The sequence below is a fragment of the Neorhizobium sp. SHOUNA12A genome, assembly GCF_023006505.1.
Lineage (GTDB): Bacteria > Pseudomonadota > Alphaproteobacteria > Rhizobiales > Rhizobiaceae > Neorhizobium.
Genome location: NZ_JALBGV010000021.1, coordinates 1 through 54138 on the forward strand (window position 1 = coordinate 1; position 54138 = coordinate 54138).

Below are 54138 nucleotides of genomic sequence, written 5' to 3' on the forward strand. Positions count from 1 at the left end.
CGCCCGGCCGACATCAAGGGTGCGGCGACCGCCGCCCCTGCCCGCGCCTCGGCCGGCACCAACGTCACCGCCTTTGCCGGTGCAGCCGCCCGCAAGCTGGAACCGACGGTTGCCATCTCCACCTCCGAAATCGTCTCCTTCAAGCGGGACTACGAAGAGCGCGCCAAGGAACTCGCCGAAGAGATCGTCGAGGAACTGACCGAAGAACAGGCCGCCACCACGGCCCTCTTCTCCGACAAGGCCGCCGACGAGGCAGCGACCGCGAAGACGGAAGCCAAGAAGGTCGAAAACGAACGTCGCATGCGCTCGATCGCCCAAGGCTACACCGGCAACATGTGCGGCGAGTGCCAGAACTTCACGATGGTGCGCAACGGCACGTGCGAGAAGTGCGACACTTGCGGTGCGACGAGCGGCTGCAGCTGATGAATGTAAATGGCTGATCGAATCGTAGAAACGATCGGTTTGTCCAGAATCAGCCTCATCGAGAATTTTTCAGGCACTCCGGTGCCTGAAAAACTATATGCCTTTTGCAAGACCCGGTGCGGGAGATTGCGCAGCAGGCGGACGTGAGGCCGATCAACTTCGGCATCTACGTCGAAGATGGGATTGAAACGATCCCCGGCCGTCCGACGTGGACGAAGCCAGCTTTGCCCGGCGTGCCCGCACACCCGAGCCAGATAATTCCGACACTTGAGATCAAAACCCATTAAGCCGTGTAGCGCTATGGCAATTTTGCGCCGTAAGCGACCATCGCCCGCGCAGTTCCGCGTGCCGGCAAAAGCGCGCATCCCGTTACGGCATGTATTTGATTGCAAGCTGGTTCAGAGCGCTCATAGTGAGTCACCCGGCCGACCGGGAGGTCTATCATGGAAGGAGCGGGGCATGCCTGGAAACCTCGATGATATCCGCGACCAGCAGCGCGACACATGGGATCGTTTTTCCGCGGGCTGGAAAAAATGGGACGAGCCGGTTCTCCGCTGGCTGGCCCCGTTTGGTGATGCGATGCTGCGGCTCGCGAACTTGCACGAGCACTCGCACGTCCTTGACGTTGCCGCCGGCACCGGCGAACCTGGCCTTACCGCGGCCGCGATGGTGCCGCGTGGAAGAGTGACGGTAACCGATCTCTCCGAGCGCATGCTGGCGGTAGCCGCCGAGAATGCGGCGCGCCGGGGCCTGTCGAATTTCGAAACCAAAGCCTGCGATGCGGGAGCGCTGCCATTTCCCGATGCACATTTCGACAGCGTTCTGTGCCGCTTCGGGTTCATGTTCTTTCCCGATATCTCGCTTGCGGCTCGAGAATTTGCCCGGGTGGCGAAGCCAGGGGCGCGTATCTGCGCGGCCGTCTGGAGTGGGCCGGACAGCAACCCCTGGGCAACGACGATCATGTCAACGATCGCTCGTCATGTGGAGATGCCTGCGCCACCGCCCGGATCGCCGGGGCTCTTTCGTTGCGCCCCGTCTGGTTTGATGCGCAGCGCCTTCGAGGGGGCCGGCCTGAAGGACATAAACGAGGAGGAAGTGTCGTCCATCATGACCCACGAGTCGCCGGAGAGGTACTGGGACTTCATGACAGACATCGCCGCCCCCGTAGTGGCGGGACTTGCGAAAGCCGACCCGGAGACGAAAACGCGGATCCGCGACGAGGTCCTGGCTCTGGCACGACAATCCGTTCGGGACGGACAGGTGCAGCTTCGTTCGACCGCGTCTGTAATTGTCGGTACACGGTAGATTGCCGTCCCGCGGAAGCGGAGGTGGAGATCGGGGAGGCTTGGCCGACGATTGGCTCGGTTGAAATGCGCCCATACAGGGGGGCACGCGGACCTGCTAATCGGTTCGCTATGCGCCGCCCCATGACGAGATCTCAACGCACCAAAAGCAGCCATCGCCCTTTCGCGCGATTTCCGAGCCAAGCGGACCGCCTCTCGCGGTACGCTTGGCTCGGAACGTTGTGCGCTCAGTTCGGGACGGCCGCTCCGATCAGCCCAGTCCTTCCTCGGCGAGAGCCTGGATCACGGAGGGCAGCGCCCGCATGCGGTCGAAGGCCCTGCGGAGGTTTTCCGGCAGGTCGACGCCGCTCTTGGGCGCGACCATCAGGATCCAGAACAGGTAGCAATCTGCAATCGTCATCTCGTCGCTGACGAGGAATTTCTTGTCGCCCATCTGGTCGGCGAGAATAGCGAAGGCTTTCGCAAGCTTTTCGCGGGCGCGCACTTTCTCCGGCTCGGGGAAATCCCTGAAGAAGGGCTGGTAACTTGCATGGATTTCGGACGCCATGAAAGCGAGAGACTCGAGCGCCCGCCACCGAATCATGCCCTCCTTCGGAAGAAGCTTGCCACTCTTTTCGGCGATGTAGTTCAGAATGACCGGGTTCTCCGTGAGAAACACTCCGTCCTCCAGCTCAAGGGTTGGGATATAGCCCTTTGGGTTGATGGACAGGAAATCCCGGCCGTCCTCTGTCTTTCTCTCATGGTTGATGCTCAGGAGCTTATAGGCAAGCCCTGTCTCGATGAGCGCTATGTGATCGGCCAGACTGCAGGCGGCGGGATAATAGAAGAGGTTCATGGTGGTCTCCTTGTGGTGGACCCGTCTCGGCTTTTCTTTCCGGAGACAAAGTCTACAATGTTGACCACGACCACTTATGTGACCTAAAAATGCCCGTCAAAAGCATATCTTTGGGAGTTGGTCAGATGGATGTGACTGTTTCGCACGCGGAAGCCGATTGCAGAGGGGTGAGTGAAATCCTGAGCCGCGTCGGCGACAAATGGACGATCCAGGTCGTCGTGTCGCTTCGGCTGGGTGCCCGACGGTTCAACGAGCTGAAGCGGCAGGTGGGCGGTATTTCGCAGCAGATGCTGACACGGACGCTCAAGACGCTGGAACGCGACGGCCTGGTCGATCGAACCGTCCATCACAGCACACCGCCTCAGGTCCAATATACCTTGACCCCGCTTGGGCATTCCCTATCGGAAACCGTGCGGCAGCTCGCCGAGTGGGCCGTCATGCACCGGGGAACGATCGAAGATAACCGCCTTCAGTATGACGCCAGCGGAAAGCTGCAAGCTTTTCCGACTTAACGATTTCTCCGCACCCCCGGACACCGCGCAGGACTAGCTCGGCACCCCAATGCCGCGGAGGATGAGGTCGATCCCGGCGACGAAGTCGGCACGGTCGTCATGCTGCGGCAGATAGAGGGCGATGCTTCGCGCGAATGGGAACTCGTCCGGATCCAGCCTGGACCACTCGTCGGCGACCTCCTCCAGGAATTTCGATCTGTCGAGACCGTGCTGCCCCGCAAACTGAGCATTGGCCGCGTTCTGTCCGCCGACGCCGAGGATGTAGCTGAGAATAGCCGAGACGGTCGTCCATTCGGCGTCCTGTGGCACCCCGAGGGCGCGCACCTGCTGGCCCAGACGCTCCAGGATGCGCAATATCGGCATCTTCCCGCCGGCCCGTGCCAGCGCCGAGCCTATCCAGGGATGTTCGTCCATCGCATCGAACAATCCGACGGCCAGGGCGCGGATTGTCGCCCCGGGCATGGCACCGCCCTCAGCCGCGTCCAAGGTTCGAGCGACGACGGCGTCGCAAGCCGCCGTCAGCAGATCGTTCTTGTTCTCGACGTGCCAGTAGATTGCCCCGGCGCCGGTCGCGAGCGTCTTCGCGAGCGCCTGGAATGTCAGCCCCGTCTCGCCGTCGCTATCCAGGATCCTGATCGCCGCGTCGATGATGCGATCCCTCGAGAGAGAATCCTGCCGTCTTGTTCCAACTGCTTTCTTCATGCCGTCACCTTGACATATATGGAACGTCATTCCAAATGTGGAATGTCATTCCATTGTCGTTCTGAACTGCGAAAGGCTCGTCATGAGTACACATGTCGCCATCATCGGCGCCGGCCTCGGCGGCCTGACGCTTGCCCGCGTCCTCCACGTTCACGGCATCTCCGCCACTGTCTACGAGGCGGATCCTTCAGCGAACGCGCGTCCTCAAGGCGGCATGCTCGACATCCACGAGTTCACCGGCCAGCTCGCGCCGAAGGACGCTGGGCTCCATGAGGAGTTCGTAAAGCTCATCCATCCCGGAGGTCAGCAGTCACGCGTCCTCGACAAGCACGGCAACGTCCTCATGGACAATTCCGACGACGGCACGGGCGGGCGCCCGGAGGTGCCGCGCGGGGAGATGCGCGGGCTCCTGCTGGAGTCGCTTCCCGGCGGCACGGTCCGCTGGGCAAGCAGGCTTGTGGCTGCGTACCCACTTGGCGGCGGACGTCACGAATTGGAGTTCGCGGATGGCTTCAAGGTCACCACCGACATCCTCGTCGGGGCAGACGGCGCCTGGTCGAAGGTGCGCGCCCTCGTCTCCGATGCGAAGCCGACCTATGTCGGAACGACGTTTGTGGAAACCTGGCTGTTCGACGCCGACCTGCGCCACAAGGCGAGCGCCGAGGCGGTCGGCGGCGGCTCGCTGTTCGCGCTGTCGCCGGGCCAGGGCATCATGGCGCATCGCGAGCCCAATGCGACGCTTCATGCATATGTGGCGCTGAACAAACCGAAGGCGTGGATCGACGGCCTCGACTTCTCCGACTCAGCGTCTGCCACGGCCCGGATCGCGGCCGAGTTCCACGACTGGGATCCGGCACTGACGGCTCTCATCACCGATAGCGAGACAGCCCCCGTGGCTCGTGTCCTCCATCAGCTTCCACAAGACCATCGATGGGATCGGGTCCCGGGAGTGACGCTGCTCGGCGACGCCGCGCACCTGATGATACCGTCCGGCGAAGGGGCGAACCTCGCGATGTATGATGGGGCGCAGCTCGCCAAGGTGCTTGCCGCCAACGGCGCAGATGTCGAGGCTGCACTGCTGGCCTACGAGACGGATCTCTTTCCTCGTAGTGCCGTGGCCGCTGCCGAAGCCACCCAACTCGTCGGGACACTGTTCGGCGGCAACTCGCCTCACGGGCTGGTCGAGGCGTTTCTCGATAATGGACTAGGTTCTTAGATAAGTCAGCTGGACGGACCTCGCCATTTGCCGCAGACACAGGACAGAACACCGCGTCCGCCGCCGCTCGGGAACGGCCCCTTGAGACCAAGGTCCCGCCCCCACCCGACCTTGGTCCCGAAGGCGGGATCATTGGTCCTAATCCCATGGATTTATATTCGCCGCTGCTCCAGAATGCCCGGCATCTGAAGGCCCTGAAGCGCGGAACGTCTCCCGGCTTGGGCAGGGCATATCGAGGAGATCGGTGATTATGAACAAGGTCCTCAAAAACGGCATCGTTGTCCTGGCGCTTGCTGCAGTCTCCGTCGGCGGCGGCGTAGCCGGATTTTCAGACCTCGCTTTCGCCAAAGACGGAAATGGTGGCGGCCATGGCGGTGGAAACGGCGGCGGCGGTGGCACCGATCGCGACAATCTCTCGAACCATGGCCATTCCGGCAAGAGCCGGTCGACCTCGGCCAATCTCGGCTCCGGCAAGGAGCGGGCGAAGAAGGATGCCGGCCGACAGGTCTCGAAGGTGACGCCCGCCGAGAAAGCCAAGCCGCAAGCCTCTAAACTGACTGGTCTCAACTCGCTGCGGCGCAACTTCCACGCCTATCTCAACACCAGCGATCCGCGGATGACCTCGCTTTCGGCCTATATGACGGCCTATGCGCAATACGAGAAGACGAACGGCATGGCCCCGGCAGCCACGGATCCCGAACTCGGCGAAGCTGCGCTGCGCGATGCACTGAAGGATTTCGCAGGTGCCCCCGTGAGCGACGAAGCTTTCGGATGGGCGCAGGACGAGCTTGGCGTCGGTCCGGCGGTCGGTAAGATCGATCAGCTCCGTGACCATCTCGACACCCAGGCGGCTCGCTGAGAACTGCCGCTATAAACCGGCAGCGCCGCGCGCCTTTTCGGCGCACGGCGCTTTGAGTTTCTCTAGCGATAAAATCCCGCCACCGTATCCGACCGATCCGGCGGGCTTGCGTCCTAGAACTTGTAGTTTACGCCAGCCTTGAGCGTCTGGTCGCGCACGTCGGTCCTGGAGGAGACGCCGCCGGAGGTGCTGCGGACGTCGTTGGTCATGGTGTAGTTGTATTCGACCCGGGCCGACAGGTTGTCGGTGAGCTTCTGCTCGACGCCGGCGCCCAGGACCCAACCCGGCTTCCAGCCGTCCGGACCGGACGTACCGTTCTTGCCACCGAAGCTGGTGAGCGCGGCGCCTGCGGTGCCGTAGACAAGCGTCTGATTGAAGCCGACGCCGGCCTTGGCCTTGGCCGCGACCCGGCCCTTTTCGGTGATCTTGCCGCCGGGCACGCGGCTTTCGACGTTGCCGAGATGCGAAGCTTCGATTTCCGCGCCAACGACGCCGGAATCGAGGTCGATATTGTAGCCGCCGTGACCGCCGAGAACGAGGCCCTTGTCGCCATCGAATGGGTTCAGCTTGCGGGATGCCATGCCGAGATCGGCACCAACATAGGCACCACCCCAGCCCGCCTTCGGCGCGCCGGCAGGTTCGTTATAGGTCGGCGGCTCGGAATAAGGCGCCAGGTCGGCAGCCCAGAGAGGCGTGGCAGCGAATGCGGCGAGGATCGCCAGGGCGAATGGCCTGTTGTTCATGGTCTTGGTCTACTCCGTACAGCGCCTGCATCTCAAACATCAGCAGGCGGTTACTCAAAGGTTACACACTGCGCGACGGTCACGTTCATCCCACCCAAGCCCTTGAGGCCCGGACCGCCGGCAAGTTTCCATTCATTTTTCATGAATTCATAAACACTTCCTTAATCCGCAGGCCACGAGGGCTCGACAGCCGATCAACAAGTGTAACAGTCTCGAGAACAGGCCTCGGTGCCGGCGAGATATGAAGCGGCATCGCACGGAACCGCTCGATCCGGATGGGGGCAGACATCAATAGACTTCACCCTCCGCGCCTCATCAATCCGTCGCAGCCGCGAGAATTTGCCCACCATTGCGTTCCTGAACGAGCAGAGCACGTTTCTGGTTGGACTTTGCCGCCGGCATCGTCAGACTTTGCGCCTTGCCGTTCCACAGCCCGAGATGCGTCAGTTCGCGCACCACATGCGCATGGGGCAATGTCTCGCCGGCATTTTCGCCGCGCGCGACGGGAACTTCGACAAGGCCCGCATCATAACGGACCAGCCAGATATCGGCAGGCGAAGCCGGTTTGCCGCCGCCCTCGATCGCGGCCGTATCGCCTTTCAGGCTGACCGCAGGTCCGGCAAGCGGCTTTTCCGCTGAAATCAGGCTGCGGACCTCACCGAGATCCTGGCCGACCGTCGAAGTTCGGCCATTGATGACCATCTGAGGCGTGAACGGGCTCGACTGACCCAGCGCCGGTTCGTAGGTCGCCTGGCGCCGCGTGAACTCCTCCCTGCCGAAAATGTCCTTCCAGCCGAGGTAGTCCCAATAGGTCACGGCGAAGCTGAGCGCCAGGATGTCGGGCTCGCGGCTCAGCTTGACCAGATTGGCATTGGCGGGCGGGCAGGATGAGCAGCCCTGGCTGGTGAACAGCTCGACCACGACCGGATTTCGCGCGCCGGCCAGGGCGGGTGCTGCACCTAGGAGGCTCAGGGACACTGCGGCGAATGCGAGACGAAAGGAATTCTGGTTGTTCACGGGGGTGCTCCTTGCAGCATGGCCATTGCAGCCTCATTCGCGGCAGGCAGCACCCCGGTTACAGGCTCACGCTTTAGTGACCATTCGGACTGCGTGGCCGCTCTTTTCGCGTCTAGGGTTTACCGGCGCGGATATGCAGGAAGATCGGCGCCACGCGGGTATCGGCGACGACCGGTTCGGCCTTCGCCACCTCTTCGGATGCCATCGGCTCGCCGAAAGCCTCGATCACCAGTTCGGCGTCGACGATCATCGACACCCAGGTGGTCAGCGTGCGGTGGAAACGCGGCACCGAAAACGGCGTCAGCTTCGCCCGCTCCTCGTCCGGAATTTCAGAAAACAGCCAGCGTTCGATCCGCCCGTCCGTCTCGTCGAAATAATCAGCGATCTGCACAGCCACCGCCTCTCCGCTCTCATCGCGGATATTCTTGCGCGTCGGCGGCACGAAACAGGGATGCAGGATCGAGAACTGCAGGAAACCGCCCGGCTTCAGGATGCGGTAAATGCCCTTCAGCACTTGGCGCTGATCGGCCATGTCCATCATCGACATGAAGGCCGTGACGAAATCAAAACTCTCGTCCGGAAAGCCGATCCCCTGCCCGTCGCCGAGCGCATAGGCGATGCCGAGCGGATCGGCAGCCTCGGTCTCGCGAGCGTAGCGGATGAAGGTCGGGGCGATGTCGAGGCCGGTCATCTCGGCGCCGAGCCGGGCGACTGAGCGGGTATTGGTGCCCTCGCCGCAGCCGAGATCGAGGCCTTTCAACCCGGCAACCGGCGGCAGCATGTCGAGAAAGGCCGGGGTGTTCAGCGCGTCCCGGTATTTGTCGTAACCCGCCCGCGAATAGATCGTCCAGGTCTCGGCATTGCTCTCCCAATGGGAGCCGACATCAGTCGCATCCATGCTCTTCCTCCTCTCAATCGTCGAATGGGCGGCGAGCTATATCCGCGACGGATGACAATGAAAAGACGTCGGAACCCGGAAAGCAGAAGCCTTCCGGCAGCAAAAACCGCCGGAAGGCTCCTGTTGGAACGAATCTCCTGGCCCGGAGGCCGGGGCGGTTACTGCAGCGTGCGCTGGAACGTCTGCATGTCCGCCGGGGACCCCGGAGCAATGCCCGCATCGCCGCCGTCGAGGCCGGTCGCGACGACGGAGACACGGAACTTGCCGTCGAGGCTGCGGTCGAAGATTGCGCCGACGACGATATCGGCATCGTCCATGACCTCGTCGCGGATGCGGCTTGCGGCCTCGTCCACTTCGAACAGGGTCATGTCGGAACCGCCGGAGATCGAGATCAGCACGCCCTTGGCGCCCTTCATCGAGATGTCGTCGAGCAGCGGATTGGCGATCGCAGCTTCCGCGGCGAGTAGCGCACGACCGTCGCCGGAGGCTTCGCCCGTGCCCATCATCGCCCTGCCCATGCCCTTCATCACCGATTTCACGTCGGCGAAATCGAGGTTGATGAGGCCTTCCTTGACGATCAGGTCGGTGATGCAGCCGACGCCAGCAAACAGCACCTTGTCGGCGGTCATGAACGCGTCGGCAAACGTGGTCTTGGCGTCGGCGATGCGGAAGAGATTCTGGTTCGGAATGACGATGACCGTATCGGCGGCGCGACGCAGTTCCTCGATGCCGGCATCGGCCGTCTTCATGCGGCGATTGCCTTCGAAGGTGAAGGGCTTGGTAACGACACCGACGGTCAGGATGCCGGCATTGCGGGCAGCCTGGGCGATGATCGGCGCCGCACCGGTACCGGTGCCGCCGCCCATGCCGGCCGTCACGAAGCACATATGCGAGCCGGACAGATGATCCATGATCTCGTCGATCGATTCTTCTGCTGCAGCGCGGCCGATCTCCGGCAGCGAGCCGGCGCCGAGACCTTCGGTCACGTGGGCGCCGAGCTGGATGCGGCGGGATGCCTTGGAAGTCGCCAGGACCTGTGCGTCGGTATTGGCGGCGATGAAATCGACGCCTTCCAGCTCCTCGGCAATCATGTTGTTGATGGCGTTGCCACCGCCGCCGCCGACGCCGATCACGGTGATCTTCGGCCGCATTTCGGTAATCTGGTGTTTTTTGGCGTCCGTCATCGCAATCTCCTTGGCATCGGCACCCGCCGGCCGGGCGGCCTCGTGGCACCCGAATCACATGTATTTTAGCTGGGCAACAAGGCAGAGGCTTGGCGAAAGAACAAGCTTTGAGCCGCAGAAACCGTCCGAATGAAATTTTCCACAAGTTGCGTGGAACTTTTCCCGCTCACAGCAATTGTGAGGATTCGATCACAAAAGAGAGAGGAGCCGAGCGTATCATGCCTACGTCCGCTGCACGTACGTCTATTGCCCCGCCGGATGAACATATCCTCACCGTTCAGGAGGCCCTTGAACCGCTCTTTCTTGCGCTCGAAGAGGAAGCGGAGATCAAGATGATCGCCGCCGCCGTCAAGGCCGGCTGGTCTGTCGAAGACGCCGTCACCGCGATCGACGAGCTTCGCCGGACAGAGCTCGTATCCGCCAGCTGGGCCCATTGACCCATCACAAAAACTCGTTCGCCTGAATTCCGAAGATGTCCTAAACCTACCGCACTGCATATAAGCGTTGCGAGGATATCATGACCATCAGGAATATCTGCATCTATGGTGCGGGCGCTCTCGGGGGCACGTTTGCGACGAAGATTGCCAACGGGCTTGGCCCTGAGGCGGACGTCTCCGTCGTGGCGCGCGGCGCACATCTCGCCGCCATCCGCGACAAGGGCCTGACCGTCGAGCCGGGGGGCGATGCCGCGCCGCTCCGTGCGCGTGTCACCGCCACCAGCGATCCGTCGGATCTGCCGAGCCAAGACCTGATCATCACCGGTCTCAAGGGACACCAGCTTGCCGATGCCGCCGAGGGCCTCGCCGGCCTTCTCAAGGAAGGCACTCGGATCATCATGATCCTGAACGGCATCCCGTGGTGGTATTTCCATCGGGACGCGGAAAGCGGGCATGCGGAACGCCAGCTTTCGGAGCTAGATCCCGATGGAAAGCTATGGCGGCTCGTCGGGCCGGAACGGGTGATCGGGTGCGTCGCCTATCAGGGTGCTGAGGTAGTCGAGCCCGGCACTATCCGTCTCAACGGCGATGGCCGCTTCTTCCTCGGCGAACCCTCCGGCGAACTCTCGCAGGACCTCCAGTCGATCTCGGCGCTTCTCGGCCGCGCCGGCCTCAACATCCTGCCGACAGAGCGGATCCGGGACGCGATCTGGACCAAGCTGATGGGTAATGCCGCCTACAACCCGATCAGCGCGCTCACCCGCGGCCGAATGAACAGCATCATGGAAAACGCGGCGCTGGTCGAACAGGTCGGCAAGGTGATGACGGAGACCAGGGCTGTCGGCGAGGCGCTTGGCGCGGTCTTCAGCGGCAGCGTCGAAGAGCAGCTCAGCCGGTCGGGCGGTTTCGGCCCCGTCAGGACCTCGATGCTGCAGGACCTGCTTGCCGGCAAGGCGCTGGAGATCATGCCCCTGACCGGTATGGTGGTGGCGCTCGGAAAGCTCGCCGGCGTGCCGACGCCGACCTGCGAAACGGTGTTGGCGCTGACCCTCCAGCTCGACCGCGAAAACCTCAGAAACTGATTCAAGGTTTTATGAACCAGAATCCGCAAACCCACACAAGCGCCTGAAAAGATGAGGCGATGCCGACTTTCGACCGGCATCGCGTTTAGCGATTTCACTTCTTGACCTGTTCCGCCCAGTTCGGCGCATTGCTCTTGCCATCCAGGAAGGGCAGCACGGTCGGCACCAGGGCCGGCGACGCGAAGGCCTCGTAATGGGTAAGATCGGGCAGGATCGCCAGCCGGTTCTTCGGCATGTTCTCGCGCATCCAGCCGGCATCCTTCAGGCCGCCGCCGAGCTTGTGATAGAATTCGACGATGTGCTCCGGGCGGATCATGTCGCTGTCGCCGAAGACCAGCATGACTGGCATGGTCAACCTGGCGACCGCATCGGAGAAATCGTAGTCCCGGCGCATCAGGTCGCCCATCGCGTCGAGGAGCCGCGGGAATTCGGAGACATCCGGCGCTACCGCCTTGTAGGAGATGAACATCGGCGTCTCCTTCATCATCTCGGCCATGGCACCGCTGACGGCTTCCTGCTGGGGGATCATTTCCGGGAAGAAGCCGTTCTTGGCAAAGGGTGCCGAGGCGATGATGAGCCGCCGTACCTTTTCGGGTGACTGTGCGGCCATCTGCAGGCCGACGCCGCCGCCCATCGAATAACCCAGCACATCGACCTGCCCGTAGCCGAGTTCGGAGACGATCTTGCCCATGTCGGCGCCCATGGCTTCCAGGCTGAACGGCCGCTTGCCGAGCGACGTGCGGCCATGACCCTGGAGGTCGACGCCGATGACCTGGCGGTGCTGCGTCAGCGCCGGCATGATCGGCGCGAACATATCGATGGAGCCCAGACCGCCATGAAGCAGCAGCAGCGGTTCGCCCTCCCCGCGGATCTCGTAATAATAGTTGATGCCGCCGACCTCGACATAGCCCTTCCTCGACGGCTCGGCGGCGATCGCCTGGGGTGTGGCCGCTTTCGGTTCCTGCGCTTCGGCCGGAGCCGGAACGAACGATGCGACGACGGCTGCAATTGCGGTGGCCAATATCCTGATCGACATGATGTCCTCCTCGATGGATTGGTTGGTGATGCCCCAAGGACGAAGAGGATAAGCCCGGGCCGACAATCCACGCCGAAATTTCTTCGCGCAAAAGAAAGTCCCGCCGCGAGGAGACGGCGGGACAGGTAGATTGGAGGTCAAAGTATTATTCTTGTGCGGCGGCTGCAGGGGACGAAAGCCGCCTGATTGTCTTCGGCGCGGCCTAGGGATATGCCGGCCGAAGCTGGTCTTCACGGAAGTAAACACACGGGAAACCGCAATGTTCCACTATTCGTTAACGACGTATTGTTAAGATTGATGAACTTCTATGCTGGCATCAATGAGGCAGGAATGGCCGTACCGAATTTCCGCTTTACCCACTACGACTTGAAGCCGCAGCGCGCGGGGACGACGATCGAGGTGACGTTGAATGCGGTCAACAACGTGCGCCTGATGAATGCCGCCAATTTCCAGCGCTTCACGGAACTGCTCGATTTCAAATATGTCGGCGGCGTCGCCAAACGATCCCCTATCCGCCTGGTCATCCCGGAGGCGGGCCATTGGCACGTCATCGTCGACATGGAAGGCCATCACGGTCTGGCGGAATCCTCCGTTAGGCTGATCGGAGCGCCGGCCAACGTCGTGGCTCAGAAACACGCCTCCTGATCGGCTGTCAGAAGAGTTTCACTTCGGATTTCGTTCCTTGCGAAGCTTGGCCCACCAGTCGAGCCGTTTGCGGATGTCGCGCTCGAAGCCGCGTTCCGGCGGATCGTAGAACGTCTGCCGGCCCATCTTTTCCGGAAAATAGTCCTGACCTGAAAAGGCCTCCGGCTCGTCGTGATCGTAGCGGTAACCGTCGCCATACCCCTCGCCCTTCATCAGCTTGGTCGGGGCATTGAGGATGTGTTTGGGCGGCAGGAGCGAGCCGTTTTCCTTGGCGGCGCGTGTGGCCGCCTTGAAGGCGGTATAGACCGCATTGGATTTCGGCGCGGTCGCCAGATAGACGCAGGCCTGCGCAAATGCCAACTCGCCTTCCGGCGAACCGAGATAGTCATAGGCATCCTTGGCGGCGTTGCAGACGACCAATGCCTGCGGATCGGCAAGACCAATATCCTCGATGGCCATGCGAACAAGCCGGCGGCCGAGATAAAGCGGGTCCTCGCCGGCATCGAACATCCGCGCCAGATAATAAAGCGCCGCATCCGGGTCCGAGCCGCGCACCGACTTGTGGAGCGCCGAGATCAGATTGTAGTGGCCGTCCTGCGCCTTGTCGTAGACCGGCGCGCGGCGCTGGACGATCTGGGTGAGGCCGGTCGTATCGAAGACCTCCCCTTCCCGCGCGGCGCGCCAGACCTCTTCGGCAAGCGTCAGCACGGCGCGGCCGTCGCCATCCGCCATGCGGATCAGGCTGGCCCGGGCGTCGTCGTCGAGCGGCAGCGGCTTGCCTTCGGCCTGTTCGGCGCGGGTGAGAAGCTCGCTCAGGCTCTCCTCGTCATGGCTGCGGAAGGTCAGCACCCGGGCACGCGACAGAAGAGCGGCGTTGAGCTCGAAGCTCGGGTTTTCGGTAGTCGCACCGACCAGGATGACTGTGCCATCCTCCATGACCGGTAGGAAACTGTCCTGCTGGGCGCGATTGAAGCGATGGATCTCGTCGACGAACAGCAGCGTCTGGCGACCGTCCATACGGCGCAGGCGGGCGGTCTCGAACACTTTCTTCAGGTCCGCGACGCCGGAGAAGATCGCCGAGATTTGCTCGAACGCCAGCCCCGCCTCGCCCGATAGCAGCCGTGCGACTGTGGTCTTGCCGGTGCCGGGCGGTCCCCAGAAAATCATCGAGCCGAGCGAACCCGAGTCGATCATTCGGCGTAGCGCGCCATCTTCGCCGGTCAGGTGCGGCTGACCAGTGACTTCGGCAAGCGACTTCGGCCGCAGGCGGTCGGCGAGCGGCCGCCGGTTGGCGACCTCTTCCGGGACCTTCGGCGCGAAGAGATCACCGCTCATCGAAAGAACTGCCTGATACGCTGGCCGTCGCGCTCGATCTCGACCCGCCAGAAACCCGGATCATCGTTGAGCATGGCTTCCATGCCCTTGGTGCTGGTGACGGCAGTGCCGTTGAGCGAGATCAGGATGTCCTTCGGCTGGAAGCCCAGGCGCGCAGCGGGAGAGTTGCGCGTCACGTCGGTCACGATCACGCCGCTCTTTTCGGCCGGAATGTGCAGCTCGGTCGCGAGCTTCGGCGAGAGGTTGGCGATCCTCAGGCCGGCGAAGGGATTGCGGCCCTCGACAAGCCGCTCGTCGCGCGGCGTGGTTTCCGGCGCAGTGTTGAGTGCAAGGTTCACCTGCCGCTGGCCGTCCGCCGTCTGGACGGTGAGCGTCGCCTGCTTGCCGAGACCGGCGGTCGTCAGCCGGTAACCGAGCGCATCGGGATGCTCGACCGCAATGCCGTTGACGGCGATGACCACTTCGCCGGGCTTGAGGCCGGCCTTGTCCGCCGGTCCGCCCTCGACAACGCGGGTCACCAGAGCGCCGCGCGCGGTCTTGAGGCCGAGCGCTTCGGCAACATCCGAATTGACCGCATCGAAGCTCGCGCCGACGAAGGGGCGTTCGAAGCTCTTCTTGCCCTCGGAAGCCGCCGCCAGAAAGACTTTGACGAGATTGGCGGGGATCGCAAAACCGATGCCGTTCGAACCGCCGCCGCGCGAAAAGATCGCGGTGTTGATGCCGATCAGCTCGCCGTTCATGTTCATCAAGGCGCCGCCGGAATTGCCCGGATTGATCGAAGCGTCGGTCTGGATGAAGAAGCCGAAATCGCCCGTGGTGATCTGGTTGCGGGCAAGTGCGGAGACGATCCCGCTCGTCACTGTCTGGCCGACGCCGAACGGATTGCCGATCGCCAGCACGAGGTCGCCCACCTCGACGCGATCGGAATCGGCGACCGGCAGCACCGGGAAGTGCTCCTTCGACTTGATCCTGAGCACCGCAAGATCGACACTCTCGTCCTTCAGCACGACATCGCAGGGGAATTCGCGGCCATCCGCAAGCGCGATCTTGATGTCGTCGGCACCTTCGATGACGTGGTTGTTGGTGACCACGAGGCCGTCAGCCGCAAGGATGACGCCGGAGCCGAGCGACGACTGCTTTTCCGAACGGTTCGGCATGCGCTGGCCGAAGAACTGCTCGAAGAAGGGGTCCCCTGCAAACGGATTGAGGCGCTGCACGACCCGTTCGGCATAGACGTTGACGACGGCGCCGGCGGTCTGCTTGACCAGCGGCGAGAAGGAGAGCTGCATTTCCTGGCGGCTCTGTGGCACCACCTTGTCCTGGGCGAGTGCCGCGACTGGCATCAGGAGAGCGAGAGCGAGAAGGCCGGTCGTCACGCATTTCGGCATGGTCAGCATGTAAGTCCTCATTTGAGAAAATCCGGATCGATTTGTAGCGTGGAAAACTAGAAAGGAAAGGTGGCGGAACAACGGAGATTGTGGCGAAAACCGTCAACCTTTTTCCCTATATAGGGTCAAAATCGGGAGAAAAACATGAGCTGGCTGACGGGTTTGAAAGGGTGGGCAAAACGGCTGAAACGCGACATTCTGGCGTTATGGCTCGCTTCGCGCGACCGCCGCGTGCCGTGGCACGCCAAGCTGGTGGCCGGCGCGGTCGCAGCCTACGCGCTGTCGCCGATCGACCTCATTCCCGACTTTATCCCCATTCTCGGTTATCTGGACGATCTGCTGATCGTGCCGCTCGGCATTCTCCTTGCGATCAAGCTAGTGCCCGCGCCGCTGATGAGCGAGTTCCGCAGCCAGGCCGAACGTTGGGCCGAAAGACCTACGAGCCGCACCGGCCTCGCCTTCATCCTTTCCATCTGGTTCTGCTGTCTCGTCTTCGCTCTCTGGAGCCTCTGGGAACTGAGCTGATCTCCAGGCGTTGCGCATCGAGATCAGGAGTGCAGCCATGAGACATTTGACCATCGCCATCGCCTCGATGGGCCTTCTTATCGGCCTGACGGTCGCAGCCAGTCCTCGGACCGCGTCGGCAGCGAGCTTCGACTGCGAGCGCGGCGATCTTGCCGCCGACGAGAAGGTGATCTGCGACACGCGCACGCTCAACGACGCCGACGTGAAGATGGTGACGAGTTTCGATATCCTCACCGGCCTGATGGCAATGGGAAACCGCGGCAAACTACAGGACGAACAGAGCGCCTGGCTGAAGAAACGCCAGGCCTGCGGCGAGGATGTCGAATGCATCCGGTCAGCTTATGCCGAGAGGCTGAAGCAGCTGGACGAGGCGTATAAGAATTTGAACCGGCCGCTTTGAACGGGTCTTACATCTCGGCGTTCAGCGCCGTGGATAGGATTCCCGCGATGCGGCGAATGACCGACCGGCTGATCTCATCGGGCAACTTGCCGATCGCCTCAACATGGCGGGCCTCAACTGTAGCTATTTTGACCGGACGAACAACCGATGGGGCGGGAAGCCCTGCGCTTGCATGATCCGGGATGGGAATGTCGTCAGCCCATCGGCGATTTTCGGCGGAGGTTATCATGACGACTCAAAGAAGTGCCGCCCCTTCGCCAATGGCGGACGATACAACGAGCGCCGGACGGCGCTGGCGCGTATCCCGATCCGTATATGGAAATGGAACGCGGACGATATCGCCCTGCTCAAAGATCGGCATAGGCCTTCCGATCGGCTTCGCTATCCCACTCATCGAACGTGGCAAACGGATCGTCGACCGGCTGGGACGCGCGAGCGATGAGCACACGGCCATCTGGTTCGAACGTGTAAACGAGCTCATCACCCTCCCTCAACTTGAGGGCAGTGCGAACGGGCTGCGGAATCGTGGTTTGCGATTTGCTGGTGAGGCGGCTGGTAATCATAGGCGCATCTCCTTCAGTCCCTATTGTAAGGAATTTCCTTACCAAAACAAGCTGGAGACCGAGGAGATCTGCCGTGTCTTACTCCGGTAGAATCCGCACAGCGCCCTTGTCAGCACTCGCGGCAAACGCAGCGTAGGCCTTCAGTGCCGTGGTGACGTTGCGCTTGCGGGGCTGCGACGGCTTCCAGCCGAAGGCGTCCTGCTCTCTGCGGCGCTCGGCGAGTTCGGCGTCCGAAACGGCGAGGTTGATCGTGCGGTTCGGGATGTCGATCTCGATCTTGTCCCCTTCCCGCACCAGGCCGATCGTGCCGCCGTTTGCCGCTTCCGGGGAAGCGTGGCCGATCGACAGGCCGGAGGTGCCGCCGGAGAAACGGCCGTCGGTGATGAGGGCGCAGGCCTTTCCAAGGCCCTTCGACTTCAGGTAGCTGGTCGGATAGAGCATTTCCTGCATGCCCGGACCGCCCTTCGGGCCCTCGTAGATGATGACCACGACGTCGCCGGCGACGATCTCGTTGGAGAGGATCGCCTTGACGGCCGCATCCTGGCTTTCAAAAACGCGGGCCGGACCGGTGAACTTCAGGATCGAGTCGTCGACGCCGGCCGTCTTCACGATGCAGCCGTCGATGGCGATATTGCCCTTGAGGACCGCAAGTCCGCCGTCCTTCGAGAACGGATGTTCGACGGAGCGGATGACGCCTGCCTCGCGGTCGGTGTCGAGTTCGTCCCAGCGGGCTTCCTGGCTGAAAGCAACCTGGGTCGGGATGCCGCCAGGTGCTGCGCGGAAGAAGTTGCGGACCGTCTCGCTGTTGGTGCGGGTGATATCCCAGCGGTCGATCGCATCACCGAGCGTTTCGGCATGCACCGTGTAGCACTCGCGGTTGAGCAGACCGCCCTTATCCAGTTCGCCGAGGATCGACATGATACCGCCGGCGCGGTGGACGTCTTCCATATGAACGTCGGCCTTGGCCGGCGCGACCTTGGAGAGGCACGGCACGCGGCGCGAGAGCTGGTCGATATCGTCGAGGTTGAAATCGACCTCGCCTTCATAGGCGGCTGCGAGGATGTGCAGGACGGTGTTGGTGGAGCCCCCCATGGCGATGTCGAGCGTCATGGCGTTCTCGAAAGCCTGCTTGGTGGCAATCGAGCGCGGCAGGACGGAATAGTCGTCCTGCTCGTAATGACGGCGGGCGATATCGACGATCAAATGACCGGCCTCGACGAACAGGCGCTTGCGGTCGGCATGGGTCGCGAGCACCGAGCCATTGCCGGGCAGCGACAGACCGAGCGCTTCGGTCAGGCAGTTCATCGAATTGGCGGTGAACATGCCTGAGCACGAGCCGCAGGTCGGACAGGCCGAACGTTCGATGACCTTGACGTCCTCGTCGCTCATCTTGTCGTCGGCGGCGGCAACCATGGCGTCGATCAGGTCGAGCGAATGGGTCTTGCCCTTCAGCACCACCTTGCCGGCTTCCATCGGGCCACCGGAGACGAAGACGGCCGGGATGTTGAGGCGCATCGCTGCATTCAGCATGCCGGGGGTGATCTTGTCGCAATTGGAGATGCAGACCATGGCGTCGGCACAGTGGGCGTTGACCATGTATTCGACCGAGTCGGCGATGATTTCGCGCGACGGCAGCGAATAGAGCATGCCGTCATGGCCCATGGCGATGCCGTCGTCGACGGCGATCGTGTTAAATTCCTTGGCGACGCCGCCGGCCGCTTCGATCTCGCGGGCAACGAGCTGGCCCAAATCCTTCAGGTGCACGTGACCGGGCACGAACTGGGTGAAGGAATTGACCACCGCAATGATCGGCTTGCCGAAGTCCGAATCCTTCATGCCCGTCGCGCGCCAAAGCCCGCGCGCGCCTGCCATGTTGCGGCCATGGGTCGTGGTTCTCGAGCGGTAAGCTGGCATGGTGTTGTCCTCGATCTCTTCTTGCGGGCCGGCACAGTCTACCGCTTTCGGGAGACGCGCGCAAAAGCCCGTGGTTTTGCGGCTTTCCTAGCGCAAAGCGTCCGGAGTGTCACTATCACGACAGGCCAAAGCGGTACGGTTGGAAGACCTGCAGAAACCGAAATTGTGTTCCCGACCTCGAACCTCTATATTGTTTTCAAAGCCGCCTGGAGAAAGCAATGACCTCCATCATGTCGATCATCGTTCACGCCACCTGGGACGAGGAAGCCTCCGTGTGGGTCGCGACGAGCAATGATATCGAGGGATTGGCCGTTGAAGCCGAAACCATGGAAGAGCTTGAACCAAAGGTGAAAGCCGCGCTCGCCGACTTGATTGAGCTCAACGGCACCTCATCTCCGCTTCAGGAAATTCCCGTCTACATCATGTCGGAGCAGCTCTCCCGCATTCCCAACCCACGACGCGCCTGAACAATGGCCGGCTATCTTCGGGAATTGAAGGAGATGCTGGAAAAGGCCGGCTGTTATTACCATCGGCCCGGCAAGGGTGATCACGAAATCTGGTACAGCCCGATCACGAAACGCTATTTCACGGTGGACCACGGCGTGAAATCTCGTCACACGGCCAATACCGCGCTCAAGCAAGCCGGACTTCCGAAGGCATTCTGATCGGCCCTCACTTCACCCGCAGTTCATCCGGATGGATATCGAAGTGGTCGAGGATCATCTTGACGTTGCGGCGGTGCGATTTGAAGAAGAGGTCGAAGACATCGCCCGCCAGCGGTACGCTGCCGAGCAAGGAGTCCGCGGCAATGTTGCCGAGCATCCGGGTAAGCTTTTCCGGCGGCAGGCCGAGCTTTCGGGCTTCGCTGACGATGTAAAGGCCGACCAGCGCGCCGCCCGCATCGCCGACGAGCGGGATGAGGCCGAAGACCGAATCGGCGCCGAAACGGATGCGGGTGCCGGGAATGCCGATTGCCGTATCCATCAGCCGCGCAATGCCCGAAAGGCGGCGCAGGCGCCGTAGTCTCTCAGTGCGGTCGGCGAAGGTTTCGTGGCTTCCGGCATCCCATGTGCGTGCCGTCATCTGCAATCTCCTCTTGTCGGGCGAATGGCCCTGCGATGAGAACTGAAGAACTCGAAATGGGGTTCCATCGACGGCATTTCCATCCGCAAACCTCCGGTTTTTCACGCAAACGTGGTTCGAACCAATCTTCCCGCCGCTGTGAAACCTTTCGGTTCCGCGTTACGTATAGGAGCAAGAAGGCACTCGTTGCCGTAGAGGAGATTTTCGACATGCCCGCCTATCGTCCGCCGCATATTCCGGCTTCCGAAATCACCCCCCGCGATATCTACATGTCGCGCCGGAATTTTATGGGCGCTGCGGCCGCAGCCGGGCTTACCTTTGCAGGAGCCGACAGCGCTTTTTCCGCGCCGCTGACGGCCAGCCCCAGCGCCTTCAAGCTGGACGAGAAGCTGACCCCCAAGGAGGCGGTCACCACCTACAACAATTTCTATGAGTTCGGCGTCAACAAGGAAGATCCGGCCGCCAATTCCGGCGACTTCAAGCCAACGCCCTGGTCGGTCAAGGTCGACGGAATGGTCGGCAAGCCCAAGGAATTCGGCCTCGAGGAACTGATGAAGATGACCCTCGAGGACCGCACCTACCGGATGCGCTGCGTCGAGGGCTGGTCGATGGTGATCCCGTGGATCGGTTTCCCTCTGTCTGCCCTTCTCGACCAGGTCGAGCCGCTCGGTAGCGCCAAATACGTCGCGTTCGAGACCGTGGTGCGGCCGGAGCAAATGCCGGGCCAGAAGGGCTTTTTCCAGGCGCTGCCCTGGCCCTATGTCGAAGGCCTGCGGCTCGACGAGGCGCGCCACCCGCTGGCGATCCTCGCGGTCGGCCTCTACGGCGAGACGCTGCCGAACCCCAACGGGGCGCCGATCCGGCTCGTCGTGCCGTGGAAATACGGCTTCAAGAGCATCAAGTCGATCGTCAAGATCTCGCTGGTCGAGAAGCAGCCGCAAACCACCTGGAAGAATGCCAACGCCCGGGAATACGGCTTCTATTCCAACGTCAATCCGGCAGTCGATCACCCGCGCTGGAGCCAGGCGACGGAACAGCGGATCGGCGAAAGCGGCTTCTTCGGCGCCAACCGCCGGCCGACCCTGCCCTTCAACGGTTATTCCGATCAGGTAGCGAGCCTTTATGACGGCCTGGACCTGAAGGCGAATTATTGAGGATGGCGAGCTTTCCTACCCTGCCCCGCCGCTATCACAAGGCCAGCGTCTGGGCGCTCTATGTGATCGGTCTCGTTCCGGCCGTCTGGTATTTCTATCTCGGGCTGACCGGTGGCCTCGGCTTCAATCCGGTCAAGGAGTTCGAACATCAGCTCGGCATCTGGGCGCTGCGGTTCATCATCGCAACGCTCGCGATCATGCCGCTGCGCGATCTCGCCGGCATCAACTGGATCCGTTATCGCCGAGCGCTCGGGCTGATCGCTTTCTATTACGTGCTCCTGCATTTTTCGGTCTATGTGTCGCTCGACCTGCGTTTCGATTTCAGCGCGGTGGGCGGCGATATCGCCAAGCGGCCCTATATCACCATCGGCTTTGCCTGCCTGCTGTTGCTGATCCCGCTTGCGGTCACCTCCAACAACTGGTCGATCCGAAAGCTCGCCCAGGGCTGGAACAAGCTGCACAAGCTGATCTACCTGATCGCCGCCGGCGGGGCGCTCCACTATGCGCTGGCGGTCAAATCCGTGACATTGGTGCCGTTCATTCATATCGGGTTGATTGCCCTGCTGCTGGCCTATCGATCCCTCAGACGGCCGATCCTGAATTGGAAAAGGGCCAATAACAAACCGGTAAAACCCGTGGCCTCGCAGAGGGCAAGGCAGAACGGCTGACGCGAAGGGCGGATCGAGCGCCTCGGCCTTTACGGATGCCCCCCAACGCAAGGAGCCGGATCCATCGATCCGGCTCCTGTCATGTTCAAGGTCTTTGAGGCCCACTCAGAAATGCTTGCGGAACAGCAGCCGGTCGAGCGACAGGTACCCTCCTCCAAAGGCGGCGTAGAGGAAGGCGCCGCCTGTCCAGAACAGCGAAGCCAGTTCTGCCTTGCTCTGAACCTGTTCCAGGAAGATGTGACCGCCATCCTTCAGCCGCGCCAATGCCTGCGGCGTAAACAACTGCTGGCCGCCGGCCTTCAGCGCCTCAATGCCGGCCGGGGTCAGGAAAGCGTCGCCATAGGGATGGGTGACGTGGAACCAGAGGGTCATGGCCAGCATCACGCCGTTAGCGAGCGCAACGGGGCGGGTGAACAGGCCGGCTGCGATGAACATGCCGCCGAAGAATTGCAGGGCGGCCAGGAAGGGCGACCAGAACCAGCCCGGATACATGCCGATATTTTCGACGAAGCCTACCTGCGCCAGCGGCGCAATGATCTTCGGCCATCCCTCGATTACCAGCATGCCGCCGACCGCCAGCCGGAATATGCTCCAGGCCATGGGCTGCGCCAGCTTCTCATAGACAGGGGCCAAAGCGGGAATGACGAGTTCGTCTTTCGCATTTTCAAAAACTACATGCTCAACCATTTTCGTACCTCACGATCTTGTCTCAATGCCGAGACCCTATCGCTTTGGCCGGGTGAGCTCTTGACGCAGGTCAAGCCGTTCGATCGATCGGTAAGGTCGCCACCATAGTTGGCCGGAAACGCGAAAAAGCCGGGCGTCTCCACCCGGCTTTTTCAATTCGACGATGCGGAAAATTATGCGGCTTCGGCAGCGTCTGCTTCAGCAGCAACACGAGCCTTGTCGGCTGCGCCCTTGGCGTCGACATCGCGTTCAACGAACTCGATGACGGCCATGGCAGCGTTGTCGCCCTGGCGGAAGCCGGCCTTCATGATACGCAGGTAACCGCCGTTGCGGGTTGCGTAACGCGAAGCGATGGCGTCGAACAGCTTCTTGACGGCGTCCTGGTCCTGGATCTGCGAGATCGCCTGACGACGAGCGTGCAGGTCGCCGCGTTTGCCGAGGGTGACGAGCTTTTCGACGATCGGACGGATTTCCTTCGCCTTCGGAAGGGTCGTGACGATCTGCTCGTGAGTGATGAGCGAAGCCGCCATGTTGGCGAACATCGCCTTGCGGTGGCTGGCGGTACGGTTGAGCTTGCGGCCGGCTACTCCGTGGCGCATGGCTATTCTCCTTTAATGCAGGTACCCATCTATTTTCGGGCCTGCCGTTTCCTGGCACATACGGGCACTCATCTCTTTCGATCAGAGGCCCGCTGTTTGACGGGGAAAGGCAGTCAAAACCTGCCTTTGTTGATTTCAGTACTGGTCTTCGTAACGCTTGGCGAGATCTTCGATGTTTTCCGGCGGCCAGGCGGGAACTTCCATACCCAGATGGAGGCCCATGGATGCCAGAACTTCCTTGATCTCGTTCAGCGACTTGCGACCAAAATTCGGAGTGCGCAGCATTTCCGCCTCGGTCTTCTGGATGAGGTCGCCGATATAAACGATGTTGTCGTTCTTCAGGCAGTTGGCCGAACGGACCGAAAGTTCCAGTTCGTCCACCTTCTTGAGAAGCGCCGGGTTGAACGCGAGTTCGGTAACCGATTCTTCTTCGACGTCCTTCTGCGGTTCGTCGAAGTTGACGAAGACCGAGAGCTGGTCCTGAAGGATGCGAGCGGCGAAAGCAACGGCATCTTCACCCGTGACCGAGCCATCGGTGTCGATGGTCATGGTCAGCTTGTCGTAGTCGAGAACCTGACCTTCGCGGGTGTTTTCCACCTTGTAGGACACTTTCTTGACCGGCGAATAAAGGCTGTCGACCGGGATCAAGCCGATCGGAGCATCTTCGGCACGGTTGCGATCGGCAGGGACGTAGCCCTTGCCGTTGTTGACCGTGAATTCCATGCGGATCTCGGCGCCCTCGTCGAGGGTGCAGATGACATGGTGCGGGTTGAGTATCTCGATATCGCCAACCGTCTGGATGTCGCCGGCGGTTACCGAGCCCGGGCCCTGCTTGCGCACGACCATGCGCTTTGCGTCGTCGCCATCCATCTTGATGGCGATTTCCTTGATGTTGAGCACGATGTCCGTCACATCTTCCCGGACGCCCGGGATGGAGGAGAACTCATGCAATACGCCGTCGATCTGCACGGCGGTTACAGCCGCACCGCGCAGAGACGACAGAAGCACGCGACGAAGCGCGTTGCCGAGCGTCAGGCCGAAGCCGCGCTCGAGAGGTTCGGCAACCAGGGTTACCTTGGTACGGCCGGAGGAGGAGAATTCCACCTTGTTCGGCTTGATCAGTTCCTGCCAGTTCTTCTGGATCATCACTAAATACCTTCCGTTCGTTGCCACCATCCAATCGTGGCAACCGAGCATGAGGAGCACCGATCGAAACGATGTCCATCGGCGATATGGGTAAAGCCGCCGAACCTCCAGGGAGGGTCAGGCGGCTATTCCCGAGTTCAGACAGAGGCCACCCGCCGGTAGCCCCTTCGCTTTCCGACGATCAGACGCGGCGCTTCTTGCGCGGGCGGCAGCCGTTGTGCGGGATCGGGGTCACGTCGCGGATCGAGGTGATCATGAAGCCGGCAGCCTGCAGAGCGCGCAGAGCCGATTCACGGCCGGAACCCGGACCGCAGACTTCGACTTCCAGCGACTTCATGCCATGTTCCTGAGCCTTCTTGGCGCAGTCTTCGGCAGCGATCTGAGCGGCGAACGGGGTCGACTTGCGCGAACCCTTGAAGCCCTTCGCACCAGCAGACGACCAGGCAATTGCATTGCCCTGCGCGTCGGTGATGGTGATCATCGTGTTGTTGAAGGTAGAATTGACGTGGGCAACGCCCGACGTGATATTTTTACGCTCGCGTCTACGGACGCGGGTGGCTTCCTTGGCCATTTTATCCCTTTCGTTGATCTCTGCACCGCCGTAATTCCAGCGGCTCCACCTCAGGTGAGCAGTCGTTAGTCGTTAGTGAGCAGGACTAATCACCGCTCACTAATCACTGCTCACTTGAAAATTACTTCTTCTTACCAGCGATCGCCTTTGCCGGACCCTTGCGGGTGCGGGCATTGGTATGCGTGCGCTGACCGCGGACCGGAAGGCCACGGCGATGACGCAGGCCGCGATAGCAGCCGAGGTCCATCAGACGCTTGATGTTCATCGCGGTTTCGCGACGAAGGTCACCTTCGACCTGATAGTCGCGGTCGATGGTTTCGCGGATCTGAAGGATTTCCGAGTCCGTCAACTGATGGACGCGCTTTTCAGCCGGAAGACCGACCTTCTCCATGATTTCCGATGCGAATTTCGGGCCGATCCCGTGAATGTAGGTCAGCGCGATGACAACGCGCTTCGCAGTCGGGATGTTGACGCCAGCGATACGTGCCACGCCTATTCTCCTTGTTCCAGTTGCCATCCGGCAAGTGGTACTTCTTCCATGAAAGCAGCCAGATTTATGGCCGCCAGTTCAAACACCATACGGAACAGGTCAAAACGACCGGTCTCGGATGTCCTTGCGGGAAATCCGCGCCGATCGCTAAAGCTGTCGCGAGTTGGCGCGGTGTTTAACGGAATCAGTGCTGAATTGCAACCGCTCCGCCCAAGATTCTTTAACAGATCGATGACGGCTCAAAGAGCCGCCAGGATATTTTCGATATCGGACGTGACTTTGTCCATGTCCGCCATGCCGTCGACAGCCTTGAGCTTGCCCTTGGCATGGTAATAACCGATTAGCGGCGAGGTTTCCTTGTAGTAGACCTCGAGGCGCTTGGTCATGGTCTCGGCATTGTCGTCCGGACGGCGCTTGAAATGCGTCGAACCGCATTTGTCGCAGACACCTTCCTGGGACGGCTTCTTGTCCGTGTCGTGGTAGACCGTGCCACACTGGGCGCAGGAGTAACGGCCGGAGACGCGACGCACGAGTTCCTTGTCGTCGACACGCAGTTCGATGACGACCGAAAGATCGAGACCCTTGGCCTTCAGCATCGCCTCGGTCGCATCCGCCTGCACAAGCGTGCGCGGGAAGCCATCCAGGATGAAGCCATTGGCGCAGTCGGGCTGGTCTATACGCTCGGAGACAATCGCATTGACGATTTCGTCGGAGACAAGGTTGCCGGCGTCCATGACGGCCTTGGCGCGCTTGCCGACTTCCGTCTCGGCGGCCACCGCCGCACGCAGCATATCGCCCGTGGAGAGCTGCGGGATACCGTGCTTCTCCACGATCCGCTGGGCCTGGGTCCCCTTCCCCGCACCCGGCGGCCCTAAAAGAATCAATCTCATCGTCCCCTCTTTCCTCCGCGCAGTTTCGACTTCTTGATCAGACCCTCATACTGCTGCGCAATGAGGTGCCCCTGAATCTGTGCTACCGTATCGAGGGTTACACTGACAACAATCAAAAGCGAAGTCCCACCAAGGGCTAATGGCACGCCGGTGCGGGCCACTAGGAATTCCGGCAGGATGCAGACGAAGACAAGGTAGACCGCGCCGATGACCGTGATTCGGGTCAGCACGTAATCGATGTATTCGGCGGTGCGCTCGCCAGGACGGATGCCCGGAATGAAGCCGCCATGCTTTTTCAGATTATCGGCGGTATCCTTCGGATTGAAGACGATCGCCGTGTAGAAGAAGGCAAAGAAGGCGATCAGCAGGCCGTAGAACAGCATGAACAGCGGCTGGCCGTGGCCGAGCGCCGAGATGATCATCGTCGCCCAGCCCGGCAGACCGGAATTGCCGGCAAAGCCCGCGGCAGTCGCCGGCAGAAGCAGCAGCGAGGAGGCGAAGATCGCTGGGATGACGCCCGAAGTGTTGAGCTTCAGCGGCAGGTGCGACGTATCGCCCTGGAACATGCGGTTGCCGACCTGGCGCTTCGGATACTGGATCAAAAGGCGGCGCTGGGCGCGTTCGACGAAGACGATCAGCGCAATAACGCCGATGGCGACGACCAGCACGGTGAGAATCAGTGCGGTCGGCAGAGCGCCGGTGCGACCGAGTTCCAGCGTGCCGGCAAGCGCCGTCGGCAGGCCGGCGGCAATGCCGGAGAAGATGATCAGCGAAATGCCGTTGCCGATGCCGCGCGACGTAATCTGCTCACCGAGCCACATCAGGAACATGGTGCCGCCCAGCAGCGTGACGACCGTCGAAAGCTTGAAGAACCAGCCCGGATCGACCACCAGGCCCTGGCCACTTTCGAGGCCGGCCGCGATGCCATAGGCCTGCAGCGTGCCGAGCAGCACCGTTCCGTAGCGGGTATACTGGTTGATGATCTTGCGGCCGGCTTCGCCTTCCTTCTTGAGGTTTTCAAGCGAAGGGACGACCGAGGTCATCAGCTGCACGATGATCGATGCGGAAATATAGGGCATGATGCCGAGCGCGAAGATCGCCATGCGCTCCACTGCACCGCCCGAAAACATGTTGAAAAGTCCGAGGATGCCGCCAGCCTGGCCGCGGAAGGCCTGCGCATAGGCTTCGGGGTTCAAGCCCGGAAGCGGGATATGGGTGCCGAGGCGATACACGAGAAGTGCCGCAAGGGTGAACCAAAGCCGCTTCTTGAGATCCTCCGCCTTGGCGAAGGTCGCAAAATTCAGATTGGAGGCAAGTTGTTCCGCTGCAGAAGCCATGCAATTCTCCGCCCGACCAATTCTCCGGCGGCGGGGGAAATGCCAGGTCCGGAAAGCAGTCTAAAAATTCAGGTTCACAAAAACCGGGCGCGCGAGATTGCCAATGCAATCGGATGCCTCACCCTGTTTTCCGTATGATCCCGGTCAGGCGACCAACAGGATCGCTTCGGGATCGTGAGGCTCACATATGGAGATAAAATCGCCCGGTGTGAAGCACAAACCGGGCGATTTCTAAACGATTTATTCGGCTGCTGCTTCGGCTACGACGAGCAGCTTGATCGAAGCGCCGGCCTTCTCGATCTTTTCGACGGCAGCCTTGGAGGCGCCGGCAACTTCGATCGAAACCTTGGTCGTCAGCTCGCCGTCGGCGAGGAGGCGAACGCCGTCCTTGGGGCGACGGATGACGCCGGCAGCCTTGAGCGCGGCCGCATCGATCGTTGCCTTCGGGTCGAGCTTCTTGGCATCAATCGCGGTCTGGATACGGCCGAGCGAAACGACGGCGTAGTCAGTCTTGAAGATGTTGGTGAAGCCGCGCTTCGGCAGGCGACGATAGATCGGCATCTGGCCGCCTTCGAAGCCCTTGATCGCCACGCCGGAACGGGCCTTCTGACCCTTCACGCCGCGACCGCCGGTCTTGCCCTTGCCCGAACCGATACCGCGACCTACGCGGATACGGTCCTTGGAAGAGCCTTCGTTGTCCTTGATCTCATTCAGTTTCATGGTCAATTCCTCCGTCTCACTTCTCGTCGACGACGCGAACGAGATGCTGGACAGCCCGGATCATGCCACGAACGGAAGGAGTATCTTCCAGCGTACGGGTCCGGTGCATCTTGTTGAGGCCGAGACCGATCAGCGTCTGACGCTGGACGGCCGGGCGGCGGATGGGGCTACCGGTCTGCTCGACCGTAACCGTCTTCTTGGCTTCTGCCTGAGTGGCTTTCTTGGCCATTATCGCTCTCCTTATTCTTCCTGCGCATTGCCGGAAGCGGCGCGGCGAGTCTGCAGCGTTGCATACTTGATGCCGCGCTGAGCTGCTACGTCCTTCGGATGCACCTGATGCTTCAGGGCGTCGAACGTTGCGCGAACCATGTTGTACGGGTTCGACGAACCGGTCGACTTGGCGACGACGTCATGGACGCCGAGCGTTTCGAATACGGCGCGCATCGGGCCGCCGGCGATGATGCCGGTACCAGCCTTGGCCGAGCGCAGCAAAACCTTGCCGGCGCCGTGACGGCCGTTGACATCGTGATGCAGCGTACGGCCATCACGCAGGGGAACGAAGATCAGATCGCGCTTTGCGCTTTCGGTCGCCTTGCGGATGGCTTCCGGCACTTCGCGTGCCTTGCCATGGCCGAAGCCGACGCGGCCCTTCTGGTCGCCGACGACGACGAGGGCTGCAAAACCAAAACGACGGCCGCCCTTGACGACCTTGGCGACGCGGTTGATCGCGACCAGCTTGTCGACGAACTCGCTATCGCGCTCTTCGCGGCTCTGGCGATCTTCGCGCTGGCCTCTTCTTTCTTGTGCCATTGTTCTTTTCCTTTTTCTTTTCCGGGTGCAATGGGCAATTTCCGGGAGCCAACCATCCCCTGCCCACGAAGGACTAGGATGGAACGACTTATGAGTGCGGCGAACCGCATTTCGCCCGCCTCCCCTATTTCAGGGATGCGGGCGAAAATTCTTAGAAGCTCAGGCCGCCTTCGCGGGCAGCTTCGGCCAGGGCCTTGATACGGCCGTGATAGATGAAGGCGCCGCGATCAAACACGACTTCCGTCACGCCGGCCTTGGTGGCGCGTTCTGCAACCAGCTTGCCGACAGCGGCAGCAGCCGCAACGTCAGCACCGGTCTTCAGCGACGTGCGCAGACCGGCATCGAGGGTGGAGGCGGCAGCAAGCGTGCGGCCGGCCACGTCATCGATGACCTGGACATAGATGTTCTTGGACGAACGGTGAACCGACAGACGCGGACGGCCATTTGCGACCTTCTTGATCTGGCGGCGAACACGGCTCGCACGCTTGGTGAGTGCTTCTTTTCTGGTAGCCATGATCCGTCGTCCTTACTTCTTCTTGCCTTCCTTGCGGACGATCCGTTCCTCAGCGTACTTGACGCCTTTGCCCTTGTAGGGCTCTGGACCGCGGTATTCGCGGATTTCCGCGGCAACCTGACCGACCTGCTGTTTATTGATGCCGGTGACGACGATTTCCGTCGGCTTCGGCACGGCAATGGTGATGCCTTCCGGGGTCTGGTAGACCACGTCGTGAGAAAAACCGAGCGCCAGCTGCAGGTTCTTGCCCTGCAGGGATGCGCGGTAACCGACGCCGTTGATTTCAAGCTTGCGCTCGAAACCGTCCTTCACACCCTTGAAGATGTTTTCGATCATCGTGCGGGACATGCCCCACTTCGAACGAGCATCCTTGCTGTCGTTGACCGGGGTCACCGAGACAGCATTGTTTTCGAGTTCCAGCTTGATTTCGTCGTTTGCGACGAAGAAAAGCTCACCCTTCGGGCCCTTGGCAGTCACTTTCTGGCCATCAACAGTGGCCGTGATCCCTGCAGGAACCTGAACGGGCTTTTTACCGATACGAGACATGTTTCAATCCTGTCTGTTCGCTATGGAGTTCCCCTACTCTGCCTTAGAAGACAGAGCAGAGAACCTCGCCACCAACGTTCTGTTCGCGAGCCTGGTGATCGGCCATCACGCCCTTCGGAGTCGAAAGGATGGTGATGCCGAGGCCGTTCGCGACCTGCGGAATGGACTTTACCGAGACATAGACCCGGCGGCCCGGCTTGGACACGCGGCCGATCTCACGGATCACCGACGCGCCTTCGTAGTACTTGAGTTCGATTTCGATCTCGGCCTTGCCGTTACCGAAGTCGATTTCCGAATAACCGCGGATATAGCCTTCAGCCTGCAGGACGTCGAGAACGCGTGCACGCAGCTTGGAAGCAGGCGTGGAAACGGTCGACTTGCGGCGGGCTGCGCCGTTGCGGATACGGGTGAGCATATCGCCCAAGGGATCAGTCATGGTCATCTAACGATCTCCTTACCAGCTCGACTTGACGATGCCCGGCACCTTGCCGAGATTGCCGAGCTCACGAAGCGCGATACGCGACATCCTGAGCTTGCGATAGAAAGCGCGCGGGCGACCGGTGACTTCGCAACGGTTGCGGATACGCGTCTTCGAGCCATCGCGCGGCAGAGAAGCGAGCTTCAAAGTTGCCTTGAACCGTTCTTCGATCGAAAGTTCCTGGTTCATGATGGTAGCCTTCAGGGTCGCACGCTTGGCGGCCTGGTTGGCAACTGTCTTGCGGCGGCGCTTGTTCTTTTCAACTGCGCTGGTTTTCGCCATATGGGAGTTCCTTCTAAACGCTCGTCGTTACGGTTACTGGCGGAACGGGAAGTTGAACTCTTTCAAGAGAGCCCGTGCTTCGTCGTCCTTGGTAGCCGTCGTGCAAACGATGATGTCCATGCCCCACATCTGATCAACCTTGTCGTAGTTGATCTCTGGGAACACAATGTGTTCCTTGATGCCCATGGCGAAGTTGCCACGGCCGTCAAAGCTTTTCGGGTTCAGGCCGCGAAAGTCGCGAACGCGCGGGAGCGCGATGTTGATCAGACGGTCCAGGAATTCGTACATGCGGGCGCCGCGAAGCGTGACCTTGGCACCGATCGGCATGAATTCGCGAACCTTGAAGCCCGCGATGGAATTCCGTGCCTTGGTGATCACCGGCTTCTGGCCAGCGATGGCAGCCAGGTCGGCAGCAGCCACGGAAGGCTTCTTCGAGTCAGCCGTCGCTTCGCCAACACCCATGTTGATGACGATCTTGTCCAGCTTGGGGATCATCATGTCGTTTGCGAAGGAGAACTGCTCCTTCAGCGCGGCGCGGATGCGGGAATTGTATTCCGCCTTGAGCCGCGGCTCATACTTTGCCTCAGCCATCGATCACATCTCCCGTACGCTTGGCTACACGCACCTTCTTGCCGTCGACGACGGAGAAGCCAACGCGGGTCGGCTTGCCGTCTTTCGCGGCGATCGCGATGTTCGACAGGTGAATGGACGCTTCCTTGTTGATGATGCCAGCTTCCTGCGTCTGAGACTGACGCTGGTGGCGCTTCACCATGTTGATGCCACGCACGACGGCGCGGTCTTCCTTCGGCATAACCTGAAGGACTTCGCCGGTACGGCCCTTGTCCTTGCCGGCGAGTACGACGACGCTGTCGCCCTTCTTGATCTTGTTCATCGCATGAGCTCCTTACAGTACTTCCGGAGCCAGCGAGATGATCTTCATGTGGTTCTTGGCGCGAAGTTCGCGCGGAACCGGTCCGAAGATACGGGTGCCGATCGGCTCTTTCTTGTTGTCGATGAGGACCGCTGCGTTGTTGTCGAAGCGGATGACGCTGCCGTCCGGACGACGGATGTCCTTGGCGGTACGCACAACAACCGCCTTCATCACGTCACCCTTCTTGACGCGGCCGCGCGGGATGGCTTCCTTGATCGAAACGACAATGATGTCGCCGATGGAAGCGTACTTGCGCTTGGAGCCGCCCAGCACCTTGATGCACATGACACGACGTGCGCCGGAATTATCCGCCACGTCGAGGTTTGTTTGCATCTGAATCATGTCAGGTCGCCTTTTTCTAATGACCGGAACGACCGGGCGTCAAAGACGCCCCGTTTCGGCTTATGGACAGAATCTCATTGTGCGCGGGTGGGTCTTGCCAAGGTGGTTTCCTTAAAAGGACCTTCCCTGCGCTCAAAGCAAAAGAACGCTCGTTTCCGAGCGTCCTGCGCCAGTGGGGTGCTTCTTACAGGATTCTACGCCGGGCGCAAGGCCCAGACGCAGGTCCGAAGCAAATTAAGCCTGGGCGGAAACGACCGTCCAGGTCTTGTCCTTGGAGATCGGTGCGCATTCCTCGATGGAAACGACATCACCTACCTTGTACTGGTTGTTCTCGTCATGCGCCTTGTACTTCTTGGAACGGCGGACCGTCTTCTGAAGCAGCGGATGCGCGAAGCGGCGCTCGACCCGGACAACAACGGTCTTCTCGTTCTTGTCGGAAACTACGACGCCCTGCAGAATGCGTTTCGGCATATTATTTTTCCTTAGGCCTTGGCTTCTGCCGCCTTCTGGCGGGCAATGGTTTTCACGCGGGCGATGTCCTTGCGAACTTCGGTGATGCGCGAGGACTTCTCGAGCTGGCCGGTGGCCTTCTGGAAGCGCAGGTTGAACTGCTCCTTCTTCAGGTCGGCGAGCTTGTCCTTGAGCTGGTCGGCCGTGAGGCCGCGAACGTCTTCGGCTTTCATGTGCCTTGCTCCTTACTCTGCGATGCGCTGTACGAAGCGCGTCTTGACCGAGAGCTTGGCAGCACCGAGACGAAGCGCCTCGCGGGCGAGCTCCTCGGAAACACCGTCGATCTCGAACATCATGCGGCCGGGCTTGACCTTGCAGGCCCAGTATTCGACGCCGCCCTTACCCTTACCCATGCGGACTTCGGTCGGCTTTGCGGTGACCGGAACGTCCGGGAACACGCGGATCCAGACACGGCCGGCGCGCTTCATCGCGCGGGTGATCGCGCGGCGGGCCGCTTCGATCTCGCGGGCGTTGACGCGGTTGGGTTCCTGGGACTTCAGACCAAATTCACCGAAGGCCAGGTCGAAGCCGCCCTTGGCCACACCCTTGATGCGACCCTTGAACTGCTTGCGGTACTTGGTACGCTTTGGCTGCAACATTTTCTTACTTCTCCGAGCTTATCTTTCGCCAGCGTTGATCAAGCGTTTTCGCGGCGGCGATCACCACGGTCACCACGATCGCCGCGTTCGCGGCTTGCGGGACCCTGTGCATCGCCTTCCATGGCGCGACGTTCAGAAGCCATCGGATCGTGCTCAAGGATTTCGCCCTTGAAGATCCAGACCTTGATGCCGCAGATACCGAATGCGGTTTCGGCTTCAGCCGTACCGTAGTCGATGTCTGCACGCAGCGTATGAAGCGGAACGCGACCTTCGCGGTACCATTCGGTACGGGCGATTTCTGCACCACCGAGACGGCCGGCGCAGGTGATCTTGATGCCTTCGGCGCCGAGACGCATGGCCGACTGAACGGCACGCTTCATCGCACGGCGGAAAGCCACGCGGCGCTCGAGCTGCTGGGCGATCGACTGGGCGACGAGCGTCGAGTCGATTTCCGGCTTGCGCACTTCAACGATGTTGAGATGCGTTTCCGAATTGGTCATCGTCGCGATCTTCTTGCGAAGCTTCTCGATGTCAGCGCCCTTCTTGCCGATGATCAGGCCCGGGCGAGCCGAGTGGATCGTGACGCGGCACTTCTTGTGCGGACGCTCGATGACCACCTTGGCGATACCGGCCTGCTTCAGCTCCGACATCAGGTAGGCGCGGATCTTCAGGTCCTCATGGAGGAGCTGACCGTATTCCGCGTTGTCGGCGAACCAACGGCTGTCCCAGGTGCGGTTAATGCCGAGGCGGAAACCGATCGGATTAATTTTCTGGCCCATTATGCAGCCTCCCCTTTTTCCTCGACTTCGCGCACGACGATCGTCAGATGCGAGAAAGGCTTCTCAATCCGCGATGCACGGCCGCGGCCGCGAGCGTGGAAACGCTTCATCACGATCGACTTGCCTACATAGGCTTCCGAAACGATCAGCGCGTCGACGTCGAGGTCATGGTTGTTTTCGGCATTGGCGATTGCAGACTCGAGGGTCTTCCTCACCGTGCCGGCGATGCGCTTGCGCGAGAATTCGAGTTCTGCAAGCGCGCGTTCGACCTTCTTGCCGCGGATCATGGCGGCAACGAGGTTCAGCTTCTGGGGGCTGACGCGGAGCGTACGCGCAACTGCCTGCGCCTCGTTATCCTTCAGCCGGCGTTCGGTCTTAGCCTTCGCCATGATTACTTCCTCTTCGCCTTCTTGTCCGCGCCGTGACCGTAATAGGTACGGGTGGGAGCGAATTCACCGAACTTGTGTCCGACCATGTCTTCGTTGACGCTGACCGGAATGTGCTTGCTGCCGTTGTAGACGCCGAACGTCAAGCCAACGAACTGCGGCAGGATGGTGGACCTGCGGGTCCACATCTTGATTACTTCACTCCGTCCGCCTTCGCGCACCTTCTCAGCCTTCTTGAGAAGATAGCCGTCAACAAACGGACCTTTCCATACTGAACGAGCCATTAGTGACTTCCTCTCTTACTTCTTGCGCTGGTGGCGCGAACGCATGATGAACTTGTCCGTGGACTTGTTCGAACGTGTGCGCTTGCCCTTGGTCGGCTTGCCCCAGGGGCTGACCGGATGACGGCCGCCCGAGGTGCGGCCTTCACCACCGCCGTGCGGATGGTCGACCGGGTTCATGACGACGCCGCGGTTATGCGGACGCTTGCCGCGCCAGACGGTACGACCGGCCTTGCCGTCGTTGATGTTGCCGTGATCCGGGTTGGATACAGCACCGATCGAAGCCAGGCAGGAGCCCGGTACGAGGCGCTGTTCGCCGGAGTTCAGGCGCAGGATCGCCATACCGGCATCGCGGCCGACGAGCTGAACGTAGGTGCCGGCGGAACGAGCCATCTGGCCACCCTTGCCCGGCTTCATCTCGACGTTGTGAACGATCGAGCCGACCGGGATGTACTGCAGCGGCATGGTGTTGCCGGGCTTTACGTCGACGGCCTTTTCGGACGCGATCACCTTGTCGCCGGCAGCAAGACGCTGCGGAGCCAGGATGTAGGCCTGCTCACCGTCGGTATAGGTGACGAGAGCGATGAAGGCCGTGCGGTTCGGGTCGTATTCCAGACGCTCGACCGTGCCTTCGACGTCGAACTTGCGACGCTTGAAGTCGACCAGGCGATAGGTACGCTTGTGACCGCCGCCGATGAAGCGGGCGGTGATGCGGCCGTAGTTGTTGCGACCGCCGCTCTTGGAGAGACCCTCGGTGAGCTTCTTGACGGGCTTACCCTTCCAGAGGCCGGACCGGTCGACGATGACCAGCTGACGCTGGCTCGGGGTCGTCGGGTTGTAGCTTTTCAATGCCATTATCTTATACCTCAGAGACCGGTGGAGACGTCGATCGTCTGACCTTCGGCCAGGGTGACGACAGCCTTCTTGACGTCCTTCTGCTTGCCGATGAAGCCGCGGAACCGCTTCACCTTGCCCTTACGGACAAGCGTGTTGACGGCCGTGACCTTCACACCGAAAAGCGCCTCTACGGCAGCCTTGATTTCCGGCTTGGAAGCAGTCTTGGCAACGTTGAAGACGACCTGGTTCTGTTCGGATACCAGCGTCGACTTTTCGGTGATCGAGGGAGATACGATCACATCATAGTGGCGGATGTCGGTCACTTGAAACGCTCCTCTAGAGCTTCCACCGCGGCCTTGGAAAGCACCAGCTTGCCGCGACGCAGGATGTCGTAAACATTGATGCCCTGAACCGGCAGAACATCGACGTTCGGGATGTTCTGGGCTGCGAGCTTGAAATTGCTGTCGAGCTCAACGCCGCCGATGAACAACACGTTGGTGAGGCCGAGCGAAGCGAACGAACCGGCAAGCGCCTTGGTCTTTGCTTCGGCGGCAACCAGGTTGTCGACGATGATGATGTCTTCAGCCTTCATCTTTGCAGAGAGGGCGTGACGGAGAGCCAGCGCGCGAACCTTCTTCGGAAGGTCATGCTCGTGGCTGCGAACGACCGGGCCGTGAGCCTTGCCGCCGCCGCGGAACTGCGGAGCGCGAGCCGAATGGTGACGAGCGCGGCCCGTACCCTTCTGCTTGTACATCTTGGCACCGGTGCGGGAGACTTCAGCACGACCCTTGGTCTTGTGCGTGCCCTGCTGCTTCTTGGCGAGCTGCCAACGAACCATACGGGCCAGAATGTCTTCGCGGGGATCGAGGCCGAAAATCTCGTCCGACAGGGCTACCTTGCCGGCGTCTTTTCCCTCGAGGGTCTTGACGTTAAATTCCATGTGCTTGGCTCCCTTACTTCGCGGCCGACTTGACGGCATCGCGAACGACGATCCAAGCGCCCTTGGAGCCGGGAACGGCACCCTTGACGAGGATCAGGCCACGGTTCTCGTCGGTGGAAACGACTTCGAGGTTCTGGGTGGTGATACGCGTCTGGCCCATGTGACCAGCCATGCGCTTGCCCTTCCAGACCTTGCCCGGATCCTGGTTGTTACCAGTCGAACCATGCGAACGGTGCGAAACGGACACACCGTGCGTGGCGCGGAGACCACCGAAGTTATGGCGCTTCATGGCGCCGGCGAAACCCTTACCGATCGAGGTACCGGTGACGTCCACCAGCTGACCCGCCGTGAAGTGACCCGCCGTCAGCTCGGTGCCGACGTCGATCAGATTGTCTTCGGAAACGCGAAACTCGACGAGCTTCGCCTTCGGCTCGACTTCGGCAACGGCGAAATGGCCGCGCAGCGCCTTGGTCGTGTTCTTTACCTTGGCAGTACCGGCACCCAGCTGAACGGCAGTGTAGCCGTTCTTGTCTACGGTGCGCTGAGCCACGACCTGGCAGTTTTCCAACCGCAATACGGTTACAGGGACATGCTCGCCTGCGTCGTTGTAGACGCGCGTCATTCCCACCTTCTGTGCAATTACACCTGAACGCATCGGTTCAATCCTTCTCACTCAGCCCGAGACAGAAGTCTCAGAGCTTGATCTCAACATCGACACCAGCGGCGAGGTCGAGCTTCATCAGCGCGTCCACCGTCTGCGGTGTCGGGTCAACGATATCGAGAAGGCGCTTATGCGTGCGCATCTCGAACTGCTCGCGGCTCTTCTTGTCGATGTGGGGGGACCTGTTAACCGTAAACTTCTCGATGCGGGTCGGAAGCGGAACGGGGCCCCGGACGCTTGCGCCGGTGCGCTTCGCCGTCGACACGATCTCGCGCGTCGACGCGTCGAGAATGCGGTGATCGAACGCCTTCAGGCGAATGCGGATATTTTGGCCGTTCATTCGACGTTATCCTTGTTGTCTGTTTATCCACGTGCCAACCCAATAGGGCACGGGTTGTTCTCTTACCTTAAGGCGGACCACCGGTTTCAAAGATCGAAGGGGACACCGAAATACGGCGTCCCTTTCCAGTCTTCGGGCCTTCGGCCCACCTTGTCTGTTCATTGCCTGCCTCGAACCCGAAGCAGAGGGCAAATCACGCTCGCGCGCCATTTGCTACATTTTTGTGTCATACGCAAGCGGCCAAGGCCGCCTGCGTTAAAACTTACTCAACGATCGAAGCGACGATGCCGGCGCCGACGGTGCGGCCGCCTTCGCGGATGGCGAAGCGCAGCTTTTCTTCCATCGCGATCGGGTTGATCAGCGTCACCTTAACGGTCACGTTGTCGCCCGGCATGACCATTTCCGTGCCTTCCGGAAGTTCGACGATGCCCGTCACGTCCGTCGTGCGGAAGTAGAACTGCGGACGGTAGTTGGTGAAGAACGGGGTATGACGGCCGCCTTCTTCTTTCGTCAGGATATAGGCTTCAGCCATGAACACCGTGTGCGGCTTGACCGAACCCGGCTTGCACAGGATCTGGCCACGCTCGACGCCGTCACGCTGGACGCCACGGATCAGCGCGCCGATGTTGTCACCGGCCTGGCCCTGGTCGAGCAGCTTGCGGAACATTTCAACGCCGGTCACCGTCGTCTTGGTGGTGGCGCGGATGCCGACGATCTCGACTTCTTCGCCAACCTTGACGATGCCACGCTCGACGCGGCCGGTCACGACCGTACCACGGCCCGAGATCGAAAACACGTCTTCGATCGGCAGCAGGAACGGCAGGTTGATCGGACGCTCAGGCGTCGGGATGTAGGCGTCGACAGCGGCCATCAGCTCGCGGATCGAATCTTCGCCGATCTTCTTGTCCGAATCTTCAAGAGCAGCCAGTGCCGAACCCTTGATGATCGGAATATCGTCGCCCGGGAAGTCGTAGGACGACAGAAGTTCGCGCACTTCCAGCTCGACGAGCTCGAGAAGCTCGGCGTCGTCGACCTGGTCGACCTTGTTCAGGAACACCACGATTGCCGGAACGCCAACCTGGCGGGCGAGCAGGATGTGCTCGCGGGTCTGCGGCATCGGGCCGTCGGCAGCCGAGCAAACCAGGATCGCGCCGTCCATCTGCGCAGCACCGGTGATCATGTTCTTCACATAGTCGGCGTGGCCGGGGCAGTCGACGTGGGCATAGTGGCGGGCCGGCGTCTCATATTCGACGTGCGCCGTCGAAATGGTGATGCCGCGTGCCTTTTCTTCAGGAGCCGCGTCGATCTGGTCATAGGCCTTGTACTCGCCGAAGTACTTCGTGATCGCGGCCGTCAGCGACGTCTTGCCATGGTCAACGTGACCGATCGTGCCAATGTTGACGTGCGGCTTGTTGCGCTCAAACTTGCTCTTTGCCATTTCCGGCTTCTCCGTTCTTATCCCCGTCAGGGGTTATTCTCTAATTTGATTGGGCGGGGTTACCCCGGTCACTTCTGACCGGAGTACTTGGCCTGGATTTCGTTTGCGACATTGGTCGGAACCGGTGCGTAGTGATCGAAGGTCATCGAATACTGCGCGCGGCCCTGAGACATGGAGCGCAGGTTGTCGACGTACTTGAACATGTTCGCGAGCGGCACATGGGCGTTGATCACGACGGCGATGCCGCGCGATTCCTGGCCCTGGATCTGGCCACGACGGGAGTTCAGGTCGCCGATAACGTCACCGACGTAATCTTCCGGAGTGACGACTTCGACCTTCATCATCGGCTCGAGGAGCTGAGCACCGGCCTTCTTGGCTGCTTCACGGAAGCAGGCGCGAGACGCGATTTCGAATGCCAGAACCGAGGAGTCGACGTCATGGTAGGCACCGTCGATGAGCGTCGCCTTGACGCCCAGCATCGGGAAGCCAGCCAGCGGACCGGAAGACAGAACGCTTTCGATGCCCTTCTGGACGCCCGGGATGTATTCCTTCGGAACAGAACCGCCGACGATCTTGGACTCGAACTTGAAGTCGTCGCCGTCCGGGTTCGGTTCGAAGACGATCTTGACGCGCGCGAACTGGCCGGTACCACCGGACTGCTTCTTGTGCGTGTAATCTTCTTCGTGCTTGCGCGTGATGGTTTCGCGGTAAGCAACCTGCGGAGCACCGACGGTGGCTTCGACCTTGAACTCGCGACGCATGCGGTCGACGAGGATGTCGAGGTGAAGTTCGCCCATGCCGGCGATGATCGTCTGGCCGGACTCTTCGTCGGTCTTGACGCGGAAGGACGGGTCTTCGGCAGCCAGGCGGTTGAGCGCGAGGCCCATCTTTTCCTGGTCGCCCTTGGACTTCGGCTCGATGGCGATCTGGATGACCGGCTCGGGGAATTCCATGCGCTCGAGGATGACCGGCTTCAGCGGATCGCAGAGCGTGTCGCCCGTGGTGGTTTCCTTCAGGCCTGCGAGAGCGACGATGTCGCCGGCGAAGGCTTCTTCGATGTCTTCACGGGAGTTCGAGTGCATCTGCAGCATGCGGCCGACGCGCTCGCGCTTTTCCTTGACCGTGTTCAACAGAGCAGCGCCCTTTTCGAGCTTGCCCGAATAGATACGGCAGAAGGTCAGCGAACCGACGAAGGGGTCGTTCATGATCTTGAACGCCAGCATCGAAAGCGGCTCGGTGTCATCGGGATGACGTTCGATTTCGGCTTCGGTCTTGACGTCGATGCCCTTGATGGCCGGAATGTCTGCCGGCGACGGCAGGAATTCGACAACCGCGTCGAGGAGCGGCTGAACGCCCTTGTTCTTGAAGGCAGAACCGCAGAACATCGGGAAGAACTTGACGTCGATCGTGCCGCGACGGATGAGCGCACGGATCTTATCGTTGTCCGGCATGACGCCGTTCAGATAGTTTTCCATGGCTTCTTCGTCGATGTCGACAACCGTCTCGATCATCTTTTCGCGGAATTCTTCGGCACGAGCCTTCAGGTCTTCCGGGATTTCGACGACGTCCCACTGGGCGCCGAGCGATTCATCGCGCCAGACGAGAGCGTTCATCTCGATCAGGTCGACGATGCCCTTGAATTCGGTTTCAGCACCGATCGGCAACTGGCAGACAACCGCAGTCGCGCCGAGGCGCGTCTTGATCATCTCGACCGAGCGATAGAAATCGGCGCCAGTCTTGTCCATCTTGTTGCAGAAGATCAGGCGCGGAACCTTGTACTTGTCGGCCTGACGCCAGACGGTTTCCGTCTGCGGCTCAACGCCGGCATTGGCGTCGAGGAGAGCGACAGCACCGTCGAGCACGCGCAGCGAACGTTCGACTTCGATGGTGAAGTCGACGTGGCCGGGGGTGTCGATGATGTTGAAGCGGCGCATCTTGCCGTCACGGCCCTTCCAGAAGGTCGTGGTCGCAGCAGAGGTGATCGTGATGCCACGCTCCTGCTCCTGCTCCATCCAGTCCATCGTGGCTGCGCCGTCGTGAACTTCACCGATCTTGTGCGACTTGCCGGTGTAATAAAGGATACGCTCGGTGGTCGTGGTCTTGCCGGCGTCGATATGCGCCATGATACCGAAATTGCGGTAGTCTTCGATTTTATATTCGCGAGCCATAGGACTGCCTTTCGAAATTCGATCGAGTGAAGATTACCAACGGTAATGCGAGAATGCGCGGTTGGCGTCGGCCATCTTGTGCGTGTCTTCACGCTTCTTGACGGCGCTGCCACGATTGTTTGCGGCATCCATGAGTTCACCTGAAAGGCGATCGACCATCGTCGTTTCGTTGCGCTTGCGGGCAGCAGCGATCACCCAACGGATCGCGAGAGCCTGACGGCGCTCGGGACGAACGTCGACAGGAACCTGGTAGGTCGCACCACCAACGCGGCGCGAACGAACTTCGACATGCGGCGCGACATTGTCGAGCGCCGAATGGAAGATACCCAGCGGGTCGGCCTTGGCCTTGCCCTGCACGACGTCGAACGCGCCGTAAACGATGTTTTCAGCTACGGACTTCTTGCCGTGGAGCATGATCGCATTCATGAACTTCGTGACGACCAGATCGCCGAACTTCGGGTCCGGATTGATCTCACGCTTCTCTGCACTATGGCGTCGGGACATACTTCTCGTCTCTCAATTGTTACGGGCGCTTTACCACGCGGAGAACCTCGCGCAGCGCCGGATAATCAGAATTCCGAATTACTTCGGACGCTTCGCACCGTACTTGGAACGGCGCTGCTTGCGGTTCTTGACGCCCTGGGTGTCGAGAACGCCGCGAATGATGTGGTAGCGAACGCCCGGCAAGTCCTTGACGCGGCCGCCGCGGATCATCACGACAGAGTGTTCCTGCAGGTTGTGGCCTTCACCCGGGATGTAGCCGATGACTTCGAAGCCGTTGGTCAGGCGAATCTTGGCAACCTTACGCAGAGCCGAGTTCGGCTTCTTCGGGGTCGTCGTGTAAACGCGGGTGCAAACGCCGCGCTTCTGGGGGTTTTCCTGCAGAGCAGGAACCTTGTTACGCTTTACGTTCGCCTGGCGAGGCTTGCGGATCAGCTGGTTTACGGTAGGCATTCAACCATCCCTTACGTTTTTCTCAGTACCCTTTCGGGCCGATCTGATGCCGTTTCCGGCGGCGGCACACACATTTCCTCATGCGCAAAACGTGGCCCGATCCGCTTCTCGCGGATGGACCACAGAAAGCAGAGGACGCATTCCTCATGCGTCGTGCGTGCAGCATTCGTGTCTTCAACGTGCGTATGGAACCGTGTCTGAGGCGTACTCCGGAACGAGTCGTTCCGAACGGGCAAGCCTCACATCGCTTCCGATGCGGGGCGTTTACTGTTTTCCCCCCTGCCCGTCAAGACCGAATCCTAAATTATTGCCCCAAACCCTTGGTTTCGGGGGCAAATGGAGGGTTTCGAGACAAGTTTCGTGAAATATGACATGCCCTCGCGGATAATGTTTGGGAATCATCGCCGATCGCACTAAAGAGTGCGGGAACCTTCCGTTCCGCCTCGTCTTCGGACGATACCAGGGATTCGCTTGCGGAGATGACCATGATCGCCACACCCGACAATGACAACAACCTCGACGGGCCGATGGTCTTCATCATCATCGGCAAGGGCTACGAAAAGAAGGGTGCCGAGGGCATCGAGCTGCATATCATGCTGCGCGCGCCGGACGACGATTCCGCCGTCCGCGAAGCGCTCAACGCGCTCTCCGAAGAAGGCTTCATCGAGGCCGACCTCGACCAGATCGGCATCCTGACCGACGAACCGACCGAGGAGCCGCATGCCTCCGCCTACCAGGGCGCCCTCGAAGGCGAAGTGGCGATCATCCGGTTCGAGTAGCCCCGATCTCCAAAGAGGCCTGGCTGCCCTCGCCTCCTCCGGCTGGCGGACGTTGTCTCTCCTTACCCTCACCAGTGGCGACACGTCCACGTTTCGCCAGAGCATGCACCAAGTCGCCGGACAGTTCCGGCGGCTTTTTTGATGCCCTGTCCCTTGGCCCGAAACGAAAAAACCGCCCGGATCGCTCCGGGCGGTTTTGATTTCCAATTGGCCGTTACCGATCACTCCGCGGGCGTGTTCTCGGTGTTCAGGTCCTGAAGCATCGGGGTGGCGGACGAAGCGCCCGAACCCTTCTTGCGTTCTTCCAGGATGAGTTCGTCGCGCGATGTGGCGATACGGCGGATCTGGGTCATGGTGCCGCCCGTACCGGCCGGGATGAGACGACCGACGATGACGTTTTCCTTGAGGCCCTGCAGCGTGTCGGTCTTGCCGGCGATCGCAGCTTCCGTCAGCACCTTGGTCGTTTCCTGGAAGGAAGCGGCTGAGATGAAGGACGGGGTCTGCAGCGACGCCTTGGTGATGCCGAGCAGAACCGGTTCGCCGTAAGCGGGCTTCTTGCCTTCTTCGGCGAGACGCTCGTTGACTTCGTCCAGTTCGATCCGGTCGACATTGTCACCGACGATGTACTGGCTGTCGCCGGCATCGGTGATCTCGACCTTCTGCAGCATCTGACGGACAATCACCTCGATGTGCTTGTCGTTGATGACAACGCCCTGCAGACGATAGACTTCCTGGATTTCGTTGACGAGGTAGGAAGCAAGTGCTTCCACGCCCTTGATCGCCAGGATGTCGTGCGGCGCCGGATTGCCGTCGAGGATGTAGTCGCCCTTTTCGATGTAGTCGCCTTCCTGAAGATGGAAGGGCTTGCCCTTCGGGATCAGGTATTCGACCGGCTCGACACCGTCTTCCGCCGGCTCGATCATGACGCGACGCTTGTTCTTGTAGTCGCGGCCGAGGCGGATCGTACCATCGATCTCAGCGATGATGGCGTGATCCTTCGGACGACGGGCTTCGAAGAGCTCGGCAACACGCGGCAGACCACCGGTGATGTCCTTGGTCTTGGCGCTTTCCAGCGGAACGCGGGCGAGAACGTCGCCCTGGCTGACCTTCTGACCCGGCTCGACCGACAGGATGGCGTCGACCGACAGGTTGAAGCGGGCTTCGCCACCGCGGGCCAGTTTCATGATTGTGCCCGAAGCGTCCTTGATGACGATCGCCGGCTTCAGGTCGATGCCGCGTGGCGTCGAACGCCAGTCGATGACCTGACGCTTGGTGATGCCGGTGGATTCGTCGGTCGATTCCGAAACCGAGATCGAGTCGACCACGTCTTCGAACTGAACCGTACCTTCCACTTCCGTCATCATCGGACGTGTGTAGGGGTCCCACTCTGCCAGACGCTGACCGCGACGAACCTTGTCGCCATCATCCACGAACAGCTTCGAACCGTAGGCGACGCGCTGCGAGGAACGCTCGACGCCGCGCTCGTCAAGGATGGTGACCGCCATGTTGCGGCCCATCGCGACGAGAACGCCTTCGGAGTTCCGCAGCATGTTGCGGTTCTTGATCTGGATCGTGCCTTCGTACGACGCTTCCAGGAACGACTGGTCGACCACGTTTGCCGTACCACCCAAGTGGAAGGTACGCATGGTGAGCTGGGTTCCCGGCTCGCCGATCGACTGAGCCGCGATGACGCCGACGGCTTCGCCCATGTTGACCGGAGTACCACGGGCCAGATCTCGGCCGTAGCAGACCGAGCAGACGCCTGTCTGAACTTCGCAGGTCAGTGCAGAACGGATGCGGATCGACTGGATACCAGCCTTTTCGATCTCGATGACATCCGGCTCGAGGATCATCTTGCCGGCATCGACGATGCGGGCACCCGTGACCGGATGATCGATGTCGTCGAGTGCGGTACGGCCAAGAACACGAGCGCCGATGGAAGCCACGACCTGACCGGCGTCAACGATCGCCGTCATGGTGAGGCCGCTCTCGGTGCCGCAATCGACCAGGTTGACGATGCAGTCCTGCGCCACGTCGACGAGACGACGGGTCAGGTAGCCGGAGTTCGCGGTCTTCAAGGCGGTGTCTGCGAGACCCTTACGGGCACCGTGGGTCGAGTTGAAGTACTCGTTAACGGTCAGGCCTTCCTTGAAGTTCGAGATGATCGGCGTTTCGATGATTTCGCCCGAGGGCTTGGCCATCAGGCCGCGCATGCCGCCCAACTGGCGCATCTGGTTCGGAGAACCACGGGCACCCGAGTGGGACATCATGTAGATGGCGTTCATCTGCTTCTGGCGACCGGTTTCCGGATCGAACTCGACAGCCTTAATGCGGGCCATCATGTCTTCCGCAACCTTTTCGGTAGCCTTGCCCCAGGCGTCGACGACCTTGTTGTACTTTTCGCCCTGAGTGATCAGGCCGTCGTTGTACTGCTGCTCGTATTCCTTCACCAGGGTCTCGGTATCACCAACGATCTTCGCCTTGGTTTCCGGGATGATCATGTCATCCTTGCCGAACGAAATGCCGGCCTTGCAGGCGTGCGTGAAGCCGAGCTGCATGATGCGGTCGCAGAAGATCACCGTGTCCTTCTGGCCGCAGTGACGGTAGACCGTGTCGATCATCTTGGAGATGTTCTTCTTGGTCATTTCCTGGTTGCAGGTCTCGAACGGCACGTTGACGTTCTTCGGCAGAAGTTCGCCGATGATCATGCGGCCGGGGGTCGTTTCATAGATCTTCGAGACCAGCTTGCCGTCGGCATCCAGGGTCTTGAAGCGACCGCGGATCTTGGCATGCAGGGTAACGACCTTGTTTTCCAGAGCGTGGTGCAGTTCGCCCATGTCGGAGAAGGCCATGCCTTCGCCCGGCTCGTTCTGGTTCATGATCGCCAGATAGTAGAGGCCGAGAACCATGTCCTGCGACGGAACGATGATCGGTGCGCCGTTTGCAGGGTGCAGGATGTTGTTCGTCGACATCATCAGCACGCGGGCTTCGAGCTGAGCTTCGAGCGACAGCGGCACGTGAACGGCCATCTGGTCACCGTCGAAGTCGGCGTTGAAGGCCGTGCAGACGAGCGGATGCAGCTGGATCGCCTTGCCTTCGACCAGGATCGGTTCGAAGGCCTGGATGCCCAGGCGGTGCAGCGTCGGTGCGCGGTTCAGGAGGACCGGATGCTCGCGGATGACCTCGTCGAGGATATCCCAGACTTCCGGCTTTTCCTTTTCAACCAGCTTCTTGGCCTGCTTGACGGTCGAGGAGTAACCCTTGGCGTCGAGGCGGGCGTAGATGAACGGCTTGAACAGTTCGAGCGCCATCTTCTTCGGCAGGCCGCACTGGTGCAGCTTCAGTTCCGGACCGGTCACGATGACAGAACGGCCGGAATAGTCGACGCGCTTGCCGAGAAGGTTCTGGCGGAAGCGGCCCTGCTTGCCCTTGAGCATGTCGGACAGCGACTTCAGCGGACGCTTGTTGGCGCCGGTGATGACGCGGCCACGACGGCCGTTGTCGAACAGCGCGTCCACAGATTCCTGCAGCATGCGCTTTTCGTTGCGGATGATGATGCCCGGAGCGCGCAGTTCGATCAGGCGCTTCAGACGGTTGTTACGGTTGATGACGCGACGATAGAGATCGTTGAGGTCCGAGGTCGCAAAGCGGCCGCCATCGAGCGGAACCAGCGGGCGCAGGTCCGGCGGGATGACCGGGACGACCTTCATGATCATCCATTCCGGACGGTTGCCCGATTCCATGAAGTTCTCGACGATCTTCAGGCGCTTCATCAGCTTCTTCTGCTTCAGGTCCGACGTGGTGTCGGCAAGTTCCGAACGCAGGTCGCCGGCGATCTTTTCGAGATTCATCGAGGCGAGCATCTCGTAGATGGCCTCGGCGCCGATCATCGCCGTGAACTGATCTTCGCCGAACTCGTCGACGGCGATCATGTATTCTTCTTCGGAAAGAAGCTGGTTTTCCTTGAGCGAGGTGAGGCCCGGCTCAGTGACGATGTAGTTCTCGAAATACAGAACGCGCTCGACATCCTTCAGCGTCATGTCGAGAAGGGTCGAGATGCGCGACGGAAGCGACTTCAGGAACCAGATATGGGCGACGGGAGCGGCGAGCTCGATATGGCCCATGCGCTCACGGCGAACGCGCGACAGCGTGACTTCGACGCCGCACTTTTCGCAGATGATGCCCTTGTACTTCATGCGCTTGTACTTGCCGCACAGGCACTCATAGTCCTTGATCGGCCCGAAGATGCGCGCGCAGAAAAGGCCGTCGCGCTCAGGCTTGAAGGTACGGTAGTTGATGGTCTCCGGCTTTTTGATCTCGCCGTAGGACCAGGAGAGAATCTTCTCCGGAGACGCGATCGAGATACGGATCGAATCGAAGTGCTGTGCAGGCACCTGCGGATTGAAAAGATTCATGACCTCTTGGTTCATGCCTATCTCCTTTAGGGGCGGAAGCCCTCGGCTGGCGATCGAAACGGTCCGAATTCCCGGGAGGGACCGCCCGATGCTCTAAAACAGTATTAGCCGCGAAATGCGGCAAAAATCCCCTGTCCTTCCGGCGGATACCGGAGGTGGGAGTGGCACGCGCCCATTCCTGGCGCGCGCCGGCTTGTCGTTTTATTCGGCTGCGTCGGGCAACTGACCGGCATTCGCCTCGTCGATCTTCGAGTTCTCGAGCTCGACGGACAGGCCGAGAGAGCGCATTTCCTTGACGAGAACGTTGAAGCTCTCCGGAATGCCTGCCTCGAACGTGTCGTCACCGCGAACGATCGCTTCGTAGACCTTGGTACGGCCGGCCACGTCGTCCGACTTCACGGTCAGCATTTCCTGCAGCGTGTAGGCGGCGCCATAGGCTTCGAGCGCCCAGACTTCCATTTCGCCGAAGCGCTGGCCGCCGAACTGCGCCTTGCCACCGAGCGGCTGCTGGGTGACCAGCGAGTACGGACCGATCGAACGCGCGTGGATCTTGTCGTCCACGAGGTGGTTCAGCTTGATCATGTACATGTAGCCGACAGTCACCTTGCGGTCGAACTGCTCACCGGTACGGCCGTCATAGAGGACCGACTGACCGGACGGATCGAGGCCCGCCTTGGTCAGCATCGCTGCGACGTCCGGCTCATGCGCACCGTCGAAGACCGGCGTTGCGATCGACAGACCACGCTTGGACTGCTCGGCCAGACGAACGAGAGAGTCGTCGTCGAAGCTGGCAACTTCAGCGTTTGCCTCACTCTGATAGGCTTCCGTCAGCTCTTTCTTCAAGTCGGTGATATCGTTCGACTTGCGGTACTCTTCAAGCATCGCGCCGATACGCTTGCCCATGCCGGCGCAAGCCCACGCCAGGTGCGTCTCGAGGATCTGACCGACGTTCATGCGCGAAGGCACGCCGAGCGGGTTCAGAACGATGTCGACATGCGTGCCGTCTTCGAGGAACGGCATGTCCTCGACCGGTACGATGCGCGACACGACGCCCTTGTTGCCGTGACGGCCAGCCATCTTGTCGCCCGGCTGGATCTTGCGCTTCACAGCGACGAAGACCTTGACCATCTTCATGACGCCCGGAGGCATTTCGTCGCCGCGCTGGACCTTTTCGACCTTGTCCATGAAGCGCTGTTCAAGGCGCGACTTGGATTCGTCGTACTGGCCGCGGAGCGCTTCGACTTCGCCCTGCACCTTTTCGTCCTCGACTGCGAACATCCACCACTGCGAGCGGGGATATTCGGAGATGACGGCGTTGGTGAGCTCGATGCCCTTCTTGAAGCCCTTCGGACCGGCAACCGACATCTGGCCGCGCAGCATATCCGTCAGACGGCCATAGACGTTGCGGTCGAGAATTGCCTGTTCGTCGTCGCGGTCCTTGGCGAGGCGTTCGATTTCCTCACGCTCGATCGCCATGGCGCGTTCGTCCTTCTCCACACCGTGACGGTTGAAGACGCGGACTTCGACGACCGTGCCGAACGTGCCCGGGGGCATGCGCATGGAGGTGTCGCGAACGTCGGAGGCCTTTTCACCGAAGATGGCGCGCAGAAGCTTTTCTTCCGGCGTCATCGGGCTTTCGCCCTTCGGAGTGATCTTGCCGACGAGGATGTCGCCCGGCTGGACTTCGGCGCCGATGTAGACGATGCCGGCTTCGTCGAGGTTCTTCAGCGCTTCTTCCGAAACGTTCGGAATGTCGCGGGTGATTTCTTCCGGACCAAGCTTGGTGTCACGCGCCATCACTTCGAATTCTTCTATGTGAATGGAGGTGAACACGTCGTCCGACACGATGCGCTCGGAGAGCAGGATCGAGTCTTCGTAGTTGTAGCCGTTCCAGGGCATGAACGCGACGAGCGCGTTGCGGCCGAGCGCCAAGTCACCAAGGTCCGTCGACGGACCGTCGGCAATGATGTCGCCCTTGTTCAGGATGTCGCCGACGGCGACCAGCGGACGCTGGTTGACGCAGGTGTTCTGGTTCGAACGCTGGAACTTCTGCAGACGATAGATATCGACGCCCGACTTCGACGGATCGAGGTCTTCGGTGGCGCGGATAACGATACGCGTCGCGTCGACCTGGTCGACCACGCCGCCACGGCGGGCAGCGATGGCTGCGCCGGAGTCGCGAGCGACGACCGGTTCCATGCCGGTGCCGACGAACGGAGCTTCAGCACGTACCAGCGGCACGGCCTGACGCTGCATGTTCGAGCCCATGAGAGCGCGGTTGGCGTCGTCGTTTTCCAGGAACGGGATCAGAGCTGCCGCGACCGAAACGAGCTGCTTCGGCGAGACGTCCATCAGGTTGATGGTGTCGCGCGGGGACAGCATGACTTCGCCGGCATGACGGCAGACGACGAACTCTTCCACGAAAGAGCCGTTCTTATCCAGTTCGGCGTTCGCCTGTGCGACGTAATACTTCGCCTCTTCCATAGCGGAGAGGTAAAGCACTTCCTTCGTCACCACACCGTCGATGATCTTGCGGTACGGGCTTTCGATGAAGCCGTACTTGTTGACGCGGGCAAAAGTTGCAAGCGAGTTGATCAGACCGATGTTCGGGCCTTCCGGCGTTTCGATCGGGCAAATACGGCCGTAATGGGTCGGGTGAACGTCGCGGACTTCGAAGCCGGCGCGCTCGCGGGTCAGACCACCCGGACCAAGTGCCGAAAGACGGCGCTTGTGGGTGATTTCCGAAAGCGGGTTCACCTGGTCCATGAACTGCGACAGCTGCGAGGAGCCGAAGAATTCGCGAACCGCGGCGGCTGCCGGCTTCGCGTTGATCAGGTCCTGCGGCATGACGGTATCGATCTCGATCGACGACATGCGTTCCTTGATGGCGCGCTCCATGCGGAGCAGGCCAAGGCGATACTGATTTTCCATCAGTTCGCCGACAGAACGGACGCGGCGGTTGCCGAGGTTGTCGATGTCGTCGATTTCGCCCTTGCCGTCGCGCAGTTCGACCAGCATCCGGACTACGGCCAGAATGTCGTCCTTGCGCAGCGTACGGACGGTGTCGGCGACTTCGAGGTCGAGGCGCATGTTCATCTTGACGCGGCCGACAGCGGAGAGGTCGTAACGCTCCGAATCGAAGAACAGCGAGTTGAACATGGCTTCGGCCGATTCCATGGTCGGCGGTTCACCCGGACGCATGACGCGGTAGATGTCGAACAGAGCGTCCTGACGGTTCTCGTTCTTGTCGGCCGACAGCGTGTTGCGGATGTAGGCGCCGACATTGATATGGTCGATGCCGAGAACCGGAACTTCGTCGAAACCTGCATTGAGGATGACCGGCAGGGTCTTTTCGTCGATCTCGTCGCCGGCTTCGAGGTAGATCTCGCCGGTTGCCGCGTTGACGATGTCTTCGGCAAGATAGTTGCCGTAGATGTCGTCATTGGTTGCCTTCAACGCCTTCAGGCCCTTGTCCGTCAGCTGACGGAGAAGGCGCGGCGTGAGCTTCTTGCCGGATTCGACAACCACTTCGCCGGTATCGGCGTCGATCATGTCGGAAAGGGTCTTGGCACCCTTCAGGGTTTCCGGCTGGAACGGAATCCGCCAGCCATCGCCGTCGCGCTGATAGGACGACTTCGTATAGAAGGTCGACAGGATTTCTTCGCCGTCCATGCCAAGCGCCATCAGCAGCGAGGTCACTGGGATCTTACGGCGGCGGTCGATGCGGGCGTAGACGATATCCTTGGCGTCGAATTCGATGTCGAGCCAGGAACCGCGATACGGGATGACGCGGGCAGCGAAGAGCAGCTTGCCGGAAGAATGGCTCTTGCCCTTGTCGTGGTCAAAGAAGACGCCCGGCGAACGGTGCATCTGGGACACGATCACGCGCTCGGTGCCGTTCACGATGAACGTACCGTTATCGGTCATGAGCGGCATGTCGCCCATGTAGACCGACTGCTCCTTGATGTCCTTGATCGACTTTGCGCCCGTATCCTCGTCGATATCGAACACGATGAGACGCAGTGTCACCTTAAGCGGCGCTGCATAGGTCAGATCGCGCTGACGGCATTCTTCCACGTCGAACTTCGGCAGTTCGAATTCGTAGGATACGAATTCGAGCATGGAGGCGCCGGAAAAATCGGTGATCGGGAAGACCGACCGGAAGACGGCGTTCAGACCTTCGTCCGGACGACCGCCCTTCGGTTCATCGACCATCAGGAACTGGTCATAGGATGCCTTCTGAACCTCGATGAGGTTCGGCATCTCAGTGACTTCGGGGATTTTTCCAAAAAACTTGCGTACGCGCCTGCGACCATTAAAAGAAAGGGTCTGAGCCATCGTCGCTCCTTCAAACTTGCATCCGGGCCTGCAACGGACGGGGTTCGCTGGCCAGTCGATCCCGTCGATCAATGGGTATTCCCAATCTCGTCCCACCTCTCGAACACGCCAGGCCGGATTGCCTTTTCTGTTCGATTCGGGACCATCCTCTTGAGAACCCATTACCCAGGAACCGTTTTGACGGTTCCTGGGTAATATGTTCGGAGGAAACCGGCGGGAGAGGAGACCCCTCCCGCCGCATTCCGATATTACTTAACGTCGACCTTGGCGCCGGCGTCCTCAAGCTTCTTCTTGAGGTCAGCGGCTTCAGCCTTGTTGACGCCTTCCTTGACAGCCTTCGGAGCGGCTTCAACGAGATCCTTGGCTTCCTTGAGGCCCAGGCCGGTGATGGCGCGGACTTCCTTGATGACGTTGATCTTGTTGGCGCCGGCATCAGCGAGGATGACGTCGAACTCGGTCTTTTCTTCTTCAACGACAGCAGCAGCAGCGCCACCGCCAGCAGCAGCGACAGCTACCGGAGCAGCTGCAGATACGCCCCACTTCTCTTCGAGCAGCTTGGAAAGCTCAGCGGCTTCCAGAACGGTCAGAGCAGAGAGGTCTTCAACGATCTTTGCGAGATCAGCCATTTTGATAGTTCCTTATATTCGGTTCGAACTTGATTTGGGTATGAACAGCGAAAAACCGCCTTAAGCGGCTTCCTCGTCCTTCTTGGCGTAGGCCGCGAACACGCGGGCAAGCTGGCTTGCCGGTGCTGCAACAACCGTCGCGATACGCGATGCCGGGGCATTCAAGAGGCCCAGCAGCTTGCCGCGAAGCTCGTCCAGCGAAGGCAGGGTCGCAAGCGACTTGACCGCATCCGCAGTGAGCGTGGTTGCACCCATGGAACCGCCCAGAACAATGATCTTGTCATTGGTCTTGGCGAAATCCATGACGACCTTCGGAGCCGTTACCGGGTCTTCGCTGAATGCGATCAGCGTCTGACCCTTGAAGAGATTTGACATCCCTTCCGACTCCGTACCCTGAAGAGCGATCTTGGCCAGACGGTTCTTCGCGACTTTGACGGTGCCGCCAGCAGCGCGCATCTTCGAACGAAAATCGTTCATCTGCGCAACTGTGACACCAGCATAGTGGGCCACGACAACCGAACCAGAAGCCTTGAAGACTTCGTTCAGCTCCGTGACAAATTCGCGCTTTTCCGCTCTTTCCACTGTCTGTCTCCAGTTGACGGGACCGCAATCCTGCAGGCCCCATCGGGTTGCCTTTGCCTCAAGGGATCCCTTGATTAGGACCCCAAGCGACGCTTGAGGATCCTGTCCCCTCGCACTGTCGCCACTGGGGCTCCAGGCACAAGGCACACTAGGCTCGAACCGAATTCGTAAAGCGCGCTAGCGCCTCAAAAATCTCGGGTCTTACCCGTCTCATGCAGGCATCAAGTGATTAAGGTCGAAACCACCCGCAATCTCGGACAGGAATTCCCAGGTTTCCCTGGGAAATTCCCGGCCCCGAAGGACCGGGAATTCATGCAGTCCAGAACCCAAAGGCGCTGGACAGAACTTTAGATCGTCACCGTCGACGGATCGATCTTGACGCCCGGACCCATGGTCGAGGAAATCGCTACGCGCTTGACGTAGTTACCCTTCGCACCAGCCGGCTTGGCCTTAATGACCGCATCGGCGAAAGCCTTGATGTTCTCTTCGAGGGCCTTGGCTTCGAAGGAAGCCTTGCCGATGCCGGCGTGGATGATGCCAGCCTTCTCGACGCGGAACTCGACAGCGCCGCCCTTGGAAGCCTTGACGGCGCCCGTGACGTCCATGGTGACGGTTCCGACCTTCGGGTTCGGCATCATGCCGCGCGGGCCGAGAACCTTACCGAGACGACCGACGAGCGGCATCATGTCCGGGGTGGCGATGCAGCGATCGAAGTCGATCTTGCCGCCCTGAACGATTTCGACCAGATCTTCGGCGCCGACGATGTCTGCACCGGCAGCCTTGGCTTCGTCAGCCTTGGCGCCACGTGCGAAAACGGCGACGCGAACGTCACGGCCGGTACCGTTCGGCAGGTTGACCACGCCGCGGACCATCTGGTCTGCGTGACGCGGATCGACGCCGAGGTTCATGGAGATTTCGACGGTTTCGTCGAACTTCGCCGTGGCGCGAACCTTGACCATCGAAATGGCTTCCGTCAGGGCGACCAGCTTGGTCGGATCGACGCCTTCGCGGATCTTCTGAATACGCTTTGCAAGCTTTACCATGTTAAGCCACCACTTCCAGGCCCATGGCGCGGGCAGAGCCCTCGATCATGGCCATTGCGCCTTCGAGATCGGCCGCGTTCAGATCCTTCATCTTCGCCTGGGCGATGGTCTGGATCTGAGCCTTGGTCAGGGTGCCAGCCTTGGCGCCCTTGCCCGGGGTCTTCGAACCCGAGGTGATCTTCGCTTCCTTCTTCAG

65 protein-coding genes and 1 pseudogene (1 of these 66 only partly in view) are annotated in these 54138 nt (G+C 60.7%); 15 read left to right on the forward strand and 51 right to left on the reverse strand.

All coding sequences use genetic code 11. From position 1 onward, the window contains the following. Together MOV63_RS12005 and MOV63_RS12010 are read left to right on the forward strand one after the other, a co-directional pair. A pseudogene (locus MOV63_RS12005) lies at positions 1-423 on the forward strand (vitamin B12-dependent ribonucleotide reductase); the annotation flags it as partial. Between the two features lie 459 nt (positions 424-882). Continuing rightward, complete coding sequence (locus tag MOV63_RS12010) at positions 883-1728, forward strand: class I SAM-dependent methyltransferase (RefSeq protein ID WP_247033983.1); 846 nt, start codon at positions 883-885, stop codon at positions 1726-1728. 249 nt (positions 1729-1977) lie between these two features. Here MOV63_RS12010 and MOV63_RS12015 read toward each other — a convergent pair whose 3' ends face one another. Beyond that, entirely contained in the window at positions 1978-2562 is a 585-nt protein-coding gene (locus MOV63_RS12015; RefSeq protein WP_247033985.1) for a glutathione binding-like protein, read from the reverse strand. Positions 2563-2687: 125 nt separating this feature from the next. Here MOV63_RS12015 and MOV63_RS12020 point away from each other — a divergent pair, with 125 nt between their 5' ends. Further along, positions 2688-3074: a helix-turn-helix domain-containing protein gene (locus MOV63_RS12020; RefSeq protein WP_151041750.1), complete on the forward strand. Its 387-nt coding sequence runs from the start codon at positions 2688-2690 to the stop codon at positions 3072-3074. Between the two features lie 33 nt (positions 3075-3107). Here the strand turns inward: MOV63_RS12020 and MOV63_RS12025 are convergent, their stop codons facing one another. Further along, positions 3108-3776, reverse strand: a complete 669-nt coding sequence (locus MOV63_RS12025) for a TetR/AcrR family transcriptional regulator (RefSeq protein ID WP_247033986.1) — start codon at positions 3774-3776, stop codon at positions 3108-3110. 82 nt (positions 3777-3858) lie between these two features. Between MOV63_RS12025 and MOV63_RS12030 the strand changes: the two genes are divergently transcribed. After that, on the forward strand, positions 3859-4992 hold the full coding sequence (locus MOV63_RS12030; protein ID WP_247033987.1) for an NAD(P)/FAD-dependent oxidoreductase: 1134 nt from the start codon (positions 3859-3861) through the stop codon (positions 4990-4992). A 250-nt stretch (positions 4993-5242) separates the two neighbouring features. Next, the gene (locus MOV63_RS12035) at positions 5243-5851 is read left to right on the forward strand and encodes a hypothetical protein (RefSeq protein ID WP_247033988.1); all 609 of its coding nucleotides are present in this window, start codon (positions 5243-5245) and stop codon (positions 5849-5851) included. Between the two features lie 113 nt (positions 5852-5964). Here MOV63_RS12035 and MOV63_RS12040 read toward each other — a convergent pair whose 3' ends face one another. The 4 genes from MOV63_RS12040 to ftsZ form a co-directional block, all read right to left on the reverse strand. Further along, positions 5965-6594 (reverse strand): outer membrane protein, encoded by a 630-nt coding sequence (locus tag MOV63_RS12040; protein ID WP_051899688.1) that lies wholly within the window; start codon positions 6592-6594, stop codon positions 5965-5967. Positions 6595-6909: 315 nt separating this feature from the next. Continuing rightward, positions 6910-7611, reverse strand: a complete 702-nt coding sequence (locus MOV63_RS12045; RefSeq protein ID WP_247033989.1) for a thioredoxin family protein — start codon at positions 7609-7611, stop codon at positions 6910-6912. Positions 7612-7723: 112 nt separating this feature from the next. After that, the gene (locus MOV63_RS12050; protein WP_247033990.1) at positions 7724-8509 is read right to left on the reverse strand and encodes a class I SAM-dependent methyltransferase; all 786 of its coding nucleotides are present in this window, start codon (positions 8507-8509) and stop codon (positions 7724-7726) included. Between the two features lie 158 nt (positions 8510-8667). Then, on the reverse strand, positions 8668-9693 hold the full coding sequence (gene ftsZ, locus MOV63_RS12055; protein ID WP_038542227.1) for a cell division protein FtsZ: 1026 nt from the start codon (positions 9691-9693) through the stop codon (positions 8668-8670). 218 nt (positions 9694-9911) lie between these two features. On the opposite strand from ftsZ, the gene MOV63_RS12060 reads away from it, so the two are divergent. Beyond that, positions 9912-10130 carry a hypothetical protein gene (locus tag MOV63_RS12060; RefSeq protein ID WP_038542223.1) on the forward strand — a complete coding sequence of 73 codons (219 nt, stop codon included), beginning with the start codon at positions 9912-9914 and terminating at the stop codon, positions 10128-10130. Positions 10131-10210: 80 nt separating this feature from the next. After that, complete coding sequence (locus MOV63_RS12065) at positions 10211-11212, forward strand: ketopantoate reductase family protein (protein WP_247033991.1); 1002 nt, start codon at positions 10211-10213, stop codon at positions 11210-11212. Between the two features lie 94 nt (positions 11213-11306). On the opposite strand, the gene MOV63_RS12070 is transcribed toward MOV63_RS12065, so the two are convergent. Then, on the reverse strand, positions 11307-12248 hold the full coding sequence (locus tag MOV63_RS12070) for an alpha/beta fold hydrolase (RefSeq protein ID WP_247033992.1): 942 nt from the start codon (positions 12246-12248) through the stop codon (positions 11307-11309). A gap of 330 nt (positions 12249-12578) precedes the next feature. On the opposite strand from MOV63_RS12070, the gene MOV63_RS12075 reads away from it, so the two are divergent. Next, positions 12579-12893 (forward strand): DUF1883 domain-containing protein, encoded by a 315-nt coding sequence (locus MOV63_RS12075; RefSeq protein ID WP_038549053.1) that lies wholly within the window; start codon positions 12579-12581, stop codon positions 12891-12893. Positions 12894-12911: 18 nt separating this feature from the next. On the opposite strand, the gene MOV63_RS12080 is transcribed toward MOV63_RS12075, so the two are convergent. Further along, on the reverse strand, positions 12912-14228 hold the full coding sequence (locus MOV63_RS12080) for a replication-associated recombination protein A (protein WP_247033994.1): 1317 nt from the start codon (positions 14226-14228) through the stop codon (positions 12912-12914). Then, the gene (locus tag MOV63_RS12085; protein WP_038542211.1) at positions 14225-15625 is read right to left on the reverse strand and encodes a DegQ family serine endoprotease; all 1401 of its coding nucleotides are present in this window, start codon (positions 15623-15625) and stop codon (positions 14225-14227) included. The genes MOV63_RS12080 and MOV63_RS12085 overlap by 4 nt, the downstream gene beginning before the upstream one ends. A 135-nt stretch (positions 15626-15760) precedes the next feature. Here MOV63_RS12085 and MOV63_RS12090 point away from each other — a divergent pair, with 135 nt between their 5' ends. Both MOV63_RS12090 and MOV63_RS12095 read left to right on the forward strand, forming a co-directional pair. Then, the gene (locus MOV63_RS12090) at positions 15761-16141 is read left to right on the forward strand and encodes a YkvA family protein (protein WP_038542208.1); all 381 of its coding nucleotides are present in this window, start codon (positions 15761-15763) and stop codon (positions 16139-16141) included. A 37-nt stretch (positions 16142-16178) separates the two neighbouring features. Next, positions 16179-16541, forward strand: coding sequence for a lysozyme inhibitor LprI family protein (locus MOV63_RS12095; protein ID WP_038542205.1), 363 nt, complete (start codon positions 16179-16181; stop codon positions 16539-16541). 7 nt (positions 16542-16548) lie between these two features. Here the strand turns inward: MOV63_RS12095 and MOV63_RS32955 are convergent, their stop codons facing one another. From MOV63_RS32955 to ilvD, 3 genes are all read right to left on the reverse strand, one after another. Beyond that, on the reverse strand, positions 16549-16770 hold the full coding sequence (locus MOV63_RS32955; RefSeq protein WP_366518552.1) for a hypothetical protein: 222 nt from the start codon (positions 16768-16770) through the stop codon (positions 16549-16551). Positions 16771-16888: 118 nt separating this feature from the next. Beyond that, complete coding sequence (locus MOV63_RS12100) at positions 16889-17104, reverse strand: type II toxin-antitoxin system PrlF family antitoxin (protein ID WP_038542199.1); 216 nt, start codon at positions 17102-17104, stop codon at positions 16889-16891. A gap of 78 nt (positions 17105-17182) precedes the next feature. Then, on the reverse strand, positions 17183-19018 hold the full coding sequence (ilvD, locus tag MOV63_RS12105) for a dihydroxy-acid dehydratase (RefSeq protein WP_247033995.1): 1836 nt from the start codon (positions 19016-19018) through the stop codon (positions 17183-17185). Between the two features lie 218 nt (positions 19019-19236). Here ilvD and MOV63_RS12110 point away from each other — a divergent pair, with 218 nt between their 5' ends. Beyond that, positions 19237-19485 (forward strand): DUF1902 domain-containing protein, encoded by a 249-nt coding sequence (locus tag MOV63_RS12110; protein ID WP_247033996.1) that lies wholly within the window; start codon positions 19237-19239, stop codon positions 19483-19485. Positions 19486-19488: 3 nt separating this feature from the next. After that, a complete protein-coding gene (locus MOV63_RS12115) occupies positions 19489-19683 on the forward strand; it encodes a type II toxin-antitoxin system HicA family toxin (RefSeq protein WP_247033997.1) in 195 nt (64 codons plus the stop codon). 7 nt (positions 19684-19690) lie between these two features. Here the strand turns inward: MOV63_RS12115 and MOV63_RS12120 are convergent, their stop codons facing one another. Further along, positions 19691-20101: a DUF4112 domain-containing protein gene (locus MOV63_RS12120; protein ID WP_247033998.1), complete on the reverse strand. Its 411-nt coding sequence runs from the start codon at positions 20099-20101 to the stop codon at positions 19691-19693. A 209-nt stretch (positions 20102-20310) separates the two neighbouring features. Here MOV63_RS12120 and msrP point away from each other — a divergent pair, with 209 nt between their 5' ends. Together msrP and msrQ are read left to right on the forward strand one after the other, a co-directional pair. After that, positions 20311-21255, forward strand: coding sequence for a protein-methionine-sulfoxide reductase catalytic subunit MsrP (msrP, locus tag MOV63_RS12125; RefSeq protein ID WP_247033999.1), 945 nt, complete (start codon positions 20311-20313; stop codon positions 21253-21255). 2 nt (positions 21256-21257) lie between these two features. Further along, positions 21258-21923 carry a protein-methionine-sulfoxide reductase heme-binding subunit MsrQ gene (msrQ, locus tag MOV63_RS12130; RefSeq protein ID WP_247034000.1) on the forward strand — a complete coding sequence of 222 codons (666 nt, stop codon included), beginning with the start codon at positions 21258-21260 and terminating at the stop codon, positions 21921-21923. A gap of 105 nt (positions 21924-22028) precedes the next feature. Here msrQ and MOV63_RS12135 read toward each other — a convergent pair whose 3' ends face one another. The 32 genes from MOV63_RS12135 to rpsL form a co-directional block, all read right to left on the reverse strand. Further along, positions 22029-22610 carry a DoxX family protein gene (locus tag MOV63_RS12135; RefSeq protein ID WP_247034001.1) on the reverse strand — a complete coding sequence of 194 codons (582 nt, stop codon included), beginning with the start codon at positions 22608-22610 and terminating at the stop codon, positions 22029-22031. 173 nt (positions 22611-22783) lie between these two features. After that, on the reverse strand, positions 22784-23209 hold the full coding sequence (rplQ, locus tag MOV63_RS12140; RefSeq protein WP_007766870.1) for a 50S ribosomal protein L17: 426 nt from the start codon (positions 23207-23209) through the stop codon (positions 22784-22786). A 135-nt stretch (positions 23210-23344) separates the two neighbouring features. Next, positions 23345-24355 carry a DNA-directed RNA polymerase subunit alpha gene (locus MOV63_RS12145; protein ID WP_038542179.1) on the reverse strand — a complete coding sequence of 337 codons (1011 nt, stop codon included), beginning with the start codon at positions 24353-24355 and terminating at the stop codon, positions 23345-23347. 181 nt (positions 24356-24536) lie between these two features. After that, positions 24537-24926, reverse strand: a complete 390-nt coding sequence (gene rpsK, locus MOV63_RS12150; RefSeq protein ID WP_007766864.1) for a 30S ribosomal protein S11 — start codon at positions 24924-24926, stop codon at positions 24537-24539. A 121-nt stretch (positions 24927-25047) separates the two neighbouring features. Continuing rightward, on the reverse strand, positions 25048-25416 hold the full coding sequence (gene rpsM / locus MOV63_RS12155) for a 30S ribosomal protein S13 (RefSeq protein ID WP_037084707.1): 369 nt from the start codon (positions 25414-25416) through the stop codon (positions 25048-25050). Positions 25417-25655: 239 nt separating this feature from the next. Next, positions 25656-26306: an adenylate kinase gene (locus MOV63_RS12160; protein ID WP_038542174.1), complete on the reverse strand. Its 651-nt coding sequence runs from the start codon at positions 26304-26306 to the stop codon at positions 25656-25658. After that, a complete protein-coding gene (gene secY / locus MOV63_RS12165) occupies positions 26303-27643 on the reverse strand; it encodes a preprotein translocase subunit SecY (RefSeq protein WP_038542171.1) in 1341 nt (446 codons plus the stop codon). Before secY ends, MOV63_RS12160 begins: the two co-directional genes overlap by 4 nt. A gap of 240 nt (positions 27644-27883) precedes the next feature. Then, the gene (gene rplO, locus MOV63_RS12170; protein WP_038542167.1) at positions 27884-28363 is read right to left on the reverse strand and encodes a 50S ribosomal protein L15; all 480 of its coding nucleotides are present in this window, start codon (positions 28361-28363) and stop codon (positions 27884-27886) included. A gap of 16 nt (positions 28364-28379) precedes the next feature. Further along, the gene (gene rpmD / locus MOV63_RS12175; RefSeq protein WP_037084714.1) at positions 28380-28592 is read right to left on the reverse strand and encodes a 50S ribosomal protein L30; all 213 of its coding nucleotides are present in this window, start codon (positions 28590-28592) and stop codon (positions 28380-28382) included. Positions 28593-28603: 11 nt separating this feature from the next. Next, on the reverse strand, positions 28604-29173 hold the full coding sequence (gene rpsE, locus MOV63_RS12180) for a 30S ribosomal protein S5 (RefSeq protein ID WP_038542164.1): 570 nt from the start codon (positions 29171-29173) through the stop codon (positions 28604-28606). Between the two features lie 151 nt (positions 29174-29324). Further along, the gene (gene rplR / locus MOV63_RS12185; protein WP_024164298.1) at positions 29325-29687 is read right to left on the reverse strand and encodes a 50S ribosomal protein L18; all 363 of its coding nucleotides are present in this window, start codon (positions 29685-29687) and stop codon (positions 29325-29327) included. A 12-nt stretch (positions 29688-29699) separates the two neighbouring features. Beyond that, on the reverse strand, positions 29700-30233 hold the full coding sequence (gene rplF, locus MOV63_RS12190; protein WP_247034003.1) for a 50S ribosomal protein L6: 534 nt from the start codon (positions 30231-30233) through the stop codon (positions 29700-29702). Positions 30234-30276: 43 nt separating this feature from the next. Continuing rightward, entirely contained in the window at positions 30277-30675 is a 399-nt protein-coding gene (gene rpsH, locus MOV63_RS12195; protein WP_038542158.1) for a 30S ribosomal protein S8, read from the reverse strand. A gap of 12 nt (positions 30676-30687) precedes the next feature. After that, a complete protein-coding gene (gene rpsN, locus MOV63_RS12200) occupies positions 30688-30993 on the reverse strand; it encodes a 30S ribosomal protein S14 (protein ID WP_007770129.1) in 306 nt (101 codons plus the stop codon). A gap of 33 nt (positions 30994-31026) precedes the next feature. Next, positions 31027-31584: a 50S ribosomal protein L5 gene (rplE, locus tag MOV63_RS12205; protein ID WP_038542155.1), complete on the reverse strand. Its 558-nt coding sequence runs from the start codon at positions 31582-31584 to the stop codon at positions 31027-31029. Continuing rightward, positions 31577-31885 (reverse strand): 50S ribosomal protein L24, encoded by a 309-nt coding sequence (gene rplX, locus MOV63_RS12210; RefSeq protein WP_038542152.1) that lies wholly within the window; start codon positions 31883-31885, stop codon positions 31577-31579. The genes rplE and rplX overlap by 8 nt, the downstream gene beginning before the upstream one ends. 12 nt (positions 31886-31897) lie before the next feature. Beyond that, on the reverse strand, positions 31898-32266 hold the full coding sequence (gene rplN / locus MOV63_RS12215) for a 50S ribosomal protein L14 (RefSeq protein ID WP_007770138.1): 369 nt from the start codon (positions 32264-32266) through the stop codon (positions 31898-31900). A gap of 234 nt (positions 32267-32500) precedes the next feature. After that, positions 32501-32737, reverse strand: a complete 237-nt coding sequence (gene rpsQ, locus MOV63_RS12220) for a 30S ribosomal protein S17 (protein ID WP_037084728.1) — start codon at positions 32735-32737, stop codon at positions 32501-32503. Positions 32738-32748: 11 nt separating this feature from the next. Continuing rightward, the gene (gene rpmC, locus MOV63_RS12225) at positions 32749-32949 is read right to left on the reverse strand and encodes a 50S ribosomal protein L29 (protein ID WP_007770142.1); all 201 of its coding nucleotides are present in this window, start codon (positions 32947-32949) and stop codon (positions 32749-32751) included. Between the two features lie 12 nt (positions 32950-32961). Then, positions 32962-33375: a 50S ribosomal protein L16 gene (rplP, locus tag MOV63_RS12230; protein WP_007770145.1), complete on the reverse strand. Its 414-nt coding sequence runs from the start codon at positions 33373-33375 to the stop codon at positions 32962-32964. Positions 33376-33413: 38 nt separating this feature from the next. Next, the gene (gene rpsC / locus MOV63_RS12235; RefSeq protein WP_007770147.1) at positions 33414-34154 is read right to left on the reverse strand and encodes a 30S ribosomal protein S3; all 741 of its coding nucleotides are present in this window, start codon (positions 34152-34154) and stop codon (positions 33414-33416) included. Continuing rightward, a complete protein-coding gene (rplV, locus tag MOV63_RS12240; RefSeq protein ID WP_247034005.1) occupies positions 34154-34543 on the reverse strand; it encodes a 50S ribosomal protein L22 in 390 nt (129 codons plus the stop codon). Before rplV ends, rpsC begins: the two co-directional genes overlap by 1 nt. Positions 34544-34545: 2 nt before the next feature. Then, entirely contained in the window at positions 34546-34824 is a 279-nt protein-coding gene (rpsS, locus tag MOV63_RS12245) for a 30S ribosomal protein S19 (protein ID WP_007770151.1), read from the reverse strand. Positions 34825-34839: 15 nt separating this feature from the next. Beyond that, complete coding sequence (gene rplB, locus MOV63_RS12250) at positions 34840-35676, reverse strand: 50S ribosomal protein L2 (RefSeq protein ID WP_046636975.1); 837 nt, start codon at positions 35674-35676, stop codon at positions 34840-34842. Between the two features lie 11 nt (positions 35677-35687). After that, on the reverse strand, positions 35688-35981 hold the full coding sequence (locus tag MOV63_RS12255) for a 50S ribosomal protein L23 (RefSeq protein WP_007761057.1): 294 nt from the start codon (positions 35979-35981) through the stop codon (positions 35688-35690). Then, positions 35978-36598 (reverse strand): 50S ribosomal protein L4, encoded by a 621-nt coding sequence (gene rplD, locus MOV63_RS12260; RefSeq protein WP_037084733.1) that lies wholly within the window; start codon positions 36596-36598, stop codon positions 35978-35980. Before rplD ends, MOV63_RS12255 begins: the two co-directional genes overlap by 4 nt. A gap of 13 nt (positions 36599-36611) precedes the next feature. Beyond that, positions 36612-37253, reverse strand: a complete 642-nt coding sequence (gene rplC, locus MOV63_RS12265) for a 50S ribosomal protein L3 (RefSeq protein ID WP_037084734.1) — start codon at positions 37251-37253, stop codon at positions 36612-36614. Positions 37254-37290: 37 nt separating this feature from the next. Beyond that, on the reverse strand, positions 37291-37599 hold the full coding sequence (gene rpsJ / locus MOV63_RS12270; RefSeq protein WP_003547547.1) for a 30S ribosomal protein S10: 309 nt from the start codon (positions 37597-37599) through the stop codon (positions 37291-37293). Positions 37600-37861: 262 nt separating this feature from the next. Continuing rightward, positions 37862-39037: an elongation factor Tu gene (tuf, locus tag MOV63_RS12275; protein ID WP_038542137.1), complete on the reverse strand. Its 1176-nt coding sequence runs from the start codon at positions 39035-39037 to the stop codon at positions 37862-37864. Positions 39038-39105: 68 nt separating this feature from the next. Next, positions 39106-41205 carry an elongation factor G gene (gene fusA / locus MOV63_RS12280; protein WP_038542134.1) on the reverse strand — a complete coding sequence of 700 codons (2100 nt, stop codon included), beginning with the start codon at positions 41203-41205 and terminating at the stop codon, positions 39106-39108. Positions 41206-41238: 33 nt separating this feature from the next. Further along, on the reverse strand, positions 41239-41709 hold the full coding sequence (gene rpsG / locus MOV63_RS12285) for a 30S ribosomal protein S7 (RefSeq protein WP_007755828.1): 471 nt from the start codon (positions 41707-41709) through the stop codon (positions 41239-41241). Between the two features lie 78 nt (positions 41710-41787). Beyond that, positions 41788-42159, reverse strand: coding sequence for a 30S ribosomal protein S12 (gene rpsL, locus MOV63_RS12290; RefSeq protein ID WP_003547537.1), 372 nt, complete (start codon positions 42157-42159; stop codon positions 41788-41790). Between the two features lie 485 nt (positions 42160-42644). Here rpsL and MOV63_RS12295 point away from each other — a divergent pair, with 485 nt between their 5' ends. Beyond that, a complete protein-coding gene (locus MOV63_RS12295; RefSeq protein WP_038549049.1) occupies positions 42645-42938 on the forward strand; it encodes a hypothetical protein in 294 nt (97 codons plus the stop codon). 221 nt (positions 42939-43159) lie between these two features. Here the strand turns inward: MOV63_RS12295 and rpoC are convergent, their stop codons facing one another. From rpoC to rplK, 6 genes are all read right to left on the reverse strand, one after another. Further along, complete coding sequence (gene rpoC, locus MOV63_RS12300; RefSeq protein WP_247034007.1) at positions 43160-47368, reverse strand: DNA-directed RNA polymerase subunit beta'; 4209 nt, start codon at positions 47366-47368, stop codon at positions 43160-43162. Positions 47369-47554: 186 nt separating this feature from the next. Beyond that, a complete protein-coding gene (gene rpoB / locus MOV63_RS12305) occupies positions 47555-51691 on the reverse strand; it encodes a DNA-directed RNA polymerase subunit beta (protein ID WP_038542126.1) in 4137 nt (1378 codons plus the stop codon). 248 nt (positions 51692-51939) lie between these two features. After that, positions 51940-52317 (reverse strand): 50S ribosomal protein L7/L12, encoded by a 378-nt coding sequence (gene rplL / locus MOV63_RS12310; RefSeq protein ID WP_024164302.1) that lies wholly within the window; start codon positions 52315-52317, stop codon positions 51940-51942. A 60-nt stretch (positions 52318-52377) separates the two neighbouring features. Further along, entirely contained in the window at positions 52378-52935 is a 558-nt protein-coding gene (rplJ, locus tag MOV63_RS12315) for a 50S ribosomal protein L10 (RefSeq protein WP_258718953.1), read from the reverse strand. A 311-nt stretch (positions 52936-53246) separates the two neighbouring features. Then, entirely contained in the window at positions 53247-53942 is a 696-nt protein-coding gene (gene rplA, locus MOV63_RS12320; protein ID WP_038542117.1) for a 50S ribosomal protein L1, read from the reverse strand. A gap of 1 nt (position 53943) precedes the next feature. Further along, positions 53944-54138 carry the 3' portion of a 50S ribosomal protein L11 gene (rplK, locus tag MOV63_RS12325; protein WP_037088457.1) on the reverse strand. The gene runs 237 nt beyond the window's last position, so the window shows 195 of its 432 coding nt (coding positions 238-432); its start codon lies off the right edge, out of view; it ends in the stop codon at positions 53944-53946.

Coding starts and splice junctions, on each gene's coding strand:
- MOV63_RS12295 (WP_038549049.1), top strand. CDS start 42,645: ATGATCGCCACACCCGACAATGACAACAACCTCGACGGGCCGATGGTC.
- rplB (WP_046636975.1), bottom strand. CDS start 35,676: ATGGCATTGAAAAGCTACAACCCGACGACCCCGAGCCAGCGTCAGCTG.
- rpsK (WP_007766864.1), bottom strand. CDS start 24,926: ATGGCCAAGGAAGCCACCCGCGTCCGTAGACGCGAGCGTAAAAATATC.
- rplF (WP_247034003.1), bottom strand. CDS start 30,233: ATGTCTCGTATCGGTAAAAAGCCCGTTCAGGTTCCTGCAGGGATCACG.
- MOV63_RS12135 (WP_247034001.1), bottom strand. CDS start 22,610: ATGGTTGAGCATGTAGTTTTTGAAAATGCGAAAGACGAACTCGTCATT.
- rplR (WP_024164298.1), bottom strand. CDS start 29,687: ATGGCTACCAGAAAAGAAGCACTCACCAAGCGTGCGAGCCGTGTTCGC.
- secY (WP_038542171.1), bottom strand. CDS start 27,643: ATGGCTTCTGCAGCGGAACAACTTGCCTCCAATCTGAATTTTGCGACC.
- rplX (WP_038542152.1), bottom strand. CDS start 31,885: ATGAACAAGATCAAGAAGGGCGACAGCGTCGTCGTACTCGCCGGCAAG.
- rpmC (WP_007770142.1), bottom strand. CDS start 32,949: ATGAAAGCCGAAGACGTTCGCGGCCTCACGGCCGACCAGCTCAAGGAC.
- rpsG (WP_007755828.1), bottom strand. CDS start 41,709: ATGTCCCGACGCCATAGTGCAGAGAAGCGTGAGATCAATCCGGACCCG.
- MOV63_RS12065 (WP_247033991.1), top strand. CDS start 10,211: ATGACCATCAGGAATATCTGCATCTATGGTGCGGGCGCTCTCGGGGGC.
- rpoC (WP_247034007.1), bottom strand. CDS start 47,368: ATGAACCAAGAGGTCATGAATCTTTTCAATCCGCAGGTGCCTGCACAG.
- fusA (WP_038542134.1), bottom strand. CDS start 41,205: ATGGCTCGCGAATATAAAATCGAAGACTACCGCAATTTCGGTATCATG.
- rplD (WP_037084733.1), bottom strand. CDS start 36,598: ATGGAATTTAACGTCAAGACCCTCGAGGGAAAAGACGCCGGCAAGGTA.
- MOV63_RS12100 (WP_038542199.1), bottom strand. CDS start 17,104: ATGATTACCAGCCGCCTCACCAGCAAATCGCAAACCACGATTCCGCAG.
- rpsJ (WP_003547547.1), bottom strand. CDS start 37,599: ATGAACGGCCAAAATATCCGCATTCGCCTGAAGGCGTTCGATCACCGC.
- MOV63_RS12120 (WP_247033998.1), bottom strand. CDS start 20,101: ATGACGGCACGCACATGGGATGCCGGAAGCCACGAAACCTTCGCCGAC.
- rplC (WP_037084734.1), bottom strand. CDS start 37,253: ATGCGTTCAGGTGTAATTGCACAGAAGGTGGGAATGACGCGCGTCTAC.
- MOV63_RS12015 (WP_247033985.1), bottom strand. CDS start 2,562: ATGAACCTCTTCTATTATCCCGCCGCCTGCAGTCTGGCCGATCACATA.
- MOV63_RS12040 (WP_051899688.1), bottom strand. CDS start 6,594: ATGAACAACAGGCCATTCGCCCTGGCGATCCTCGCCGCATTCGCTGCC.
- MOV63_RS12160 (WP_038542174.1), bottom strand. CDS start 26,306: ATGAGATTGATTCTTTTAGGGCCGCCGGGTGCGGGGAAGGGGACCCAG.
- rplL (WP_024164302.1), bottom strand. CDS start 52,317: ATGGCTGATCTCGCAAAGATCGTTGAAGACCTCTCTGCTCTGACCGTT.
- MOV63_RS12095 (WP_038542205.1), top strand. CDS start 16,179: ATGAGACATTTGACCATCGCCATCGCCTCGATGGGCCTTCTTATCGGC.
- msrQ (WP_247034000.1), top strand. CDS start 21,258: ATGGCGAGCTTTCCTACCCTGCCCCGCCGCTATCACAAGGCCAGCGTC.
- rpsH (WP_038542158.1), bottom strand. CDS start 30,675: ATGACCATGACTGATCCCTTGGGCGATATGCTCACCCGTATCCGCAAC.
- MOV63_RS12145 (WP_038542179.1), bottom strand. CDS start 24,355: ATGATCCAGAAGAACTGGCAGGAACTGATCAAGCCGAACAAGGTGGAA.
- rplV (WP_247034005.1), bottom strand. CDS start 34,543: ATGGCGAAGGCTAAGACCGAACGCCGGCTGAAGGATAACGAGGCGCAG.
- MOV63_RS12035 (WP_247033988.1), top strand. CDS start 5,243: ATGAACAAGGTCCTCAAAAACGGCATCGTTGTCCTGGCGCTTGCTGCA.
- rplQ (WP_007766870.1), bottom strand. CDS start 23,209: ATGCGCCACGGAGTAGCCGGCCGCAAGCTCAACCGTACCGCCAGCCAC.
- rpmD (WP_037084714.1), bottom strand. CDS start 28,592: ATGGCCAAGAAAGCCACTCAGGCAGAAGCCAAGAAGACGGTTACGGTC.
- rpsE (WP_038542164.1), bottom strand. CDS start 29,173: ATGGCACAAGAAAGAAGAGGCCAGCGCGAAGATCGCCAGAGCCGCGAA.
- rplE (WP_038542155.1), bottom strand. CDS start 31,584: ATGGCTGAGGCAAAGTATGAGCCGCGGCTCAAGGCGGAATACAATTCC.
- ftsZ (WP_038542227.1), bottom strand. CDS start 9,693: ATGACGGACGCCAAAAAACACCAGATTACCGAAATGCGGCCGAAGATC.
- rplP (WP_007770145.1), bottom strand. CDS start 33,375: ATGTTGCAGCCAAAGCGTACCAAGTACCGCAAGCAGTTCAAGGGTCGC.
- MOV63_RS12080 (WP_247033994.1), bottom strand. CDS start 14,228: ATGAGCGGTGATCTCTTCGCGCCGAAGGTCCCGGAAGAGGTCGCCAAC.
- tuf (WP_038542137.1), bottom strand. CDS start 39,037: ATGGCAAAGAGCAAGTTTGAGCGCAACAAGCCGCACGTCAACATTGGC.
- rpoB (WP_038542126.1), bottom strand. CDS start 51,691: ATGGCTCAGACCCTTTCTTTTAATGGTCGCAGGCGCGTACGCAAGTTT.
- rpsC (WP_007770147.1), bottom strand. CDS start 34,154: ATGGGCCAGAAAATTAATCCGATCGGTTTCCGCCTCGGCATTAACCGC.
- MOV63_RS12025 (WP_247033986.1), bottom strand. CDS start 3,776: ATGAAGAAAGCAGTTGGAACAAGACGGCAGGATTCTCTCTCGAGGGAT.
- MOV63_RS12090 (WP_038542208.1), top strand. CDS start 15,761: ATGAGCTGGCTGACGGGTTTGAAAGGGTGGGCAAAACGGCTGAAACGC.
- rpsS (WP_007770151.1), bottom strand. CDS start 34,824: ATGGCTCGTTCAGTATGGAAAGGTCCGTTTGTTGACGGCTATCTTCTC.
- msrP (WP_247033999.1), top strand. CDS start 20,311: ATGCCCGCCTATCGTCCGCCGCATATTCCGGCTTCCGAAATCACCCCC.
- rplA (WP_038542117.1), bottom strand. CDS start 53,942: ATGGTAAAGCTTGCAAAGCGTATTCAGAAGATCCGCGAAGGCGTCGAT.
- MOV63_RS32955 (WP_366518552.1), bottom strand. CDS start 16,770: ATGATAACCTCCGCCGAAAATCGCCGATGGGCTGACGACATTCCCATC.
- MOV63_RS12075 (WP_038549053.1), top strand. CDS start 12,579: ATGGCCGTACCGAATTTCCGCTTTACCCACTACGACTTGAAGCCGCAG.
- MOV63_RS12020 (WP_151041750.1), top strand. CDS start 2,688: ATGGATGTGACTGTTTCGCACGCGGAAGCCGATTGCAGAGGGGTGAGT.
- MOV63_RS12030 (WP_247033987.1), top strand. CDS start 3,859: ATGAGTACACATGTCGCCATCATCGGCGCCGGCCTCGGCGGCCTGACG.
- MOV63_RS12070 (WP_247033992.1), bottom strand. CDS start 12,248: ATGTCGATCAGGATATTGGCCACCGCAATTGCAGCCGTCGTCGCATCG.
- rpsL (WP_003547537.1), bottom strand. CDS start 42,159: ATGCCTACCGTAAACCAGCTGATCCGCAAGCCTCGCCAGGCGAACGTA.
- ilvD (WP_247033995.1), bottom strand. CDS start 19,018: ATGCCAGCTTACCGCTCGAGAACCACGACCCATGGCCGCAACATGGCA.
- rpsN (WP_007770129.1), bottom strand. CDS start 30,993: ATGGCGAAAACCAGCGCAGTTGAAAAGAACAAGCGCCGCCGCAAGACA.
- MOV63_RS12085 (WP_038542211.1), bottom strand. CDS start 15,625: ATGCTGACCATGCCGAAATGCGTGACGACCGGCCTTCTCGCTCTCGCT.
- MOV63_RS12115 (WP_247033997.1), top strand. CDS start 19,489: ATGGCCGGCTATCTTCGGGAATTGAAGGAGATGCTGGAAAAGGCCGGC.
- MOV63_RS12050 (WP_247033990.1), bottom strand. CDS start 8,509: ATGGATGCGACTGATGTCGGCTCCCATTGGGAGAGCAATGCCGAGACC.
- MOV63_RS12060 (WP_038542223.1), top strand. CDS start 9,912: ATGCCTACGTCCGCTGCACGTACGTCTATTGCCCCGCCGGATGAACAT.
- MOV63_RS12010 (WP_247033983.1), top strand. CDS start 883: ATGCCTGGAAACCTCGATGATATCCGCGACCAGCAGCGCGACACATGG.
- MOV63_RS12110 (WP_247033996.1), top strand. CDS start 19,237: ATGACCTCCATCATGTCGATCATCGTTCACGCCACCTGGGACGAGGAA.
- rplN (WP_007770138.1), bottom strand. CDS start 32,266: ATGATTCAGATGCAAACAAACCTCGACGTGGCGGATAATTCCGGCGCA.
- rpsQ (WP_037084728.1), bottom strand. CDS start 32,737: ATGCCGAAACGCATTCTGCAGGGCGTCGTAGTTTCCGACAAGAACGAG.
- rplO (WP_038542167.1), bottom strand. CDS start 28,363: ATGAAACTGAATGAGATCAAGGACAACGAAGGCTCTTCCAAGGACCGT.